56 protein-coding genes, 1 pseudogene and 1 riboswitch (1 of these 58 running past the window's edge) are annotated in these 57,149 nt (G+C 58.0%); of the genes and pseudogenes, 35 read left to right on the forward strand and 22 right to left on the reverse strand.

Features of this window, described 5'->3' with window-relative positions:
* The 3 genes from QN370_RS01255 to QN370_RS01265 form a co-directional block, all read right to left on the reverse strand.
* Positions 1–244 (reverse strand): hypothetical protein (locus tag QN370_RS01255; RefSeq protein WP_323581656.1); only part of this gene is annotated, 244 nt, incomplete at its 3' end.
* Between the two features lie 117 nt (positions 245–361).
* Positions 362–1,261 (reverse strand): DMT family transporter, encoded by a 900-nt coding sequence (locus QN370_RS01260; RefSeq protein ID WP_322129000.1) that lies wholly within the window; start codon positions 1,259–1,261, stop codon positions 362–364.
* Entirely contained in the window at positions 1,258–2,439 is a 1,182-nt protein-coding gene (locus QN370_RS01265) for a YbfB/YjiJ family MFS transporter (protein ID WP_322128999.1), read from the reverse strand. Before QN370_RS01265 ends, QN370_RS01260 begins: the two co-directional genes overlap by 4 nt.
* A 230-nt stretch (positions 2,440–2,669) precedes the next feature.
* On the opposite strand from QN370_RS01265, the gene QN370_RS01270 reads away from it, so the two are divergent.
* The 8 genes from QN370_RS01270 to QN370_RS01305 all read left to right on the forward strand — a co-directional run bounded on the left by QN370_RS01270 (position 2,670) and on the right by QN370_RS01305 (position 11,322).
* Complete coding sequence (locus QN370_RS01270) at positions 2,670–3,212, forward strand: DUF3455 domain-containing protein (protein ID WP_322128998.1); 543 nt, start codon at positions 2,670–2,672, stop codon at positions 3,210–3,212.
* Positions 3,213–3,415: 203 nt separating this feature from the next.
* Positions 3,416–3,976 carry a sigma-70 family RNA polymerase sigma factor gene (locus QN370_RS01275; RefSeq protein ID WP_322128997.1) on the forward strand — a complete coding sequence of 187 codons (561 nt, stop codon included), beginning with the start codon at positions 3,416–3,418 and terminating at the stop codon, positions 3,974–3,976.
* Positions 3,973–4,674, forward strand: coding sequence for an anti-sigma factor domain-containing protein (locus QN370_RS01280; protein WP_322128996.1), 702 nt, complete (start codon positions 3,973–3,975; stop codon positions 4,672–4,674). The genes QN370_RS01275 and QN370_RS01280 overlap by 4 nt, the downstream gene beginning before the upstream one ends.
* A gap of 103 nt (positions 4,675–4,777) precedes the next feature.
* Positions 4,778–5,929 carry an ABC transporter substrate-binding protein gene (locus QN370_RS01285; RefSeq protein WP_322129210.1) on the forward strand — a complete coding sequence of 384 codons (1,152 nt, stop codon included), beginning with the start codon at positions 4,778–4,780 and terminating at the stop codon, positions 5,927–5,929.
* 106 nt (positions 5,930–6,035) lie between these two features.
* Complete coding sequence (locus tag QN370_RS01290; protein ID WP_322128995.1) at positions 6,036–7,607, forward strand: ATP-binding protein; 1,572 nt, start codon at positions 6,036–6,038, stop codon at positions 7,605–7,607.
* Positions 7,608–7,790: 183 nt separating this feature from the next.
* Complete coding sequence (locus QN370_RS01295; protein ID WP_322128994.1) at positions 7,791–8,816, forward strand: branched-chain amino acid ABC transporter permease; 1,026 nt, start codon at positions 7,791–7,793, stop codon at positions 8,814–8,816.
* Positions 8,813–10,576 carry a branched-chain amino acid ABC transporter ATP-binding protein/permease gene (locus tag QN370_RS01300; RefSeq protein WP_322128993.1) on the forward strand — a complete coding sequence of 588 codons (1,764 nt, stop codon included), beginning with the start codon at positions 8,813–8,815 and terminating at the stop codon, positions 10,574–10,576. Before QN370_RS01295 ends, QN370_RS01300 begins: the two co-directional genes overlap by 4 nt.
* On the forward strand, positions 10,576–11,322 hold the full coding sequence (locus QN370_RS01305) for an ABC transporter ATP-binding protein (protein ID WP_322128992.1): 747 nt from the start codon (positions 10,576–10,578) through the stop codon (positions 11,320–11,322). The genes QN370_RS01300 and QN370_RS01305 overlap by 1 nt, the downstream gene beginning before the upstream one ends.
* 7 nt (positions 11,323–11,329) lie before the next feature.
* On the opposite strand, the gene QN370_RS01310 is transcribed toward QN370_RS01305, so the two are convergent.
* From QN370_RS01310 to gpmA, 8 genes are all read right to left on the reverse strand, one after another.
* On the reverse strand, positions 11,330–12,595 hold the full coding sequence (locus tag QN370_RS01310; protein ID WP_322128991.1) for a HAMP domain-containing sensor histidine kinase: 1,266 nt from the start codon (positions 12,593–12,595) through the stop codon (positions 11,330–11,332).
* Positions 12,588–13,292, reverse strand: a complete 705-nt coding sequence (locus tag QN370_RS01315; protein WP_322128990.1) for a response regulator transcription factor — start codon at positions 13,290–13,292, stop codon at positions 12,588–12,590. Before QN370_RS01315 ends, QN370_RS01310 begins: the two co-directional genes overlap by 8 nt.
* Positions 13,293–13,331: 39 nt before the next feature.
* Complete coding sequence (locus QN370_RS01320; protein ID WP_322128989.1) at positions 13,332–13,979, reverse strand: periplasmic heavy metal sensor; 648 nt, start codon at positions 13,977–13,979, stop codon at positions 13,332–13,334.
* 65 nt (positions 13,980–14,044) lie between these two features.
* Positions 14,045–16,768: a pitrilysin family protein gene (locus QN370_RS01325; RefSeq protein ID WP_322128988.1), complete on the reverse strand. Its 2,724-nt coding sequence runs from the start codon at positions 16,766–16,768 to the stop codon at positions 14,045–14,047.
* Between the two features lie 30 nt (positions 16,769–16,798).
* Positions 16,799–17,548 (reverse strand): molybdopterin-synthase adenylyltransferase MoeB, encoded by a 750-nt coding sequence (locus QN370_RS01330; protein WP_322128987.1) that lies wholly within the window; start codon positions 17,546–17,548, stop codon positions 16,799–16,801.
* Positions 17,549–17,614: 66 nt separating this feature from the next.
* Complete coding sequence (locus QN370_RS01335; RefSeq protein WP_322128986.1) at positions 17,615–19,096, reverse strand: S41 family peptidase; 1,482 nt, start codon at positions 19,094–19,096, stop codon at positions 17,615–17,617.
* A gap of 3 nt (positions 19,097–19,099) precedes the next feature.
* Entirely contained in the window at positions 19,100–20,476 is a 1,377-nt protein-coding gene (locus QN370_RS01340) for a murein hydrolase activator EnvC family protein (protein ID WP_322128985.1), read from the reverse strand.
* Between the two features lie 11 nt (positions 20,477–20,487).
* A complete protein-coding gene (gpmA, locus tag QN370_RS01345) occupies positions 20,488–21,234 on the reverse strand; it encodes a 2,3-diphosphoglycerate-dependent phosphoglycerate mutase (protein ID WP_322128984.1) in 747 nt (248 codons plus the stop codon).
* Between the two features lie 107 nt (positions 21,235–21,341).
* Here gpmA and QN370_RS01350 point away from each other — a divergent pair, with 107 nt between their 5' ends.
* The 18 genes from QN370_RS01350 (at position 21,342) to QN370_RS01435 (ending at position 36,248) form a co-directional block, all read left to right on the forward strand.
* Positions 21,342–21,743, forward strand: a complete 402-nt coding sequence (locus tag QN370_RS01350; protein ID WP_322128983.1) for a rhodanese-like domain-containing protein — start codon at positions 21,342–21,344, stop codon at positions 21,741–21,743.
* Between the two features lie 14 nt (positions 21,744–21,757).
* Entirely contained in the window at positions 21,758–22,021 is a 264-nt protein-coding gene (gene grxC / locus QN370_RS01355; protein ID WP_322128982.1) for a glutaredoxin 3, read from the forward strand.
* A gap of 56 nt (positions 22,022–22,077) precedes the next feature.
* Positions 22,078–22,566 carry a protein-export chaperone SecB gene (gene secB / locus QN370_RS01360; RefSeq protein ID WP_322128981.1) on the forward strand — a complete coding sequence of 163 codons (489 nt, stop codon included), beginning with the start codon at positions 22,078–22,080 and terminating at the stop codon, positions 22,564–22,566.
* A gap of 57 nt (positions 22,567–22,623) precedes the next feature.
* Positions 22,624–23,073: an SH3 domain-containing protein gene (locus QN370_RS01365; protein WP_322128980.1), complete on the forward strand. Its 450-nt coding sequence runs from the start codon at positions 22,624–22,626 to the stop codon at positions 23,071–23,073.
* A 24-nt stretch (positions 23,074–23,097) separates the two neighbouring features.
* Positions 23,098–24,096: an NAD(P)H-dependent glycerol-3-phosphate dehydrogenase gene (locus QN370_RS01370; RefSeq protein WP_322128979.1), complete on the forward strand. Its 999-nt coding sequence runs from the start codon at positions 23,098–23,100 to the stop codon at positions 24,094–24,096.
* Between the two features lie 135 nt (positions 24,097–24,231).
* On the forward strand, positions 24,232–24,798 hold the full coding sequence (locus QN370_RS01375) for a PEP-CTERM sorting domain-containing protein (RefSeq protein WP_322128978.1): 567 nt from the start codon (positions 24,232–24,234) through the stop codon (positions 24,796–24,798).
* A 279-nt stretch (positions 24,799–25,077) separates the two neighbouring features.
* On the forward strand, positions 25,078–25,542 hold the full coding sequence (gene gspG, locus QN370_RS01380) for a type II secretion system major pseudopilin GspG (protein ID WP_322128977.1): 465 nt from the start codon (positions 25,078–25,080) through the stop codon (positions 25,540–25,542).
* A 9-nt stretch (positions 25,543–25,551) separates the two neighbouring features.
* Positions 25,552–26,037: a GspH/FimT family pseudopilin gene (locus QN370_RS01385; protein WP_322128976.1), complete on the forward strand. Its 486-nt coding sequence runs from the start codon at positions 25,552–25,554 to the stop codon at positions 26,035–26,037.
* Between the two features lie 7 nt (positions 26,038–26,044).
* Positions 26,045–26,419 carry a type II secretion system minor pseudopilin GspI gene (gene gspI, locus QN370_RS01390; protein ID WP_322128975.1) on the forward strand — a complete coding sequence of 125 codons (375 nt, stop codon included), beginning with the start codon at positions 26,045–26,047 and terminating at the stop codon, positions 26,417–26,419.
* Entirely contained in the window at positions 26,412–27,074 is a 663-nt protein-coding gene (locus tag QN370_RS01395; RefSeq protein ID WP_323581662.1) for a PulJ/GspJ family protein, read from the forward strand. The genes gspI and QN370_RS01395 overlap by 8 nt, the downstream gene beginning before the upstream one ends.
* Positions 27,071–28,081: a type II secretion system minor pseudopilin GspK gene (gene gspK, locus QN370_RS01400; protein WP_322128974.1), complete on the forward strand. Its 1,011-nt coding sequence runs from the start codon at positions 27,071–27,073 to the stop codon at positions 28,079–28,081. Before QN370_RS01395 ends, gspK begins: the two co-directional genes overlap by 4 nt.
* Positions 28,082–28,098: 17 nt before the next feature.
* On the forward strand, positions 28,099–29,349 hold the full coding sequence (gspL, locus tag QN370_RS01405) for a type II secretion system protein GspL (RefSeq protein ID WP_322128973.1): 1,251 nt from the start codon (positions 28,099–28,101) through the stop codon (positions 29,347–29,349).
* Positions 29,346–29,891: a type II secretion system protein GspM gene (gene gspM / locus QN370_RS01410; RefSeq protein WP_322128972.1), complete on the forward strand. Its 546-nt coding sequence runs from the start codon at positions 29,346–29,348 to the stop codon at positions 29,889–29,891. Before gspL ends, gspM begins: the two co-directional genes overlap by 4 nt.
* 52 nt (positions 29,892–29,943) lie before the next feature.
* Entirely contained in the window at positions 29,944–30,678 is a 735-nt protein-coding gene (gspN, locus tag QN370_RS01415) for a type II secretion system protein N (protein WP_323581657.1), read from the forward strand.
* Positions 30,678–32,870 (forward strand): type II secretion system secretin GspD, encoded by a 2,193-nt coding sequence (gene gspD, locus QN370_RS01420; protein WP_322128970.1) that lies wholly within the window; start codon positions 30,678–30,680, stop codon positions 32,868–32,870. The genes gspN and gspD overlap by 1 nt, the downstream gene beginning before the upstream one ends.
* Before the next feature lie 20 nt (positions 32,871–32,890).
* The gene (gspE, locus tag QN370_RS01425; protein ID WP_322128969.1) at positions 32,891–34,315 is read left to right on the forward strand and encodes a type II secretion system ATPase GspE; all 1,425 of its coding nucleotides are present in this window, start codon (positions 32,891–32,893) and stop codon (positions 34,313–34,315) included.
* 3 nt (positions 34,316–34,318) lie between these two features.
* Positions 34,319–35,539 (forward strand): type II secretion system inner membrane protein GspF, encoded by a 1,221-nt coding sequence (gene gspF / locus QN370_RS01430; RefSeq protein WP_322128968.1) that lies wholly within the window; start codon positions 34,319–34,321, stop codon positions 35,537–35,539.
* A gap of 55 nt (positions 35,540–35,594) precedes the next feature.
* On the forward strand, positions 35,595–36,248 hold the full coding sequence (locus tag QN370_RS01435; RefSeq protein WP_322128967.1) for a hypothetical protein: 654 nt from the start codon (positions 35,595–35,597) through the stop codon (positions 36,246–36,248).
* A gap of 32 nt (positions 36,249–36,280) precedes the next feature.
* On the opposite strand, the gene hslU is transcribed toward QN370_RS01435, so the two are convergent.
* The 7 genes from hslU to QN370_RS01470 form a co-directional block, all read right to left on the reverse strand.
* A complete protein-coding gene (gene hslU / locus QN370_RS01440) occupies positions 36,281–37,621 on the reverse strand; it encodes an ATP-dependent protease ATPase subunit HslU (RefSeq protein ID WP_322129208.1) in 1,341 nt (446 codons plus the stop codon).
* 17 nt (positions 37,622–37,638) lie between these two features.
* Complete coding sequence (hslV, locus tag QN370_RS01445; protein WP_322128966.1) at positions 37,639–38,175, reverse strand: ATP-dependent protease subunit HslV; 537 nt, start codon at positions 38,173–38,175, stop codon at positions 37,639–37,641.
* A 113-nt stretch (positions 38,176–38,288) separates the two neighbouring features.
* On the reverse strand, positions 38,289–39,332 hold the full coding sequence (locus QN370_RS01450; RefSeq protein ID WP_322128965.1) for an STAS domain-containing protein: 1,044 nt from the start codon (positions 39,330–39,332) through the stop codon (positions 38,289–38,291).
* A gap of 565 nt (positions 39,333–39,897) precedes the next feature.
* Positions 39,898–40,302: an RNA polymerase-binding protein DksA gene (dksA, locus tag QN370_RS01455; RefSeq protein WP_322129207.1), complete on the reverse strand. Its 405-nt coding sequence runs from the start codon at positions 40,300–40,302 to the stop codon at positions 39,898–39,900.
* A gap of 343 nt (positions 40,303–40,645) precedes the next feature.
* Positions 40,646–41,671 carry a GTP-binding protein gene (locus tag QN370_RS01460; RefSeq protein WP_322128964.1) on the reverse strand — a complete coding sequence of 342 codons (1,026 nt, stop codon included), beginning with the start codon at positions 41,669–41,671 and terminating at the stop codon, positions 40,646–40,648.
* Between the two features lie 115 nt (positions 41,672–41,786).
* A complete protein-coding gene (locus QN370_RS01465) occupies positions 41,787–42,743 on the reverse strand; it encodes a tyrosine-type recombinase/integrase (protein WP_322128963.1) in 957 nt (318 codons plus the stop codon).
* Between the two features lie 15 nt (positions 42,744–42,758).
* A complete protein-coding gene (locus QN370_RS01470) occupies positions 42,759–43,427 on the reverse strand; it encodes a DUF484 family protein (protein ID WP_322128962.1) in 669 nt (222 codons plus the stop codon).
* A gap of 380 nt (positions 43,428–43,807) precedes the next feature.
* On the opposite strand from QN370_RS01470, the pseudogene QN370_RS01475 reads away from it, so the two are divergent.
* Positions 43,808–43,951: pseudogene (locus QN370_RS01475) on the forward strand (hypothetical protein); the annotation flags it as partial.
* A gap of 213 nt (positions 43,952–44,164) precedes the next feature.
* Positions 44,165–45,376 (forward strand): hypothetical protein, encoded by a 1,212-nt coding sequence (locus tag QN370_RS01480; protein ID WP_322129216.1) that lies wholly within the window; start codon positions 44,165–44,167, stop codon positions 45,374–45,376.
* Here the strand turns inward: QN370_RS01480 and dapF are convergent.
* From dapF to QN370_RS01495, 3 genes are read right to left on the reverse strand one after another with little or no spacing between them, the layout of a single operon-like run.
* Positions 45,373–46,236: a diaminopimelate epimerase gene (gene dapF, locus QN370_RS01485; protein ID WP_322128961.1), complete on the reverse strand. Its 864-nt coding sequence runs from the start codon at positions 46,234–46,236 to the stop codon at positions 45,373–45,375. The two genes, QN370_RS01480 and dapF, sit on opposite strands and share 4 nt — an antisense overlap.
* 7 nt (positions 46,237–46,243) lie before the next feature.
* Positions 46,244–47,152: a lipid A biosynthesis acyltransferase gene (locus QN370_RS01490; protein ID WP_322128960.1), complete on the reverse strand. Its 909-nt coding sequence runs from the start codon at positions 47,150–47,152 to the stop codon at positions 46,244–46,246.
* On the reverse strand, positions 47,149–48,003 hold the full coding sequence (locus tag QN370_RS01495; RefSeq protein WP_322129206.1) for a lysophospholipid acyltransferase family protein: 855 nt from the start codon (positions 48,001–48,003) through the stop codon (positions 47,149–47,151). Before QN370_RS01495 ends, QN370_RS01490 begins: the two co-directional genes overlap by 4 nt.
* Before the next feature lie 180 nt (positions 48,004–48,183).
* Between QN370_RS01495 and metK the strand changes: the two genes are divergently transcribed.
* The 7 genes from metK (at position 48,184) to QN370_RS01530 (ending at position 56,568) form a co-directional block, all read left to right on the forward strand.
* Positions 48,184–49,347: a methionine adenosyltransferase gene (gene metK, locus QN370_RS01500; RefSeq protein ID WP_322128959.1), complete on the forward strand. Its 1,164-nt coding sequence runs from the start codon at positions 48,184–48,186 to the stop codon at positions 49,345–49,347.
* Positions 49,348–49,378: 31 nt separating this feature from the next.
* Positions 49,379–50,308 (forward strand): M14 family zinc carboxypeptidase, encoded by a 930-nt coding sequence (locus tag QN370_RS01505; protein WP_322128958.1) that lies wholly within the window; start codon positions 49,379–49,381, stop codon positions 50,306–50,308.
* Between the two features lie 41 nt (positions 50,309–50,349).
* A riboswitch (S-adenosyl-L-homocysteine riboswitch) is annotated at positions 50,350–50,436 on the forward strand.
* A gap of 26 nt (positions 50,437–50,462) precedes the next feature.
* The gene (gene ahcY, locus QN370_RS01510) at positions 50,463–51,902 is read left to right on the forward strand and encodes an adenosylhomocysteinase (protein ID WP_322128957.1); all 1,440 of its coding nucleotides are present in this window, start codon (positions 50,463–50,465) and stop codon (positions 51,900–51,902) included.
* 86 nt (positions 51,903–51,988) lie between these two features.
* Positions 51,989–52,333: a phage holin family protein gene (locus QN370_RS01515; RefSeq protein WP_322128956.1), complete on the forward strand. Its 345-nt coding sequence runs from the start codon at positions 51,989–51,991 to the stop codon at positions 52,331–52,333.
* Positions 52,330–53,181 (forward strand): methylenetetrahydrofolate reductase [NAD(P)H], encoded by an 852-nt coding sequence (metF, locus tag QN370_RS01520; protein ID WP_322128955.1) that lies wholly within the window; start codon positions 52,330–52,332, stop codon positions 53,179–53,181. Before QN370_RS01515 ends, metF begins: the two co-directional genes overlap by 4 nt.
* Before the next feature lie 219 nt (positions 53,182–53,400).
* Entirely contained in the window at positions 53,401–54,150 is a 750-nt protein-coding gene (locus QN370_RS01525; RefSeq protein ID WP_322128954.1) for an alpha/beta hydrolase, read from the forward strand.
* Positions 54,151–54,192: 42 nt separating this feature from the next.
* Complete coding sequence (locus QN370_RS01530; protein WP_322128953.1) at positions 54,193–56,568, forward strand: bifunctional diguanylate cyclase/phosphodiesterase; 2,376 nt, start codon at positions 54,193–54,195, stop codon at positions 56,566–56,568.
* Here QN370_RS01530 and QN370_RS01535 read toward each other — a convergent pair.
* On the reverse strand, positions 56,565–57,149 hold the 3' portion of the coding sequence (locus tag QN370_RS01535; protein ID WP_322128952.1) for a 5-formyltetrahydrofolate cyclo-ligase. The gene runs 27 nt beyond the window's last position; 585 of the gene's 612 nt are visible here — the last part of the coding sequence; its start codon lies beyond the right edge, outside the window; the stop codon is at positions 56,565–56,567. The two genes, QN370_RS01530 and QN370_RS01535, sit on opposite strands and share 4 nt — an antisense overlap.

The raw sequence follows: 57,149 nt of genomic DNA on the forward strand, positions 1-57,149 counted from the left end.
CCTGTCGCCCTCCGTCTTTGAACGGAAAATGGCAGAAATACTTCCATTGGGGTGTCCGAAATAACTTGACCACTACACCCCTCTTATCCCTTGCCTGACTACCATTTTTGGCAGCTGTCTCAATGCGGAACAGGTCAAAGTCAACTGCAACATCAACATCAACATCAACATCAACATCAACATCAACATCAACATCAACATCAACATCAACATCAACACCAAAATCAACCCCTCCGACTCCCACTCAATCGTAGGGTGCAATAACCGCAGGGCATTGCACCAAATGCGCCGACTACGGTAACTGAAACGCTTCATCCTCTGCCGCCCGGCGATGCCAAGCGCGAGGATCATGGGTCGACCGTTAGTGCGTCTTCTCCGGCGTCGACTCCGAGGCCGATAGCACCAGCCCCATCGCCATGAGCACAATGACGGCACCGGCCAGCGTCGCCATGCCGACCGGTTCGCCGAGGAACAGGTAGCCCCATAACATGCTAAACAGTGGAATCAGAAATGCCACCGACATCGCCCGGGTCGGGCCGATCCGAACGATCAGTGGAATGAATAACGCCTGCGCGACACCTGATGAAAGCAGCGCCAGGCACGTTACGCTAAGGATGGTGCGGGTCGATGGCCATACCGGCGGCAGCACGAACGGCAGCAGCGGCGACATCACCAGCGCACCGAGCACCATCGAGCCGGTAGCCATTGCGATCGGATGGATGTGGTGGCCATCGAGGCTGTGCCCGGTTGCGCGCACGATGATGCTCGACGCGGCATAACAGGCGGCCGCAAACAGGCAGGCTGCCGCCGCCAGCAACACGTGCATGTCGAGCGCCAGCGCACCGGCACCGACCAGCACCGCGACACCGCCAATGCCCAGTGCCAGCCCGGTCAGCTTTTGTACCGAGAGGCGCTCGGCTAGCCAGAGCACTGAAAACAGGGCACCGAATAACGGGCTGGTCGAATTGAGTACCGCTGAGTAGGCGGCTGGCAAATACTGTGACGCATACGAAAAACACGAAAACGGAATCACTGCCGCAAACACCGCCACCATAAAATACGGCCGCAGATTGCGGCGCCAGTGCATCGGTACGCGGATCAGTCGCGCATACGCCAGCATGGCAATTCCAGCCAGCGACACGCGCAGCAGCGCGGTCATCAGCGGACCGATTTCGGGTACGGAAATACGCAGGAAAATGAACGAACAGCCCCACAGCGCCGCCAGAAAAATCAGCTTGAGGACATCTGCTGGCGTCATCATCCGAGTGCGCGCTGCCGTGATGCCAGTAACGCAGCGACTAGCAAAGCGAGCGCCGAAAAGACCAGTCCGCGTTGCAGGCCACCGGCACCATCGGCGATCCAGCCGACCACGCCGGGACCGACGATCTGGCCAAAGGCGAACACGCTGGTGAAGGCGCCGATACCGCCCGACCATGCCGCCATCGGTGCGTTGTGCCGCACCAGCGCGGTCGACGACGCCACCACCGACAGGAACACGCCACCAAACAGCAGACCCGACGCGAACACCAGCAGCGGTTGCGCAGTCAGTGCCGGCAGCAGCGTGGCGATCGCCAGCAAGCCAGTGAGCAGCGCCATCGCCCGCCCGCCACGGCTGCGGTCGAGCAAGCCGGCCCAGATGCGCGACGAGGCCATCACGGCCAGCCCGAGACCGGTATAAAACAGCGTGATCAGTCCGGCCGACATGCCCTCTTCGCGCAGCAGCGCGACGACGAAGGTCATGTAGCCGATATAGCCAACTCCGTACATGAAATAGCCGGCCAGACCGAAACGAAATGGCCGCCAGTCAAAACGGTCATGCACGCTGGCAGGCGGTGCCTTGCCATCAATACTGCGTACCGGCAGCGCCATCACTGCCGTCCCCAGCAAACACATCGCCCCCAGTGTCAGCCAGGCCCATTGCCAGGCGTGCGCACTGGCGTGCGCCAGCAGTGCCGTGACCGGGACCAGCAAGGACGACAACACGATGCCCAAACCAGTGCCGCCGTAATAAATCCCGATCAGCAGTCCGGCCCGTTGCGGATGCAGCGACCCCAGTCGTGCTGCCAGCACGCCGCCGGTGACGAAGACCAGCGCGCTGGCAATTCCGGCCAGCAAGCGTTGCGCCAGCAGGATGGCGGTATCGGTGACGAGTCCCGAGCCGATCAGACATAGCGCAGTGAGCAAGGCACCGGCAAGCAGCACGGTGTGCGCACCGTAGCGCCGCATCAGTGACGGCGTGGCCAGCGCACCGATCAGATAACCGAGGGCATTGGCGGTGTTCATTGCGCCCGCCAGAAAATAAGTCCAGTCGAGATCGGCGCGCATTGGCGGCAACAGCAGCGCATAGGAAAAGCGCGACATGCCCAGTGAAATCGCCGCACCCAGCGACAGGGCAAAGGCAATCGCCAGTGGATGGGTGTGGGCGCGGTCGTTGGGCATCAGGGGAAAAGTGGCGGCAGAGAAAAGGCCGAGTGTAAGGGTTTTTTGATGGGGTGTCGTCGTGTTGGTTTGGATCGATCTGATCAGGGCATTCGGTGCAATGCCCTGCGGTTATTGCACCCTACGGTAAATATTTTCACGCCACTGCATCCGATCAAAAAAGTCCGGCGTAGTAAGAGGTAAGGCGCCGCATTGTGCGCCCTCAACCCTCACCACCTCAGGAGAATTCCATGACCCGTCCATTGATCGCTGTTGCCGCCGTTGCCCTCACCACTTTGCTGTCCGCCTGTTCCACGATGGTCCCCATGTCGATGGCCACGCCGCAAGCCCCTGCTGCTGTTTCCGCTCCCGCTGGTAACAAGGTCACGATGATGGCCGTCGGTGCCGGTGACCTGACTTACGAATGTCGCGCCAAAGCCGACATGCCAGGCGCGTTCGCCTGGGTCTTCACCGGTCCGGATGCGCTGCTGCTCGACAAAAACAAAGCCACCGTCGGCAAATACTACGGTGGCCCGACCTGGGAATCGACCGATGGCAGCAAGGTCTCTGGCAAGCAGCTTGCCGTCGCTCCGGGCGTGGCCGGTGCGATCCCGCTGCAACTGGTTCAGGCCAGCCCTGCCATGGGTAACGGTGCGATGACCGGCGTGACGTACATCCAGCGCCTCAACACAATCGGCGGCGTGGCACCAGCCGAGGTCTGTAATCAGGCCGTTGTGGGCAGCAAAAAACTGGTCAAGTATCAGGCGGATTACTACTTCTACAAAGCGATTTGATGGCACTCCGCACCGCCGCTGATCATTGATGGGTCGGAAGTAAAAAGTAACCAAGACTGGTAAGAAACAGGGCTGACTGCGTCATTGAAAGTAGCACTAATCAACGCTATGGTTGGGTTCTTTTTCCATTTTGCGAATAGCCCTGTGCAGACGACTTTTCCGAATACGCTGACCGGCATGGCGTTTTCCCGACGGGATGCGCGATGCTGACTCACGACACGACGTTCGACTACGAAGCGCAACTGTTTGCTTGTGCTGGCGGTGACGAAAAGGCATTGCGCCGATTGTATGATCGCGAGGCCCGCTGGTTGCTCGGCGTCGCGCTGCGCATCGTCGTGCGGCGAGAATTGGCCGATGAAGTCGTCCATGATGCCTTCCTGCGCATCTGGCAAAAATCAGGCACGTACAGCCCGGCGCTGGGTTCGGCGCGGGGCTGGATGTATAGCGTGGTGCGCCATCGCGCGCTCGATGTGGTGCGCCAGTTGCGGCGCGATCCGGCACTGCCAGGGGCTCATGAAGCGCTGCTCGATGAGGTACCCGTTGAGGCCGACGATCCGCTGCAAAGTCTCACGCGCGGACGCGACAACAGCGCATTGCACCTGTGTCTGCAACAACTCGATGACGACAAGCGAGCCTGTATTTTGCTGGCCTATGTCGACGGCTTCTCGCAAACTCAGATTGCCAGTTTGCTGGTACGGCCACTGGGTACCATCAAGGCATGGACCCGGCGCGGCTTGCTGGCTTTAAAGGACTGCCTCTCATGAATTTTCAGGACCCCGAACAACTTGACTTGCTGGCGGGCGAATACGTGCTGGGCGTACTGCCGCTGGAACAGCACGCCGCGTTTGAACAGGAGTTGCTGCATAACCGCGCACTGGTCGTTGCGGTCGGTTTCTGGCGCGATCGTCTGCTGGAAATGGCACCTCCGCCGAGGCCGGTTGAACCGGCTGCCAGCCTTTGGGCGCGCATCGAGCGTAGCTTGCCCAGTAGCGCCCGCGCCCGCAACAGGTCGCCCGGTCGCGGTCTGTGGAATAGCTTGTCGTTCTGGCGTTTCAGTGGTGCGATCGGCGTCGCCGCGTCGGCCTTGCTGGTCGTGAAGCTGGTTACGGTGGTGCCGCAAGAACTGCATGCGCCGCAATTTCTCGCGGTACTGCAGGCACCCGCCACTGGCGTCAACTGGCTGGTTGAAATCGATGACCGCGTGGTGCGCTTGCGGCCGTTATCGCCGACCACTGTCATAGCCGGCAAGTCAGTACAATTCTGGACTAAACCAGTCGGCGCGGCGGGCCCGACCTCCCTTGGCCTGGTGCGCACCGACCGGCCGACCGAGATCGCCCTGAGCAAGTTGCCGGGCTTGAGCCCGAACCAGTTATTTGAAGTGACGCTGGAGCCGCAAGGCGGATCGCCATTGCCGCGTCCTAGTGGACCGATTCTCGCCGTGGGACGCGCGGTTCTGCTGTAACGGCGTGTTGCTTGTCCGTGCTGCACTGAACCGCTACACTCTGGCGCTGCAGTCCGGTCACGGACTAGCGACAATTCAAACAATAACGGAGCGCCCCATGAACATGAAAACCTTGCTGGTCCCCTCCCTCGTTGCGCTGTCGGCAATGGCCCTGACCGGTCATGCCGTGGCACAGATCAAGATCGGCGTCACCGTCTCGGCCACCGGTCCCGCCGCCTCGCTCGGCATCCCGGAAAAAAACACCATTGCGCTGCTGCCAAAAACCATCGCCGGCAAGAGCGTCGAATACCTCATTCTCGACGATGCCACCGACACCACCACCGCTGTCAAGAACACCCGCAAGCTGCTCACCGAAGACAAGGTCGACCTGATCATCGGCTCGACCATCACGCCCAATTCGCTGGCGATGATCGAACTGGTGGCCGATGCCGGTACGCCGATGATCTCGATGGCGGCATCGGCCTCGATCATCGAGCCGGTCGAAGGCAAGCGCCTGTGGGTTTTCAAGACACCGCAAAACGATTCGCACATGTCGACCGCGATCACCGCGCGGATGGCCGAAGCCGGTATCAAGTCGGTCGCCTTCATCGGCTTTAATGATGCGTATGGCGAAGGCTGGTACCGCGAATTTGCCAAGCTGGCCGAAGTGCGTCACATCAAGATCACGGCCAGCGAACGCTTCGCCCGTGCCGATACGTCCGTCACCGGCCAGATCCTGAAAATCCTCTCGACCAATCCCGATGCCGTGCTGATTGCCGGTGCCGGTACGCCAGCGGCTCTGCCGCAAAAAACGCTCAAGGAACGCGGCTACAAGGGCGCGATCTATCAGACCCACGGCGTGGCCAACAACGATTTCCTGCGCGTGTGCGGCAAGGATTGTGAAGGCACGCTACTGCCATCGGGACCGATGCTGGTAGCCGAGCAGTTGCCGGCATCAAACCCGGTGCGGGCTTCGGCGCTGACCTACAAGGCAGCCTACGAAAAAATGTACGGCGTCGGCACCGTCTCGACTTTTGGCGGTCATGCCTGGGATGCGGGTTTGCTGATGGCGAACGCCGTGCCGGAAGCACTCAAGCACGGCCAGCCGGGTACCAAGGAATTCCGCAAGGGGCTGCGCGATGCGATTGAAAACACCCGCAACCTCGCGGGCGCACACGGGATTTTCAACATGAGTCCGACCGATCATTTGGGCTTTGACCAGCGTGCGCGGGTGATGGTGAAGATTGTGGATGGCAAGTGGAAGTTGGCGGAGTAAGGCGGCTTGCGGGGCATTCGGTGCAATAACCGAAGGGCATTGCACCGGCTTCACTTCTTGTGTCCGGAGTTTTTGCCAGAGACTCGCGAAAATTACGCCTGCGTTGATGAATGCCGAGTTGATTGTGATCGAACCATGCTCTACTTATTGCACAAGTTCTTACGATAAAACGACCATGATTGATGTTCCTGCTGCGCAAGCACCAAACCGAATTGCTGCGCTCCTGGCTGCCGAAGAGTCTCATACGCTGGATTTCAAGCGCATCAGCGCCGAGCACAAAGGCATCATCGAAACCATCTGCGCTTTTGCCAATAGCGATGGTGGTTTGTTGGTCATTGGTATCGGCGACGCCAAAGATCAGGAAGCCGCTGGTAAATCTGCAAGTCGGCTGTTTGGTATCGAAGAGAATGCCGAGGCGTTCGATGACTTGCGTCGCCTGACGCTGCAGCGCTTCGCCCCTGCGGTCACTGGCATTCACTGGTTGCGTGTGCCTTGTACGCTGCGCTCTGGTCAGTCGGGTCATGTGGTGTTGTTGCGGATCGAGAAAAGTGCGGAGGTGCATTCGATTATCGGGAATGGCACATGGACACGAATGGACCGCAGTAATCGCGAGTTGGCCGCTGCCGAGATCGTCGAACTGGCTTACCAGCGCGGAGTGCGCACTGCCGTCAATGAGTTAGTACCTGTCAATCTAGCGTTGTTGGCGACACCAGCATGGCGAACTTTTATTGCGGCACGAGGATTAAAAACCGGTACCGCGTCCGAGCAGTTGCAACGTATTGGCCTGGCCGATGTGTTGGGCGGCGAGTTGGTACCGACCCGGGCTGCCGTGCTGTTATTTGCAGAGGACCCTGGCAGCTTGCTGGCGGCCCATGGTACCCGAGCCGATCTCCGCATCATGGTCTATAGCGGCAAATCAGCGAGTGCCGAAGCTGTGCCAAATTTACGTAAAACACCGCTAACAATTCGGGGCCCGCTGATTGAACAGATTGATGAAGCCGTCCGGACTGTATTGCGTGAGCTTGAAGGGGGGCTCACCCTTGCTAGCAGCGGGTTTAAAACCCGCCATGTGTATCCAGAACGGGTCGTCAAGGAAGCAATTGTCAATGCGGTGATCCACCGTGACTACCGTTTGAGCCGCGATATCTTTGTGCGCATTTTCGATGACCGGATCGAGGTTGAAAGTCCGGGGACCTTTCCTGGAAATATCACACCAGGTAATATTGCCTGGGCCGGAAGCAATGCCCGTAACCCGCTGATTGCCCAAAATTTACGTGAATTTCCGAGTGCGCCGAATATCGATGCCGGCGAAGGCGTCAAGATGATGTTCGCCGAAATGGCTGCTGCAAAATTATATCCGCCGAAGTACCAGCAACATACTGAGGTAGCGGTCGAAAGCGTTACGGTGACGTTGCTCAATCTGGCGCGACCTAGCATGTGGGATGTCGTCAATGATTGGATCGACCGCAACGGCCCAATCGCCAACGGTAAGTTGCGCGAGATATCCGGGCTCGATACCTTGGCCGCGTCGAGACAATTGCGTCACTGGGTTGCACAGGGGGTGCTGGTCGCCTTGCCGACAGCGTCGCGCCAGCTTGCCACCTACACCAAGCCCGAGCTGCTGGGAGTGATAGCTGACTCATTATCTTCAGAGATGGATAATGACTTAAAAAATTAAAAAAAATATATAAAAATCATAGAGTTAAATGATTATTCATTATCTGTTGACCAGAATTCTAACTGCTTTTACAGCTCTACACATACCGTCGGATACCGCCACAGTTCATCCCGGCAAAGCGATACAACGGTCGGACCTTGTGACAACGGAACGACCGCATTCAATTTAAGGAACACCCCCTGCATGGATTTTTCAATCGCCGCCATCCTCGCCCAGGACGGCATCACCAGCGGTGCAATTTACGCCTTGCTGGCGCTCGCGCTGGTACTCGTCTTCTCGGTCACGCGCGTGATCTTCATTCCGCAAGGCGAGTTTGTCGCCTTCGGTGCACTGACGCTCGCGGCCATGCAATCCGATAAATTTCCCCACTCGGCGACGCTGCTGGTTGGGCTCGGTGTGGCGGTGTTCCTGCAGGAAGTGGTGACCTCGCTGCGTCGTGCGCCACTGGCCTTTGCCAAGTTCATCGCCCTGCCATTGCTGCTGTATGGCCTGACACGCCAGTTTGGCAATGCGCAATTGCCGATGCTGTTGCAGGTCGCGCTCACACTGGCGCTGGTCATACCGATGGGTCCGATGATTTACCGGCTGGCTTTTCAGCCGCTGGCGGAAGCCAGCACGCTGGTGCTGCTGATCGTTTCGGTCAGCGTGCACTTCGCGCTGCTCGGCACCGGACTGGTGCTGTTCGGTGCCGAAGGCTCGCGCACCATTGCGTTTTCGGATGCGCGTTTCGAGTTGGGTGCGTTGCAGATTTCTGGCCAGAGTCTCGTGATCCTCGTGGTCTCGGCGCTGCTGATTGGCGCACTTTATCTGTATTTCGACCGCACCTTGTCCGGCAAGGCTTTGCGCGCCACCGCCGTGAACCGGCTCGGCGCGCAACTGGTCGGCATCGGTACCACGCAGGCCGGACGCACCGCCTTCACGCTGGCGGCAGCACTGGGTGCGCTGTGCGGCGTGCTGATTGCGCCGCTGACAACGATCTACTACGACAGCGGATTCCTGATCGGTCTGAAGGGTTTCGTCGGCGCGATCATCGGCGGCCTCGGCAGTTATCCGATTGCCGCCGCCGGTGCGGTGCTGGTCGGCTTGCTCGAATCGTATTCGTCGTTCTGGGCCAGCGCTTTCAAGGAAGTGATTGTCTTCACGCTGATTATCCCGGTGCTGCTGTGGCGTTCGCTGCGCAGCAAGCATATTGACGAGGGCGAGCAATGAGGCGCCGTCTGCCAGTGCTGCTGTTCATCGTCCTCGTCGCGCTGCTGCCGGTGCTGCCAACGCCGCCGTTCTGGATCACGCTGGCCAACTACATCGGCCTGTACGCGATTGTTGCGCTCGGGCTGGTACTGCTGACTGGTATCGGCGGCATGACCTCGTTCGGACAAGCGGCCTTCGTCGGACTGGGCGCGTACGCGACGGCTTACCTGACCACGCAACTGGGCCTGTCGCCGTGGCTGGGTCTGCTGGCCGGGCTGGCCATCACGGCGCTGACGGCGTTTGCACTCGGAGCGATCACGATGCGTCTGTCCGGTCATTACCTGCCACTGGGCACCATTGCGTGGGGCTTGTCGCTGTTCTACCTGTTTGGCAATCTCGACTTTCTCGGCAAGTACGATGGCATCAATGGCATTCCGGCCATCGACCTGTTCGGCCTGACGCTGCAATCGGGACGGGCGATCTACTACCTGATCTGGGTGGTCGTGATCCTGGCGTTGCTGGCGCTGCAAAACCTGCTCGATTCACGTTCCGGACGCGCGATGCGCGCGCTCAATGGCAGCGCGTTGATGGCCGAGGCGATGGGCGTCAATACAACCTGGATGAAGATTGTCTGCTTCGTCCTTGCCGCGTTGCTGGCGTGTCTTTCCGGCTGGTTGTATGCCCACATGCAGCGCGCCGTGAACCCGACCCCGTTTGGCCTGAACGCCGGGATCGAATACCTGTTCATGGCGGTGGTCGGCGGTGCCGGTTATGTCTGGGGGGCGTTACTCGGATCGGCCTTGCTGACCATCCTGAAAGACCAGTTGCAATCCATCCTGCCGAAGCTATTGGGCAGCAATGGCAATTTCGAGATGATTGTTTTTGGCGTGATGATGGTGCTGCTCTTGCAGCGCGCCCGACAGGGATTGTGGCCGTTGCTGCGCGGCTGGATGCCCGCGAGCGTTGGCGTGCAGGTTCCGGTCAGCGCCGAGCTGTTGCCGCAACGCGTGCGTCCGGCCGCGGGTGCGGTGCTGCTGCACGTGCAGCAAGCGCGCAAGCAGTTCGGTGGACTGGTGGCGGTCAACGATATGGAATTCGTTGTCCATGGTGGCGAAATTCTCGGCCTGATCGGGCCGAACGGTGCCGGCAAATCGACGATGTTCAATCTGGTGACCGGTGTCTTGCCGCTGACCTCCGGCCAGATCCTGTTCGACGGGCAGCGCATCGATACGCTGCCCTCGCGCGAGATCGTGCGACGCGGCATTGGCCGCACCTTCCAGCATGTGCGCCTGCTGCCGGCGATGTCGGTGCTGGAAAATGTCGCGCTCGGCGGTCATCTGCGCGGCCATGCTGGTGTGCTGGCCAGCATCGTGCGGGCTGATCGCAAGGAAGAACAGCGCTTGCTGTTCGAGGCCGCGCGCCAGCTTGAACGGGTCGGTCTCGGTCATCTCGCGCAAGCCGAAGCGGGCAGTCTGGCGCTGGGCCAGCAACGCGTGCTCGAGATCGCCCGCGCCTTGTGCTGCGACCCGACGCTGCTGTTGCTCGACGAACCTGCGGCCGGTTTGCGCTATCAGGAAAAGCTGGCGCTGGCCGACTTGCTGCGCAAACTGAAAGCCGAAGGCCTGAGCATTTTGCTGGTCGAACATGACATGGATTTCGTGATGAACCTGACGGACCGGCTGGTGGTGATGGAGTTCGGAACGCGTATCGCCGAAGGCGTACCCGCTGAGGTGCAGGCCAATCCGGCGGTGCTGGAAGCTTACCTCGGAGGGGTAGATTGATGAGTACGCCAATCCTTGAAGTCGGAAAATTACACGTCGCTTACGGCAAGGTCGAGGCGCTGCATGGCGCGACCTTGCGCGTCGATGCCGGCCAGATCGTCACCGTGATCGGACCCAACGGCGCGGGCAAATCGACGTTGTTGAATGCGCTGGCCGGTGCCTTGCCGGGCAGCGGTAGCCAGCAGGGAAGTGTGCATTTCATGGGCCAGGACATGCGGCGCGTGGCGATCGAAGAACGGGTCGCGCGCGGCATGTCGCTGGTGCCGGAAAAGCGCGAACTATTCGCCACGATGAGCGTCGAGGATAATCTACTACTCGGTAGTTATCGGCGCTACCGGGCGAATGAAAAAAATCATGCCGATCAATTGCCGCTGGTATTCGATTTATTTCCGCGCTTGCTGGAACGGCGTCGGCAAGATGCCGGCACCTTGTCCGGTGGCGAGCGCCAGATGCTGGCACTCGGGCGGGCGCTGATGGCCAAGCCGTCATTACTGATGCTTGATGAGCCCAGCCTCGGACTGGCACCGCTGATCGTCAAGGAAATTTTCCAGATCATCGTGCGGCTCAAACAGACCGGCGTGGCGATTTTGCTGGTCGAACAAAATGCCCGTGCCGCCTTGCAGGTAGCCGATCACGCCTATGTGCTGGAGACCGGCGAGATTGTTCTGGAAGGGCCGGCGGCGCAACTGGCGACGGACCCGAAAGTGGTCGAGACCTATCTGGGGCTGGCGAAGAAGCGCGACTGATATCGTTTCAATGCTGCGGCAGCGTCACGACAAAGCAACTGCCGCCACCGCCACGCGGCAGGCAGGTAACATCGCCACCGTGACGCCGGGCGATTTGCCGCACCAGACTCAGGCCCAGACCAATGCCACCATCGCGTTCACGGCCGCCCGGCAAGCGATAAAACGCCGCGAAGATTTTTTCCCGCTCGGCTTCCGGCACGCCGGGACCACGGTCGCACACGCTCAGGCTGATGGCATCGTCGACCCGGCGCAATGTCACATCAATCGCACTGCCTTCGCCGTAACGGCGTGCGTTGTCCAGCAGATTGCGCACCATCCGGCGTAGCAGCGTTGCATCACCGCGCAGTGTGATGTCGGCGCTGGCCAGTTGTGCACCAGCGCGGGTCGACTCGTCGGCGACCAGCGCGGTGAGGTCGACCGGTTCGCGCAGCGGCGCGTCGTCCGTGGTGGCATCGAGCCGGCTGGCCAGCAGGATTTCGGCGATGAGCTGGTCGAGTTCGGCGATGTCGCGGGTCATTTCATCTTGCAGGGTTGGCGGCGTAGCGGTCGGCAGCAATTCGACCGCCATGCGCAGACGCGCCAGCGGCGACCGCAATTCGTGCGAGGCGTTGGCTAGCAGGCTGCGTTGCGCCTGCACCAATATTTCGATGTGCGCCGCCGAGCGGTTGAAGCTACTGGCCAGTTGCGCGACTTCATCGTTGCCTTCGACCGCGACCCGGGTTGACAGTTGTCCTGCACCCAGCGCTTCGACGCTTTGCTGCAGGCGTTCGAGCCGGCGCGTCAGGCGTCGCACGACCGGGAACGCGGCCAGTCCGACTGCCAGGGCGATCAGTGCCAGCGCTGCCGCCAGTCCTGGCATCGGCAGGTACCGGCGCGGCGAGTGCTTGCGGGCACCGACCAGCCAGCGGCCATCTTCAAGTTGCAGCGCAAACACGGGTGGCCGGCCACCGAGCCAGCCACTGCTGGTCTGGGCCGGATCAAGCGGCGGCAAGGCTTCGCCGACTTCGGCCAGCTTGGTGCGTTCGGCCGAATACAGGGTCAGGTCGGCACGCGGACGCCAGCGCGCCAGACCCGCCTGCTGTTCGGCCAGCGAAGCGCTGACTGGCGGCAGCGCTTCGCTGGCGATCTCGGCAAAGGCATCGAGGTTGGCACCGGTACGGGCTTTCTCGGGACTCAGTTGCCAGGCGGCGGCGAACAGTGCGGCGGTCAATCCCAGCGCCAGCAACAGCGCCAGATAGATCCGCACATACAGGCGACGGCTCAGGCTAAGCATCCTGCACCCGCACAAACAGGTAACCGCTACCGCGCACGGTGAGGATGCGTTTCGGCTGCTTCGGATCATCTTCGATGGCCAATCGCACGCGCCCGATATGGACATCAATCGAGCGGTCGAAGGCGTCGATCGGCACGCCGCTGACCGCGTCCATCAGTTGTTCGCGCGACAGCACGCGGCCGGCCCGGGTTGCCATCGTGGCGAGCAGGTCGAACTGGTAGGACGTGAGGATGCAATCGTTATTGTCGAGCCGTACGGTGCGGCCATCGAGGTCAATCGTCAGGCGGCCAAACTGCAGCACGCTGGCGGGCGATGCCAGCGGCGGACGGCGCAGTATCGCGCGTAGACGCGCCAGTAGCTCGCGCGGCTCGAAGGGTTTCGGCAAGTAGTCGTCGGCACCCAGTTCGAGTCCGACCACGCGATCCATCGGGTCGCCTTTGGCAGTGAGCATCAGGATCGGCAGGTTGCCAACGGGAGCCGGTTGCTGGCGGATCTGGCGGCAGACCTCGAGGCCATCAATGTCCGGCAACATCAGGTCGAGCAGCACGGCCGAGTACGGTTCGGCCGTGCGTAATTTGTCCATCCCGGCCTGCGCGGTTTCGACATGCTCGACCGCGTAGCCGTTCTGGTTCAGGTAGGTGACGACCATCGCGCCGAGGCGGTGGTCGTCATCAATCATCAGCAAGCGCTGCGCCATCTCAGTTGGCTCCGGTGCAGTGGCTGGCGATGATGTGCATTACTGCTTGTCGGCGGGGGCGGTCTGCGCGCTGCGTTCTGCATTGCGCTCCGCATGGTGACCGCGGTGACCACCGTGATGTTTGCCTCGCTTGGCAAGCTGTTCGGCGATCCGTACGCGCTGCGCTGGTGTCAGCACTTCCGCGATGTCGGCCAGGGCGCTGGTCATGCGTCTGGAGGTCTGCTCATCGAGCTGCATTTCGGTCGCACGCACCTGTTCGAGTGCCGCGCGATCGATGCTAGGCTGGGCCAGCAAGGTCATGCCTTGGCGGTGGGCATCGCGACGCTGTTTGCGCAGTGGCATCAAGTCCTTGGCGGCGGCATTGGCGAGGGTGCGTACCTTGGCTTTTTGTTCCGGCGTGCCGTCAGATAACAGGCGTTCTATCATCTGGTCGATGCGCTTGGCCGACATCTCCGGCGACATGTTGCCGCGTTCGCCGCGCATCTGCTGATAGCCGCCGGCGCGTGGGTCCTTGCTCTCGCCGGCGGCCTGGACGAGACCGGTCCAGGAACCGGCGGCGATGACCACGGTCGCGGCAGCGGCGATGATCCAGCGACGGCCGAGGCGGGGCGATGACAGGGTGTTGGCTTGCTTGGTCATGGTGAATCCTTCCAGTGTGGTGGGTGCAAACACCGAATCGGTGTGCATGAACACACTGTAGCCAGCCGATGTAGCGCTGGCGTGTGCATCAGGTAAAGATAGGTAAAGACGGCCTATTTCACCGCCGCCTTGATCTTGGTCTGGTCACCGGCCATCACCACCGTCAGCTGCGCCGGATCGATCGCTTTGCGGAATGCCGCCGTGACCTGTGCGGTGGTCAGGGCGCTGATGCTGGCTTCAAACTGCTTGCTCCACTCGTAGGTTCGGTCAAGGGACAGATAGGTCGTCCAGCCAGCCGCGACACTGCCATCCTGTGCGCGGGTCTGCACGCGTTGTTGCAACAGGCCGGACTTGGCACGGGCGACCTCCGCATCGGTGAAGCCCTCCTTGATCACGCGTGCCAGTTCGGCCTTGACGGCCGCGTCGACCTTGGCCAGATTCTGCGGTGCGGCGATGGCCCGGATGCTGAAGCTGCCGGCACGATCAATCGATCCGGCGCTGAGCGACGAGCCGCCGCCATACGACAAGCCATCTTGCTGGCGCAACCGTTCCATCAGTCGCGAGTTCAGTCCGGCACCGCCGCCGAACACGTAATCGGCAATCGCCAGCGCCGGATAATCGGCATCGTCATCGCGCAGGTCGAGATTCATGCGCGCCGTGTAGAAACCGTTTTCCTTGTCGGGCGTGTCGATGTCCTGTTGTGATGGCGTGACCGCAAAATTGCGTTGTGGCAGTCGCGTGTACGGCGCGCCACTCGACCAGTTGCCGAACGCGTCACCGATCACCTGCGTGATCGCGGTGGCATCGAAGTCGCCGACCACCGAGATCTCGGCTTGCGAGATGCCGTAAAACTTCTTGTGGTACGCCTTGACCTGGTCAAGCGTGATCGCCTTGAGTCCGGTGATCTGCTCGTCGATGCTCTGGAAGGCGCGCCAGTCGTCTTTCGGATACTGGTTGAACTGCGCCGAGATCGCTTGTCCTGCCAGCACTTGCGGATCGTTGCGGCGGGACTCGATACCGACCAGGCTCTGGCTGCGCAGTTGCTCGAATTCGCTTGGCGGGAAGCTGGCGTCCTTGAGGACGTGCGCGACCAGCTTCAGTGCCGCTGGCAGGTGTTCGCGCGTGGTCTGGAAATTGAACAGGTTGCCGCTGAACTTGAGCTTGTCGAACTCGTCGACCAGTTGTTCGCGGCTGTATTTGCTGGTGCCACGCATGAGCATGCCGCTGACCATCGACGCGGCGGTCTGCTGGCCGAACAGGCTTTGCTCGTCGCCCCAGTGCAGGTTGATCGAGGTCGCCACGGTCGCTCCCCGGGTCGTCTTCGGCAAGAGTGCGAGATGGATGCCACCGAGTTGTGACAGCGTGGTGCGCTTGCCGATGTTGTCCTGACTCGGTTCAAAGATTTCACCCGCGTCGCTGCCGGTCTTGGCGACATAGCCTTGCATCAGGCTGTCGGGTAGTGGTGCGGTCGGAATCTCGGCGCGTTGCGGTGCGTCTTCCGGCAGGAACATGCCGGTGGTGCGGTTATCGCGTTTGAAGTAGCGACCGGCGGCAGCGGCGACCTCGGCGCTAGTGACTTTGGCCATCTGATCGCGGTTCTGGAACAGCAAGCGCCAGTCACCCAGCGCGATGGCTTCGGACATACCGACGCCGACTTTCTGGGGATCGTTCAGCATTTTTTCGATCTGGTTGGCGTTGTCGCGCTTGACGCGTTCCATCTCGTCGGCGGTGGGCGGGTTCTTGCTGAAGTCTTCGATCGCAGCGGTCATCGCGACGCGTACCGGTTCGATCGGATCGCCTTTCTTGACGACCGCGCCGACCAGTTGCAGACCTGGCGCGATACCGCTCACCGCGTAATTGAATACCTGCGCGGCCTTGCCGGTGTCGACCAGCAGCTTGTGCAGGCGGCCGTTTGGCGTGTCGCCGAGGATGTCGGCGGCGAACGACAAGGCATCGCTGTCGGGATGCAGTGCGCCTGGCATCTTGTAGCCGGTTGCGACGATCTGGATGTCACCCTTGCGGCGCACCGTGTAGCTGCGGTCGCCGTCCTGGGTTGGTTCGACGGTCCAGAATACTGGCAGCGTGCGGGTTGGTTTCGGGATCGCACCGAAGGATTTGCTGATCCGGTCCAGCGTTTTGTCGACGTCGAATTTACCGGCGACCAGCAGCACCGCATTGTCGGGCTGGTAGTAGGTCCGGTAGAACGCTTGCAGATTCTCGATCTTCACATTCTCGATATCGCTGCGGTTGCCGATGGTCGAGTTGCCGTAGTTATGCCAGTCAAAGGCAATGCTTTGCATGCGCTTGAGCATGACGCTGAACGGTGAGTTTTCGCCGCTCTCGAATTCGTTGCGCACAACGGTCATTTCGGAATCGAGGTCTTTTTTGGCGACAAAGGAATGCACCATGCGGTCGGCTTCCATCTCCAGCGCCCACTTCAGGTTGTCGTCACTGGCCTGGAAAAGTTCGTAGTAGTTGGTGCGATCGAGCGAGGTCGTGCCATTCATTTGCATGCCGCGCTGGTTGAATTGCTCCACCACGCTGGGGTTCTTTGGCGAACCCTTGAACATCATGTGTTCCAGCAGATGCGCCATCCCCGTCTCGCCGTAATTTTCATGGCGTGAACCGACCAGATACGTGACATTGACCGTCACCGTCGGTTTGGTCGCGTCCGGAAACAGCAGAATTTTCAAACCGTTTTTCAGGTGGTATTCGGTGATGCCCTCGATGCTGGTGACGCGTGACACGCCAGCGGGCAAGGCGGCAGCGTTCGCCGTGTGTGAAAACAGCGCCAGCAAGAACAGCGCGCAGATGAATCGGTGCCAGCGTTGCAGCATGATGATTGCCTCAGTGTGGTGAATCGGGGTTCAGTGGTGGCCGCAGACGCTGCAGGCAGCATCGCGGCGCAAGGTAATCGTGGTCCATTCCATCGTGCGTGCATCCAGCATTTGCAGACGTCCGGCGAGCGAGGTGCCGATGCCGACGATGAGCTTGAGTGCTTCGGCGGCCTGCATGCTGCCGATGATGCCGACCAGCGGTGCGAACACGCCCATCGTCGCACAGTTGATATCGTCGACGCTTTGCTGCGGCGGAAACAGGCAGGCATAACAGGGCGAGACCGGATCGCGCGCGTCGAACACGCTGATCTGGCCATCGAAACGGATCGCCGCACCCGACACCAGCGGCACCTTGTGGGTGACGCAGGCACGGTTGATGGCGTGGCGGGTAGCGAAGTTGTCGGTGCAATCAAGTACCACCGTGGCGCTGCGCACCAGTGCATCGAGACGTGCGCCATCGAGCCGCTCGTCGAGCGCGATGATGTCGATGCCGGGATTGATGGCCGTTAGTGCCTGTCTCGCCGACGCCACTTTGGGTTGGCCGACGCGCTCGGTGGTGTGCAGGATTTGTCGCTGCAGGTTGGTCAGGTCGACCGTGTCCTGATCGGCCAGCGTGATCGTCCCGGTACCCGCCGACGCCAGATACAGCGCCGCCGGCGAACCGAGTCCGCCGGCACCGATGATCAGTGCGTGGGCGGCAGTGATTTTTTGCTGGCCGTCAATATCAATATCATCGAGCAGGATATGGCGTGAATAGCGCAGCAGCTGGTGGTCGTTCATCAGTTGATCGGGTTCCTGTCAAAAGAAAAAGGCCGCATCGCTGCGGCCTGTCCGGACGTCCGGCGATTATTTGCTGGTGTCGCCTTTGATGTTTTCTTTTTTGATGCTGCTCTTGTCTGTTTCCTTGTCGCCGTCTTTGCGTATTTCTGGCGTGATCTTGGACAGTTGCACCGGCAAGCCCTTGAGCTGGTTGATGGCCTGCGCCAGCTGGAAGTCTTCCTTGCCACCGAATTCGAGCGGCTTGCGTTTCTTGGCAATGGCCGCCGCGCGGCGTGCTTCTTCGGCTTCATCGAAGGCCGGTTTGGCAACGTCGGCAACTGCCTTGTCGGTATCGTTGCTCAGGTGTTTCTGCAAGTCCGCCTCGTGCAGACGGAAGCTGTTGAGGCCATCCCCATCGGCGTATTCGTCGACCATCATGTCCGGTACGATGCCTTTGGCTTGAATCGAGCGGCCATTCGGCGTGTAATACCGTGCGGTGGTCAGCTTGACGGCCGTGTCAGCCGACAGCTGGCGAATGGTCTGGACCGAACCTTTGCCGAAACTCTGCGACCCCATGATGATGGCTCGCTTGTAGTCTTGCAGTGCACCGGCAACGATCTCGGATGCCGACGCCGAGCCGGCATTGATCAGCACGACCATCGGCACTTTCTTGATGGCGTCCGGCAGTTTGGCGATCGAATCGCCGACGCCACGTGCACCGTAAAACTCACGTCGGGCATAAAACGTCTGCTTGGAATCGGCCAGCTGGCCGTTGGTCGAGACGATCACCGCATCTTTGGGCAGGAAGGCAGCCGAGACGCCGATCGCGCCTGGCAATACGCCACCCGGATCATTGCGCAAGTCGAGCACCAGACCCTTGATGTTCGGGTCCTGGGCATACAGTGCAGTGATTTTTTTCGCCATGTCGTCGACTGTCGGTTCCTGGAACTGGGCCACGCGTACCCACGCATAACCGGGTTCGACCATTTTCGACTTGACGCTCTGGACGCGGATTTCCTGGCGGACGATGGTGACGATAATCGGTTTGTCTTCGTCTTTGCGCGCAATCGTCAGCGTGATCTTGCTGTTCGGCTCACCACGCATTTTCTTGACTGCTTCGTCGAGCGTGAGGCCCTTCGTTGGCGTGCTGTCGAGACGGGTAATCAGATCGCCTGCTTTCAGGCCCGCCCGGTAGGCCGGTGAATCTTCGATCGGCGAGATGACCTTGACGAAGCCATCTTCCATGCCGACTTCGATACCGAGGCCAACGAACTTGCCTTGCGTTCCTTCACGCAGTTCCTTGAAGGCTTTCTTGTCCAGGTAGGCCGAGTGCGGATCGAGTGAGGCGACCATGCCGGAGATGGCTTCGGTCAGCAATTTTTTGTCGTCGACGTTTTCGACGTAATCGGATTTGATCAGGCCAAACACATCGGCTAGCTGTCGCAACTCATCAATCGGCAGCGGCGCGCCGACATTTTTTTGCGCCATGGCGTCGAACTGCATCGAGCCGGCGATGCCAGCGACGATGCCTAATCCGATCAAGCCGATATTTTTGAGTTTAGTGCTCATTTTTCACCTGGTAGTTACCCATCCTAGTGGGTCAAACGCACGGCCTTGGTGCCGCATTTCAAAGTATAAGCCGGATTGTTCATTACCGCCGCTGTTGCCTGCCGTGGCGATGGTATCGCCACTTTTAACCACATCGCCGGGTCGTTTCAGGACCGACTGGTTGTTGCCATAAATGGTCAGGTACTGATTGCCATGATCAACGATGAGCAGGTTGCCGAAGCCGCGCAGCCAGTCGGCAAAGACCACTTTTCCTTCGGCGATGACACGGATCTCGGTGCCTTCCGCCGCGCGGATGAACAGGCCTTTCGAGTCCGGGCCCTCGCCGCGCGCCGCGCCGAAGCGGGTCACAATGTCCCCCTTGACTGGCAGTCGCAACTTGCCCCGCAGCCCACCAAAATTAAGGCCTGCATTCCCGCCTTCGACGCCGGCTTCCGGGCGAAGTTCATTGCGCAAGGCAAGTTTTTTGGGCGGCTCGTCATCATCAATGGCATCCGGATTGCTCGCGAGTGCGTTCGGCGCTGGTCTGGCACGCTTCCTGTCTTGCTGCGCCTGTTTGCGCGCTTGTTCGGCTTGCGCATCGGCCAGCTGTTTCAGCCGGCGCTGTTCGGCAGCGGCAGCGTCGGCCTTGCGCTGCGCTTCGATCAATTCGTCGAGCTTGCTGACCAGCCCGCTGAGGCGCTGATCATCGCGTTTCAAATCACTGGCCTGCTTGCGTTGCGATGCCAGCTTGGTCGATAGCGATGCCAGCAGCGTCGCGCGGCTGGCCTTTTCATTTTCCAGCGCGGTACGCTGTTCCCGTGCTTCGACGACAATGTCGGCCAATGCCCGTTGGGCTTCTTCGGCCTCGGCCTTGTTGCGCTCGATGGCCAGCAGGTCACCGCGCAGCGTGCTGATCAGGGTGGCCTGCGCTTGCGACACGTAACCGAGGTATTCGAGGTCGCGATTAATCCGGTTCGGGTTGTCACCGGAGAGCAGCAGCTTGATGCGGTCGTCATTACCCGCCACGTATTGCCCGCGCAGCAAACGCGATAACTGCGTCTGCTGGTTGCTGACCCGTTTGGCCAGGCCCGCTTGTTCGTCCGACAATTGTTTCAGCTTGCGCTCGGTCTGGACTTGCTCTGCATCGAGCTCATGCAGCGCGCGGTTGGCTTCCGAAATCGCTCTGGCGGACTTGCCGAGCGCCTCGGTGGCCTGGTCCGACTCGGCTTCGGTCCGGTTGATGGTGCTCTGCAGCGTGCCGAGCTGACGCAGCAGTTCGGCACGCTGCGCTTCGGCAGCTTCTTTCTCCCGGCTGCGTTCACTGACTTTGGCCGCGCTGGCAAGTGTCAGGCAGCCACCGGTCAGTGCCAGCAAGAGCAGCAGTTTTTTTAAATGGTGCATTGGCCGGCGCGTCAGCGCGCCTTGCCCTGGTTGGCGACGGCATGCAAGGCCGCTTCGATGGCGGCCGTGTCGCCGAGGTAATAGCTCCGGATTGGCTTCAGGTTGGCATCCAGTTCGTAGACCAGCGGCTGACCGTTGGGCACATTGAGACCGACAATGTCGTTGTCGCTGATGCCGTCCAGCGATTTGATCAGTGCGCGCAAGCTGTTGCCATGGGCCGAAATCAGGATCTGTTTGCCGGCACGGATGGCTGGCGCGATGGTATCGTCCCAGGCAGGCATGACGCGTTCGACGGTGTCTTTCAGACATTCGGTCAGCGGAATCTGTGCACGCTGCAGTCCGGCGTAGCGTGGATCCTGATACGATGCACGCGGATCAGCCGGTTCCAGCGACAAGGGCGGCGTGTCGTAACTGCGGCGCCAGACCAGTACTTGCTCGTCGCCGTATTGCGCGGCAGTTTCGGATTTGTTCAAGCCTTGCAAGGCGCCGTAATGGCGTTCGTTGAGGCGCCAGTCATGTTCGACAGGGACCCACATCAGGTCCATTTCGTCGAGTGTCAGCCAGAGCGTACGGATGGCACGCTTGAGCACCGAGGTAAAGGCCAGGTCGAAGCTGAAGCCGGCTTCGCGCAGGAGTTTGCCGGCCTGGGTGGCTTCGGCGCGACCCTTTTCGGTCAGGTCGACGTCGGTCCATCCGGTAAAGCGGTTGTCGAGATTCCAGGTGGATTCACCGTGGCGCATCAATACGATTTTGTACATGGCAGATAGGCAGTAGAGGGGAAATTGGAAGTGCATGGCAACGATTAGGATTCGCCGTGTCGCTTCTATTTTATAATGCGGCGATTGTTTTAAACCATTGGACCCTTGTGAAATTCTTGATCGATAACATTTTCCTTATTGCGCTGGTCGTTATTTCCGGCGGCGCGTTGCTGGTTCCCTTGTTGCAGCGACGCGGCACCAAGGTCACGACATTGCAAGCAACCCAGATCATCAATCAGGGCAAGACGCTGATTCTCGATGTCAGTGATGCCGCTGATTTTGCCAAAGGCCACTTGCGCGAAGCGAAAAATATTCCCCTGAAAGACCTGACTACACGCCTTGTCGAAATCGACAAGTTCAAGGCCAGGACGGTCATCGTCGTGTGCCCGAATGGCGTGCAGTCATCGAAAGCGACAGCGCGTCTCAAGAGCGCCGGTTTCAATGATGTCCATAGTCTGAGCGGTGGACTCGCAGCCTGGCAGACACAAGGTCTGCCGACCGTGAAATAACAGGAGTTACCATAATGACAGCACATGTTCTGATGTATAGCACCGGCGTTTGCCCGTATTGCACGATGGCCGAACGGTTACTGAAATCGAAGGGCATCGAAGAGATCGAAAAAGTACGCATCGATCTTGATATGGAGCAGCGCAACGTGATGATGCAAAGAACCGGTCGTCGTACGGTTCCGCAGATTTATATCGGCGATACCCACGTCGGCGGCTTCGATGATCTGGCGGCGCTCGAGCGCCTCGGCACCCTCGATGCGCTGCTGCAAGGCACCTGATTTTTACCGGCCGACGGCATCTGCTGCGGTCCCTTCAACCCCACTGAAAGTGTTTTATGGCTGACGAAATCCTGCAACCGATATTCCAGATTCAGCGTGTCTATCTGAAAGACCTGTCGCTCGAACAACCCAATTCACCGGCGATTTTCCTGGAGCAGGACGCGCCGACAATGGAAGTTGCCGTTGACGTCGGTGCCGAGCCTCTGGCCGAAGGCATCTTCGAATCGACCGTAACCATTACCGTCACCGCCAAGATCGGTGACAAGGTCGCCTTCCTGGTCGAGGGCAAGCAGGCTGGTATTTTCGAGGCACGTAACATTCCTCAAGATCAGCTTGATCCTCTGCTGGGTATCGGTTGCCCGAATATCGTGTATCCGTATTTGCGCGCCAATATTGCCGATGCGATTACTCGTGCCGGATTTCCGCCCGTTCATCTGGCTGAAATCAATTTTGAAGTGTTTTACCAGCAGCGCCTGCAAGCATTGGCCGAGCAGCAAAATACTGCCAATCTGCAAATGCCGGACGGTGCTGCCACCACCCACTGATGCCGTGACCGGCATGCCGCGTGCATGCCGGTTTTGCATCCCCCTCGGAGTCGCGCAATGAAATCTGTTCACTTGCATGGTGTCGTGGCACTGCTATCGCTGTGCGCAATCGGCCAAGCTCACGCACTGGACTACAAATCAATCGGCGCTGCGCCAGCCGTGCTCTACGACGCGCCTTCCCAGCGAGGAAGGAAAGTCTTCGTTGCCCCGCGCAACATGCCAGTCGAAGTCATCCTGACCTACGGCGAATGGAGCAAGGTGCGCGACGCCAGCGGCGATTTGTCTTGGGTCGAATCGAGGCTGTTGGACGCGAAACACCATGTAATCACCAAGGCGGCGGGTACACGCGTGCGCAGTACCGCAGACGACACCGCGCCCGTTGTGTTTACCGTCGACAAGAGCGTGATCCTGGAAGTCACCGAGTCGTCAACGTCTGGCTGGATTCAGGTTCGGCATCGTGACGGCCAGGGTGGATTTGTCAGGGCTGCCGATGTCTGGGGTGAGTAAGCTAGCTTCGCGGCGTTCGCTGCGATGAACATTACCCTGCTCGGGGCCGGTGCCTGGGGAACGGCACTTGCCGTGTCGCTGGCCGAACGCCATGCGGTTCAACTGTGGGGGCGCGATGTCGCCGCAATGCGCATTGCCTCCGAACGGCGTGAAAACGTCGACTATCTGCCTGGCATCACGCTTCCGCAGTCCCTGTTGCTCACCTCTGATTTCGATGCTGCCGTTTCCCATTGCGCCGCCAGCGATTCGCTGCTGATTGTGGCGTCGTCGGTGGCGGGACTGCGACCGATCGTGCATCGACTCGTCGGGCGATCGCCGACCAATCTGGTCTGGCTATGCAAAGGCTTTGAAGAAAACAGCGGACTGCTGCCGCACCAGATCGTGCCGCAGGTGCTGGGTGAGGACGTCCCCTGTGGGGCGTTGTCCGGACCCTCGTTTGCGATGGAAGTGGCCCGCGGATTGCCCGGCGCATTGGCGATCGCGTCGGCTAGTGCCGCATTGCGCAGCAGCGTCGTCCAGGCAATCCATGGTCCGCAATTACGTATCTATGCCACCGATGACGTCATCGGCGTCGAGGTCGGCGGTGCCGTCAAGAATATCCTGGCCATCGCCACGGGTATCGTCGATGGGTTGGGCTTGGGTCTCAATGCCCGGGCAGCGCTGATCACCCGCGGTCTCGCCGAGATCACGCGACTGGGCGTGGCGCTCGGCGGACGCAGTGAAACTTTTATGGGACTGGCGGGCATGGGCGACCTGATCCTGACCTGCACGGGTGACCTGTCGCGCAACCGCAAGGTGGGTCTTGCACTGGCGCAAGGAAAAACGCTAGCCGCAATTGAACATGAGTTGGGGCATGTCGCCGAGGGAGTGCGCTGTGCGCGAGAAGTGCGCACGCTGGCCGCTGCCTTGCAGATCGAGATGCCGATCACAGACGCCGTCGCTGGAGTGCTGTTCGATGGCAACGCGCCGAGCGAGACGGTGGCGTTGCTGTTGGCGCGGGAAGCCCGCAATGAGGCAGCTTAAATTCCTTAGCGCAACTTAACTGCTGTTTTTAGGTTGAATTTTGTCAAATAAATCTAAAGATCACGGGTTTTCGCTATTCATTTTTCAACTAAGGTTTATTCTGTAGTCATGTTTTATTGATAATCGGAAGATGCCATGAAAAAACTTATTGCAGGACTCGCATTAGCTGCTTTCAGCTTGATGGCGCAAGCCCAGAATCTGGTGGTGAATGGCAATTTTGAAGATAATTTGAATGCCTGGACTGAAGTCGTTTCCGGCAGTCCTCCCGCTAGCCAGCACGGCGTAATCAACTTTACTCCGTCAGGGCCAAACAACTTTTATTCGGTCGGCACTGTCGACCCGACCACCTTGTCCCAGTCGATTAACACCGTTGCGGGCACCCTCTACGATCTGAGCTTTGAGTTGCGTGGAGTAACTTCTCAGGAACTGCCGATAAACTATGCCAAGGTTCTGTTCGGTAATTATTCTTTCGAGCCTGCGAACTTCTACGGCGGATCGTTCACCAGATTTACCTACAAGGGTCTGCTTGCAGGAACCGGGCCTTCACTCTTGAGCTTTACGGCAAGCAGCGACCTCAGCTTCGTACACCTGGATAATATTTCTGTTCAGGTCAGTGCGGTCCCGGAGCCCGAAACCTACGCAATGATGTTGCTTGGCCTGGCTCTCGTTGGTTATGTGGCGCAGCGCCGTCGCAAGGCCTGAAAACTACGTTGTTGTTCGTCTCCGTTCAAAAAAGCCTCGATAAATCGAGGTTTTTTTTTCGAGGTCAACATCCGATGTTGGGATCTGTCCGTATAAATTTGTGAGAGTTTCGTGATGTAGAGGGCTTACAGTGCGGCACTTTTCACTTATATCGCACTCATATCGCTGGTATCGTTGCGCAATCGACGATTAGGCAGGCAACGCCGACCAGTTTTGACTTGGTGCCGGGAGCGTTTCCCTTATACTTAAACTCAATCCACAATCCAACACCCCATTCCTATGACTACTGCTTTTCATGTTCCTGATCGTCACACGCTCCGTGCTGCTGCCGCACGAGGGTTCACTCTGATCGAGATTATGGTTGTTGTCGTGATTATGGGCATTCTTGCTGCACTGGTGGTGCCGAAATTGATGGGGCGTACCGACGATGCACGCGTCACCGCTGCCCGTCAGGATATTGCCACCGTGATGCAGGCCTTGAAGCTCTACAAACTCGACAATCAGCGCTATCCGACTACCGAGCAGGGCTTGTCCGCACTGGTGAGTAAGCCGACCAGCGGTCCGGAAGCGCGTGGCTGGAAAACGGGTGGTTACATCGACAGGTTGCCGAAAGACCCATGGGGCAATCCCTATCAGTACCTGTCGCCCGGGATCAAGGGAGAAGTCGACGTCTTTTCGTTTGGTGCCGATGGTCAGAGCGGTGGTGCAGGTAACGATGCCGACATTGGTTCCTGGGACCTGTAGCCCACCGCGATGCTGAGCCATTTTCGTTCTGCCAGTCACCAGTCGCGGGGTTTTACGTTACTGGAGCTGCTGGTCGTCATGGTGATCGCCGGTGTGATGCTGGGAGTGGTGTCTTTTAATGCGATGCCTAGCGCACGGCAAGTGCTGGAAACCGATGCCCGGCGTATCGCGTTGCTGCTGCAGCTTGCCCGCGATGAAGCGATTGTGCGCAACAGTCCGGTGGCGTTCGAAGCCGATGCGCAGCGTTATCGCTTTCTTGTGCGTACAGACAATGTCTGGCAGGTGATCGACAAAGACGACTTGCTGCGCGAGAGGGAATTCAAGCGCGCGCCACTGACCTTGCTGATTAATCCGCCGCTTCCGCCTGTCAGTGGTCCGATGCGCATCGTTTTTGGTCGCGAGCCGGTCGACAAGCCGTTCGTGCTGACGCTGGAAGCCGAGGATGCGCGGGTCGATATTTCTGCCGATGGCATCGGCCACTTCGTGGTGGACTGAGATGAGCATGCCCGGATATCGCGCCCGTTGTGCTGGTTTTACGCTGCTGGAAGTGCTGGTTGCGCTCGTTATCGTCGGCACCGCGCTTGGTGCCAGTTTGCGTGCCGTCGGCAGTCTTACCCAGAACAGCAACGACTTGCGTGCCGCCATGATGGCGACGTGGTCGGCCGAAAATCGCTTGACTGAGATCCGTCTCGCGCACATCTATCCGCCACTCGGCAAAACCGTATTCGAATGCCCGCAGGCCGAAATGCGACTAGTGTGCGAACAGGAAGTCCTGTCGACCCCGAATATCAATTTCCGTCGGGTCGAAGTGAGTGTCTACGATGTGTTGTTACCGTCCCGTCGCATCATCAAGCTGAATCAACTTGTCAGTGCTTAAATTGCCTCTCTCCCCCCGGCATTCGCGGCGTGGTTTCACGCTGATCGAGTTACTGGTCGCCATCACGATCTTGGGTGTGATCGCCGTACTCGGCTGGCGTGGACTCGACAGCATCGTCCGAGCACGCCTCGCACTGACCAGTGATCTCGAACAGACGCATGGCATGCAACTGGCCTTCGCGCAGATGCAAAGTGATTGCGGCCTGATTGCCGACGCCGTCTTGCTTGGTACTCGCCCCAATTTGCTATCGGATCAGGGGCGTTTGCTGATCGTGCGCAAGGTCTATGCTGAAAATCAGCCAAGCAGGTTGCAAGTAGTCGCCTACCGACTGCGTCAGGGTGCGTTGATGCGCAGCGAGTCCGATGCAACACGCGACCTCGATCAGCTCGACCAGTTCTGGCAGGCGGCCAGTGCTGACACGAACAACAGCAACAGCGTGACCCTCAAGACTGGCATCGATGCCATGACGGTCAAGTCATGGGACGGCAATGCGTGGAGCATGGTGCAGCCTGTCGCGACGGCAAATAATGGCGTTGCCCCGCCGCCGGGTACGGTGGCACCAGGTCGGATGGCGATGAAAGGCTTGCAAGTAACGTTGCAGCTTCATGGGCAACAAGCCTTGCTGGTCAAGGCATTTTTACTGGGGGCGGTATGACCCCATCCCATCTGTGCCAGTACCGACAACGGCAACGCGGTGTTGCCGTGATCACGGCCTTGCTGCTGACGACGCTGGCGGTGACCATCGTGGCCAGTCTGTTCTGGCAGCAGCAGGTGCAGGTGCGCTCGATCGAAAATCAGCGTACCCAGTTGCAGAAACAATGGATCTTGCGTGGAGCGCTGGATTGGTCGAGCCTGATTCTGCGGTCGGATACCAACCAGGTCGATTACCTTGGCGATCCCTGGGCCATCCCGCTGGAAGAAGTCCGGCTCGATGAGTTTGTTGAAAACGGCAAGCAGGATGCCGATGCCAGTAGCGCTGCGCTGTCCGGCTATATCGTCGACGCGCAGTCACGGTTGAATGTGAATGCCCTGGTACGCAATGGTGGCGCGCTCAGTCCTGCCGATGTGGCCGCTTTTGCAAAGTTGCTCAACAACCTCAGAATTTCCTCGGCCAATGCACTGGTCAATGCGACCGTGAGTTACCTTTTAACGGTACGTCAGCCACCAACGGCCGTCGTGGCGAACACGGGATCGGGCAATCCCACACCGGACAGCACTACCGCCACCCAATCGCAATCCAGTGCGCACATGATGCCGCTGAGTCAGCTTGATGACTTGCTTGCCATCCCCGGTTTTACAGAAGAAATTTTGCTTAAAATCAAGGATCACGTCATTGTGCTGCCTTTTAGCGAGAGCAAGATCAATGTCAATACCGCCTCTGCCGAAGTCTTGTCTGCGGTCATTCCTAGATTGAGCCTGTCGGATGCTGGCACGCTGGTGGCCAGCCGTGAACGCGCCTATTTCAGGGATACTGCTGATTTCAACAATCGCCTGCCAGCAACAAATGCAACACCAGCAACCAGCGCAGTTTCCCTCGACGTCAAAACCGAGTACTTTCTGGTTAATGGCAAAGTGAAGCTCAATAATGCGGTTCTGGAAATACAGTCGCTAGTGCAGCGACGCGGGTCGGCAGTCACGATCCTCTGGACCCGAGAAACCTAGAAAGCGAACGGAACCTTTTGAGCACACTCTACATTCGCTTGTTACCTAAAGCCGAAGCCGAACGCCTCGACGAACTTGGCCAGTCAGGATGCGCATACGCGCTGGTCACCGACGGTGGTGCGATTCAGAAAGAGGGCGCGTCGCAGCTTGCCGATTTGCGTGCTGTCATTGCCGAGTCAGAGCGCGTCACGCTGCTGCTAGCTGCCAGCGACGTGACCCTGTTGCGCATTCGCGTGCCACCGCTGTCGCCCGCGCGACTACGCGCCGCACTACCCAATATGCTGGAAGAAAAATTGATGTCGGACCCGGCAGAGTGCGTGATTGTCGCCGGCGCGATGGCCGACGGTTTGCGCACGGTCGCTGTCGTGCAGCGGTCCTGGCTGGAACGACTTGTGCAATTTTTTACCGCGCAGGGTGCGCGTCATCTCAGCGCTTTGCCGGCACAACTGTGCGTGCCGTACCAACCTGGTGTCGTGTCCGCTGTCATGCTCGAGCATGCGACAGATCTGGAGCTGGTGATCCGTCTTAACGAACAGGAAGGCATAGGGATCGCGGTATTGCCGGACCAGGTAGAGAGCGCGTTGCAGGACACCCTGCAGACGCTATGTGCGGTGGTGCCGCTAGCGCCGATGGCGTTGTACCTCACTCCATCCAGTGTGCCGACTTGCCAGTCATTGCTGGACGACGGGCAGCATGAGCGTATTACGCTTTTCCCCGACAACTGGCTGCGCTGGGTGACCACTGCACGCGGTGTGACGTTAAACCTGATGAGCGGCCTTGGTGTGGCCGGAGGCAGTGGCCTGAATTTGGGACCGTGGCGGTGGACCATCGGTCTTGCCGTCGCGACGCTGCTCATTAATGTGACGGCACTCAATGTCGACTGGTTGCGTATGCAGCGCGAAGCGAGCGTACTGCAAGCCAGCATGATCCGGACTTACAGGGCTGCGTATCCAAAAGAGACCGCGATCATTGATCCCATCGTTCAACTACGCCAGAAAATCGCTGCCGGACAGCGCGCGTCCGGCCAGGCGGCACCAGATGATTTCACGAGCTTGCTGGCCGCATTCAGTGATGCCTGGAATAGCGTCATGCAAGGAAGACAGTCGCTGGTGATTGCCGGCATCGAGTATCACGACCGTGGCTTGCAGATCAAGCTCAAGCCCGACGCACAACCGCCTCTGGAGCAGATCAAGGCCGCACTGGCGCAGCGTCAGCTCAGCCTGTCGCAACAAAATGCCGGTGTCTGGCAGATCAGGAGTAGCAAATGAGTAATTCGAGTACTACGTCCAATTTGCGGACCAGCATCCAGGGCGCACGCGAATCCGCAGCGACATTCTGGAATGACCGGAGTGCGCAGGAGCGCAAGCAGTTGCTGGTCATTAGCAGCGTGCTCCTGCTCACACTGTTGTACCTGTTGCTGATCGCTCCCGCTTTGTCAGGGCGCGAGCAATTGCGCAATAGCCTGCCGGAGTTGCGCCAAAAGGCGGCCGAGATGCAGCAACTGTCACGCGATGCCGCAGCGCTGTCGGCCAACATCGCGCCGCCGCCGCCGCTGTTGTCAAAGGAAATCATGGACACGTCGCTCGCCACGCGCGGACTGAAACCGCAAAGCGTGGTGGTCTCCGAGGACGTCGTGCGTATCCAGTTGTCATCGGTGTCGTTTGCCGCATTGGTCGACTGGCTCGGGGAAGTACAAAAAACCGTCCGGTTGTCGGTCATCGATGCGAATATCACTGCGCAAACGGCGAGCGATACAGTCAATGCAACGCTCACTTTGCGCCAGCTAAAGAGCGAGAGCCGGAGTGAGTAAACAAGCGCGGCGCTGGCCGCGTGTCGCATTGTGGCTACTTGCCGGAATAGTCATGATGGTGTTGACGGTGCTGGTGTTTTGCCCAGTCAGTTGGATGGCACGACTGCTTGAAAAACAGACCGCCGGTCGCCTGATACTGGGAGATCCGCAAGGCTCGTTGTGGCGCGGGTCTGCCTTCATCGGCGGCGCAGCGGGCGACAACGAACCGGTGACGGCGCTGTTGCCTGGCCGATTTTCATGGCAATTGTCACCGCTGGTGCTGGTGGGGGTGGTCGATTTGACGCTGGAAAATCCGGCTGCATTATCGAGTCCGGTGCAGGTCACGGGAAGCTGGAGCGCCTGGACAGTGAGTCCGGCCGTGCTGACCTTGCCGGCAGAACGACTTGCCGGGCTTGGCGCACCACTCAACACGGTGCAACCGTCTGGCGTGATGCAGTTGTCGTGGGGGCCGCTGGAACTGGCGCGCAACGGTCCTGGTGTTGATCTGATCGGCAGCACGACGCTGGACTTGCGTGATGTCGCTTCGCGGATGTCGCCGGTCCGCCCGCTGGGCAGTTACACCGTACAGATGGATTGGCAAGGTAGTAAAGCCACGCTGCAATTGAAGACCCGAAGCGGACCATTACTGCTCTCTGGAAATGGTTCGTTTGCCGACGGCCGACTGCGGTTTTCAGGCATGGCAGAAGCCGATGCAGGGCATGCAGACCAGTTGTCCAATCTGCTCAATTTGCTGGGTCGGCGCCGTCGAGACGGTGACCGCGACGTTATCGCGTTAGAGTTTAAATAATGGAAAATTACCTCGTGCACACACACCACTCTATTTCCCCGATCCAGCCAAGATGGCGTCGGATCAGTGCCGCGGCTCTGCTTTTGTGCGCAGTGGCTGGCATCCCGCAACCACTTCTGGCCGCCGATCCGCCAGCAGGTTCTGCCGTGATGAATTTCGTCGGGGCCGATATCGAGTCCGTGATCAAGGCCGTCGGACAATACACCAGCATGACCTTCATCATCGATCCGCGCGTGAAGGGCACGATCAGCCTGGTGTCAGAAAAGCCGGTAACAAAAGCGCAAGCCTTCAGTCTGCTCACCTCGGCGCTGCGCTTGCAGGGTTATGCAGTGGTGATCGGCGAGGACTTCGCCAAGGTCGTGCCGGAAGCCGATGCGAAATTGCAGGCGGGTCCGTCGCAAGGACTCAACGTCAAGGGCGATCAGATTGCAACGCAGATTTTTCGACTTAATTACGAATCGGCTGCCAACCTCGTGACGGTATTGCGGCCGCTGATTTCGCCGAACAATACGATCAACGCCAACCCCGGTAACAACTCGCTGGTGATCACCGATTACGCTGATAACTTGCGTCGCCTCGGCAAGATCGTCGCCTCGCTGGATGCGCCGGCCAGCGGCGACGTCGATATCATTCCGATCCGCTATGCGATCGCCAGTGACCTTGCGCAAATTGTCACGCGTCTGCTCGATTCCGGCGCCACTGTAGGCATGGCCGATGGTGGCAAGATCAGTGTGCTGGCAGACAGTCGCACCAACTCGCTGGTCATTCGTGCGCCGTCGCTGGCACGCGCCAATCTGGCCAAGTCGCTCATTGCCCGTCTCGATCAGCCGACCGCGCAACCCGGTAACGTCCATGTGGTGTACTTGCGCAACGCCGATGCGACCAAGCTTGCGCAAACCTTGCGCTCGGTGATGACCAACGACACGTCGGCACCACAGCAGCAATCGCCAATGCAATCGCAGCAGCAATCGCAGCAACAGCAAGGCTTCGGTCAGAGCCAGGGCGGCGGCATGACTGGCAGCAGCATGCAGCCATTGCAACAAAGCGGTTCGTTGTCGAATCAGTCTTCTTCAGGTGGCGCGGGCGGAAGTGCTGCTGGCTTTATCCAGGCCGATGCAACGACCAATACGCTGATCATTACGGCCAGCGAAGCGGTCTATCGCAACTTGCGAGTCGTCATTGACCAGCTTGATGTGCGCCGGGCCCAGATCTATATCGAATCGCTGATCGTCGAAGTCTCGGCCAAGAAGGCGGCTGAATTCGGCATCCAGTGGCTTGGACTTTCCGGCAATTCAAACAGTAATTATCGGGTGGGTGCAGCCAGTACTTTTTCAACGGATAACATCGCCGGCCTCGCGGCCGCTGCCAAGGCGGGCACGGTTCCTGCTGTTGGTGCCGGTCTGACGCTGGGCGTGTTCCGTCAGATTAATGGTGCGCTCGGACTCGGCGCACTGGCGCGGGCGCTGGAATCGGATGACGGAACCAACATCCTGTCGATGCCGAACCTGATCACGCTCGATAACGAAGAAGCCCGCATTATTGTCGGCCAAAACGTACCGTTTATTACCGGTCAGTACACGACTCAGGCATCCGGCGGCGGTAGCGGTGTCAATCCGTTCCAGACCGTCGAGCGCAAGGATGTGGGCTTGCAGTTGCGCGTGCGGCCGCAGGTTTCGGAGGGCGGCACCGTGAAGATGGCGATCTACCAGGAAACCTCGGCGGTCCAGAGTTCGACAAATACGGCCGGCATCATCACCAGCAAACGCTCGATCGACACCAACGTACTGGTCGATGACGGCCAGATCATTGTGCTCGGTGGCTTGATCGAAGACACGCTCGAAGACGGTAATGAGCGCGTGCCGGGACTGGGTGATTTGCCAGTCGTCGGCAACTTGTTCAAGTACCAGAAACGCAATCGCACCAAGACCAATTTGATGGTGTTCCTGCGGCCGACCATCATCCGCAGTAACGAGCAAAGCCTCAGTCTGTCCGGTGACCGGTACGACTTGATGCGCAAGGTCCAGCAGCAATCGCAACCGGCCGAATCGCTGGTACTGCCGAATATGACCACACCGACCTTGCCGGTGCTGGAGAACGGCATGCCGGGCGGTGGCAACATGGTTCGCCCGATTGCGCCAGCGATGGGACTGCCGCCAAAGGTGACACCTGAGCCGGCACCGATCCAGAATTAACCTGATTTCAACGAGCCGCCATGATAGATGCACGACTTTTACCGTTTGCTTTTGCCCGCGACTTCGCGTTGCTGGCGCATCGCCTGACGTCCGATAGTGCTGTCGAGGTCTGGGTGTCCGATGCCACTCAGGCCACGGCGGTGGCCGAAGTCAGCCGTCGCTTCGGTCGCATCAAATTGCGCTCGATGCCGCACGGCGAACTTGAAGAGGCCATTGCCCGTGCCTATGCCGGTTCCGGTGGCGATGCGGCGCAAGTCATCGACGAGTACGAGTCTGACCTTGACCTCAACAAGCTCATGCTGGACATGCCTGCGGTCGAGGATTTGCTCGAATCGGCCGATGACGCGCCGGTGATCCGGATGATCAACGCACTGCTGACGCAGGCATTGCGCGAAGGGGCCTCGGATATCCATATCGAACCATTCGAGCAAATTTCAGTGGTGCGGTTTCGTATCGACGGTACGCTGCGCGACGTCGTACGTCCCAAGAAAGCCATCCACGCGTCGTTGATTTCGCGTATCAAAATCATGGCCCAGCTCGATATTGCCGAAAAGCGTCTGCCGCAGGACGGTCGGATCACCCTGCGGGTTGGTGGAAAGCCGGTTGACGTGCGTGTCTCGACGCTGCCGACAGGACACGGAGAGCGTGCGGTACTGCGCTTGCTGGACAAGGAAGCCGGTCGACTTGACCTGGAACACCTCGGCATGAGCGAGACGGTGATGCCGCAGTTTGATGAGTTGATCAGCCAGCCCCACGGCATCGTGCTCGTGACTGGCCCGACCGGTTCGGGCAAGACCACGACGCTGTATGCCGCGCTGTCGATGCTCAACGTCTCGACCACCAACATTCTGACTGTCGAAGATCCGATCGAGTACGAGCTGGCCGGAGTGGGTCAGACCCAGGTCAACCAGCGTATCGACATGACGTTCGCCAAGGCGTTGCGGGCGATTTTGCGGCAGGATCCGGATGTCATCATGATCGGCGAAATCCGCGACCTCGAAACAGCACAGATTGCCGTGCAAGCTTCGCTGACCGGCCATCTGGTGCTGGCTACCCTGCATACCAATGATTCGGCGGCCGCCGTCACGCGCTTGCTCGACATGGGGATCGAACCGTTCCTGTTGTCGTCGTCTTTGCTGGGTGTCGTGGCGCAACGGCTGGTGCGCAAGTTATGCGCCGAGTGCCGCGTTTTCGACGGCACGTACTGGCAAGCAGCCGGATGTGAAAAATGCGGTGAGACCGGCTACCACGGACGCGTCGGCGTCTACGAATTGCTGCGTACAACCGAGGCGATCCGGGCGCAGATCCATAATCAGGCTTCGGAAGCCGATGTCCGCAATGCGGCCCAGCGCGATGGTATGCGCACCATGCGCGAAGACGGTGAGCGCTGGCTCATCAACGGCGTCACCACGCAGGCAGAATTGCTGCGCGTCACAAAGGATTAACGCGTGCCGGCATTTCGCTATGAAGCCGTCGACGATGACGGCAAAACCAAAAAAGGCGTACTCAACGCCGACAGCGCCCGCGCTGCCAGAGCGGATCTGCGCAGTCAGGGCATGACGCCGATCACGGTGGGTGCGATTACCTCCCAGGTCGATGAGTCTGGTCAGACCAAGGCACGCAGTTTTGGCGATAAATTATCAACCAACGAACTGTCCTTGTTCACAAGGCAACTGGCCAGCTTGCTGGAAGCCAGTTTGCCGCTGGAGCAGGCCTTTTCGGCCCTGCTGGAGCAGGCTGAACGCACCTATTTGCGTGACCTGATCGCGTCGATCCGCTCGGAAGTCATGGGTGGGGCGTCGCTGTCGGATGCGCTGTCGCATCATCCACGCGACTTTGCCGATATTTATCGTGCGCTGGTCGCCTCTGGCGAGCAAATTGGCCAGCTGGCCAAGGTGTTGTCGCGCCTGGCCGACTATATCGAACGACGCAATGCGCTGGTCCAGAAGGTCAAGTTAGCCTTCACCTATCCGGCCATCGTCACGGTGGTGGCCTTCGCCATCGTGATTTTCCTGTTGACCTATGTGGTGCCCCAGATTGTTTCGGTATTTGCCAACACCAAGCAAAAATTGCCATTGCTGACCATCATGATGCTGGCCGTGTCGGATTTCGTGCGCAACTATGGATGGATGGTGCTGATCGTGGTTGTCGCATTCGCGTTTGCCTGGCGCGCGGCGCTCAAAAACGTCGATATCAAGCTGCGCTGGCATACCTGGCTGCTGACGGCACCACTGTATGGCAAGTTCGAGCGCAGCCTCAACACGGCGCGGTTTGCCAGTACGCTGGCCATCACCACCGGGTCCGGTGTGCCGATCTTGCGCGCCCTGCAGACCAGCCGGGATACGCTGTCCAATATCGCCATGCGACAGCAGGTTGAGGAGGCGGCCAACAGTGTGCGCGAAGGCGTTGGCCTGGCACGTGCGTTGTCGGCACACAAGCACTTTCCGCCAATGCTGATCCACATGATTCGTGCCGGTGAAATAACCGGCGAATTACCGGCAATGCTGGAGCGAGCCTCGAATGCTCAGGAACAAGATCTGGAGCGGCGTGCGCTCACTATCGCCGGCTTGCTCGAACCGGCACTGATCCTGGCGATGGGTGTGGTCGTGCTACTGATTGTACTGGCGGTACTCATGCCTATTATTGAAATTAACCAGCTGGTGAGGTGATGATGACTATCCGTGTAACTCTCTCAAGCTGTTGGCCGCACCCGGAAGGAATCGCATGAAGCGCGTGTCGTTAGTCGCCAGTTTTTTGTTGTTCATGGCGCTGTGTGCCTCAGCGACCTACTGGACGCTGCAATTCATGAAGCCGCCACAAAGACCGACGGTCGGTGTGGTTCAGCCAGCTCGGAGCGACGCCTCACTGGACGCGGCTGCAGGGCTGTTCGGCGGGCGTGCGGCAAAAGTGGCACTGGCTAGCAATTTTCAGCTCAAGGGTGTGGTGGTTGCTGGCAATGCAGGTGAAAGTGTCGCGATCTTGATAGCTGACGGCAAGCCGCCCGTGGCCAGCGGTGTCAACAGTGAAGTAATTCCTGGCGTGATCGTCAAGGAAGTTCACGACCAGTATGTCTTGTTGTCAGAAGGCGGCATCGTCAAGCGTGTCGAGTTGCAGGAGGGATCGAAGACCTCCATGCAGCAAGTGAATTTGTCTGCCGTATCGCCGCCGTTGATGATGCGGCCCGTACCTGCTCAGCAGCCAGTGCCGGTGCCAGTGGCACCAGCGATGCCTGCTACGTTCGTGACACCGGCAGACCAGCAGGGCCTGCCGGTGATGCCGCCCTCGAGCGTAGAGCAGGCCCCCGGGACACTTCCCAATGTCCCGCCGGGCATACCGCCAGGAATGGGTGGGAATAACCCGAATCAGCGCGGTAGGTAAATGGAAGTCTGGTCCGAGTCTGTTCGCGCCAACTAGAGCACGTAACGCGACAGATCTTCGTTGATGGCCAACGCACCAAGTCGCTCGTCGACATAAGGTGCCGTGATCTCGACCGTTTCACCCTTGCGCTGGGTAGCATCGAACGACATGTCTTCGAGCAGTTTTTCCATCACCGTATAAAGGCGGCGAGCACCGATGTTTTCGGTTTTTTCGTTGACCGAATAGGCGATTTCAGCCAGCCGGCGGACACCCTCGTCAGTGAAGGTGACCGTCAGATTTTCGGTCGCCAGCAAGGCCTGGTATTGCCGGGTCAGGCAAGCATCGGTTCCTGTCAGGATGCGTTCAAAGTCGGCAATCGACAGGGATTCGAGTTCGACCCGAATCGGAAAACGCCCCTGCAATTCGGGGATAAGGTCGGACGGTTTGGCCAGATGAAAAGCACCTGACGCGATAAACAGAATATGGTCGGTGCGGATCATGCCATATTTGGTGTTGACCGTTGTGCCCTCGACCAGTGGCAGCAAGTCGCGCTGCACGCCAGCACGCGAAACCTCGGCACCACCCGTTTCAGAGCGACTGGCAATCTTGTCGATTTCATCAAGGAATACGATACCGTTCTGCTCGACATTATTGATTGCCTTCTGCTTGAGCTCGTCTTCATTGAGCAACTTGCCAGCTTCTTCTTCGATCAACAGCTTTAGCGCTTCCTTGATCTTGAGCTTGCGCGATTTCTTGCGGTTGCCGCTCACGCCAGAAAACATCGTCTTGATCTGCTCGGTCATTTCTTCCATGCCGGGTGGGGCCATGATCTCCATTTGCGGGCCGCTATCGGCTACTTCGATTTCAATCTCGTGATCGTCGAGCGATCCTTCGCGCAAGCGCTTGCGAAAAGTTTGGCGGGTCGTGCTACCGGCAGCAGGTGTCCCGTCCGTCGCCACTGGCTGGATGCCAAAATCGCGTGCCGGCGGCACCAGAATATCGAGGACCCGTTCTTCGGCAGCCTCGGCTGCGCGGTCACGGACCTTGCGCATTTCGGATTCACGGGTCTGCTTGATTCCGATGTCGATGAGGTCACGGATGATGGTGTCGACGTCGCGCCCGACATAGCCGACTTCCGTAAATTTGGTCGCTTCGATTTTGATGAAGGGGGCGTCGGCGAGACGCGCAAGCCTGCGCGCTATCTCGGTTTTGCCGACACCGGTCGGTCCGATCATGAGGATATTTTTTGGGGTAATTTCGTGACGCAGCGGTTCGGCAACTTGCTGGCGGCGCCAGCGATTGCGTAACGCAATGGCGACCGCGCGTTTGGCGTTGGCCTGGCCAACGACGTGCTTGTCGAGTTCGGTCACAATTTCTTGCGGGGTCATGTTCATCAGCGTAGGAGTAGAGGTCATTCCAGCGTCTCGATCGTATGGGAAAGGTTGGTGTAAATACACAGCTCACCGGCGATCGTCAGCGATTTCCGAACGATATCGGCGGGAGACAAGTCTGTATTTTCCTGCAGTGCCTTGGCGGCGGATTGCGCAAACGCACCGCCCGAGCCAATTGCTCCGATGCCGTCTTCGGGTTCCAGCACATCGCCATTGCCGGTGATGACCAGCGTGGTTTCGTGATCCGCCACAAGCAGCATCGCTTCAAGGCGTCGCAACATGCGGTCGGTGCGCCAGTTCTTGGCCAGTTCGACCGAGGCGCGCATCAGATTACCTTGATATTTTTCGAGCTTGGCTTCGAACAGTTCTATCAGTGTGAACGCGTCTGCGGTTCCGCCGGCGAATCCTGCCAGCACCTTGCCGTTATAGAGCTTGCGCACCTTGCGAGCGGTGCCCTTCATGACGATATTGCCGAGAGTTACCTGGCCATCTCCTCCTAGTGCGACCAGATTGCCGCGTCGGACAGAAAGAATCGTCGTTCCGTGAAATTGTTCCATGCCACCCTTTCAAAAGTCTTGTGCAGCAACTGGCTCAGGACAAGCCGCATCGCTACGTCAACATTAAAAATGGGGCTGGTGCGGGCGATTGCAAGCCAGGGTCGCTGCAGCGGCTATTCTTTGCGCGGAGTGATGCGGGCGATTTCGCGTAGACCCATGACATTGAACAGCGCTGTGACGAGTTGGTTGACGTTGTGTAGTTCGATGACACGGTCTTTCGCGGCCAGTGGTGCCAGGCAACTGAGCAGTTGCCCCGCCGCGCTGAAATCGACCCGCGCAAGATGCTTGCAATCGATGATTGCAGGATTGTGCTGGGCAGCGAACTGGGTAATCCTGGTGATCAGGTCGGCCTTGCCATCGACTAAGACCGGCATCATAAAAACGTTTTCCGGTGTCGGTGGTCGGTTGGTCGTGATGGCGGACACCTCGGGTGGACTGAGGAAAGCTGGTGGCGAGACTTCGAACGTGATGCAGTAATCAATACTGGTGTCTTCAAAGTCCTGTTGCCTGTTTTGTAATTGCAGCAGTTCCAGAAGTAAAAGCCAATCTGCTTCGTTGCCGCCACGGCGACCCGTTTCACACCTTGCATGGATCCGGTCCGAGAATGCGCTGGCATGGATCAGTTCTACGACGCACCCTGCATCCTTCAACTGTTTTAGTGTCACGAGCAACATCTGGCAGCCTTCGCTGGTGATGGCGGTCAGACGAGTGACATCGAGTTTTATTTGCGTATTACCAACGGCTAATTGTCGGACTCGCTCGAGCTGCTTTTGAATGGATGCATCGAGATCGCCGGATAGCGCGATAGGGGCGCGGGTTGGCTGTGCTGCGGCAATGGAATCTGACTCTTTCTGCACGGGTGCAATCCAAGTCGGTGGCGAACATTCGAATTTGTTCGCAAAATCGGCTGCGAGCTTCTCGAATGCGGCTTGGCGCCCGGTGATTTGATACAGGTCGAAGAGCATGGCCCATACCGTACGTGATGCGTCGCCGGTCTGGTTGTCTTCTATCGCGTCGAGCAACATGCTTTCAACGATTTCATTCTGATCGTTGGCAAACAAGATCGCTGCTTCTTCAATGATCGGTGCGGTTTCAGAGAAGGGTAATTCAACTTTATGGAGGCCGACGTCGCCACCGAGCATGAAGTCTGTCGACATGGCCAGTCCTGGCAGCGTGTCGAGGAATGCGTCACTGGCACCTTGTTGCGGTGCGTTGCCAGCACTCGCTTGAACGGTTCCAGTCTGACCCGGGGATTGCCGTGTCGGTACGTCATGGAGACCTGGCAAGGTCCCTGGTGGGCGAGTCAGCTCGTACGACATCTCACTTTCAATCGCGTCAATCTTTAGCGCGGTTTTGCGTGCGGCATCTCTTTGTATACCTTGGGAACTTGCAGCGCGTTCAGCGGTGAGTGCTGAGTCAACTGAAACGATAGCGCCGCCTCGCTTTCGCCGTGGCGCGTCAATTTCCGAGAGTGGAGAAATCTCTCGTTGATTTTTTTTGCCTAGAAATGAAAAAAAACCCACGGCATTCCTGAAAGGTTGGTCAGACGCAAAAAATGTGAAAGTACGCGCGTGCGTGCGTGGTTTATCTATCGTTTAAGTTCTTTTATCGTTATCGTGCGGTGCTTAGTTCTCTTGCTTCGTCCTGGTGAGTTCGTCTGAATTGGTACCGACTCACTTATCCATACTCGTATCGAATGAGCTGTCAAAACATTGCTGTGGCTTAGTCACCGTAAAGCTTTTGTTTCAATTCGCGTCGTTGTTGCGCTTCCAGTGACAGCGTCGCTGTCGGTCTTGCCAGCAAGCGCGGTATGCCGATTGGTTCACCCGTTTCCTCGCACCAGCCATACTCTCCGCTATCTATGATCCCAATCGACTGCTGTACTTTTTTTAGTAGTTTGCGCTCACGGTCACGTGTCCGCAGTTCCAGCGCATGCTCCTCTTCGATCGTCGCACGATCGGCCGGATCAGGAACTAGTACGGTTTCGCGCAAATGCTCGGTGGTTTCTCCGGCGTTTTTAAGTAGATCTTTTTCGAGTTGCTGCAAACGTGCCTTGAAGAAAGCCAACTGCGCTTCGTTCATGTAATCCTTCTCGCTCATCTTGAGCAATTGCTCTTCGGTCATCAGAGCACCGTCGGAGGATATTGAAGAATTTGTTTTGGTTGTTTTGGTTGCCACTTCGGTTACTTTCGAGACTGCAGTTCGTTGGATATTACCCTCAAATCCAGCGCTGGCATTGTTAATGCGCAGAGTTGTGCCGGATTGGGGCGCTTAGGCTCTAAAGCGCTCTGTTGCAACTAGCTGGTATATCTGGATGATGCAGCATATGATCAGAAAAACACCATGAAGTTGTTGTTCGTGACGGTCTTCCCTGGGTATTGCCACTTACGTCACTTCTAGGCGGAATTTGTAGCATCAGCGGCTGATTCGAATGCTGACAGCCAAGCTCGACAAAGCTGTCTTCGACAGTTTATACCAAACACTGTTCCAGACCATGAATAAAAATTTCTTCTGGTAAGTTTTTACCGATAAAAACCAGCTTGCTTTCCCGTTTTTCGGTATCTCCCCATCGTGCACCAATGTCACTTCCCATGATTTGGTGCACGCCTTGAAACAACACTTTTCGGTCTGCGCCATCGACGGCCAGCACACCTTTGTAGCGCAGCATGCGTGGGCCATATACCTGCACCAGGCCGCCAAGAAAGTCATCGAGTCGTGCCGTATCGAAGGGGCGCAAACTTTTAAATACAAACGCTTTGATGTCGTCCGTGTGACCTGAATGGTGATGATCGTGACCTGCATGCTCATTGCAATCATGGTCATGATCGTGGTCCTCTTCCTTGGCCAGGAAAGCCGGGTCGATATCGAGCTTGTCATTGAGATTAAAGCCCCGAATGTCGAGAATATCTCCGATCGGGGTCATGCCGAAGGCACTCTTGCCGATGGCTGCACGCGGATTGATCCGCCGGATACGTGCGGTTAATCGTTGCATTGCTTCATCGGTTACCAGATCGCTTTTGGAAATCAGTATCCGGTCAGCAAAGCCCACCTGGCGCTGTGCTTCTTCGTGATCATCGAGTTGCTGCATGGCGTGGTTGGCATCGACGACAGTGATGACTGCATCAAGCATGTACTGGCTGGCGACAGCATCATCGATGAAGAATGTCTGTGCAACTGGACCGGGGTTGGCCAGTCCGGTCGTTTCGATGACGAGCCGGTCAAATTGCAACTCGCCCGCATCACGACGTGCTGCCAGCGCGGTGAGGCCGACAATCAGGTCGCCGCGCACCGTGCAGCAGATGCAGCCATTGTTCATTTCGATGATCTGTTCGGAACTGTCCTGTACCAAAATCTCATTGTCGATATTTTCAGGACCGAACTCGTTTTCGATAACGGCAATACGAAAACCGTGCGGTTCTTGCAGGATACGATTGAGTAGCGTCGTTTTACCGGCACCGAGAAACCCGGTCAGGATAGTGGTAGGAATGAGAGCCATGGATCAGTTCTATGCGCGTGAGCGTTCAATGGTTATAGTTTGGGAGATGGAGGCATTTTCCAAATTTCCAATAGCCGATCGGTGCACGGTCATTTGGATGACTGACACGTTCAATTCAAGACTTTTTCTTGGCGCGAGGATGAGCCGCATCATAAACCTGCGCTAGCCGCTGGAAATCCAGCGCGGTATACACTTGCGTCGAGGTGATCGTGGCATGGCCCAGCATTTCCTGAACCGCTCGCAGGTCTCCCGATGATTGCAGCAAATGCGAAGCAAACGAGTGACGTAATACATGGGGATGCACGTTGGCTGGTATGCCGATCCTGATCGCATGCGCTTTCAGTCTTAGCTGGATCAGTCGCACCGAAATGCGGCTGCCGCGTGTACTCAGAAAAAGTGCATCGGGATCCGCATTGGCGACCGAACTCCGCATGGCGAGCCAGTGTTCAATGGCCGACAGCGCAGCGCGTCCGACCGGTACGCTGCGCATCTTGCTCCCCTTGCCTGTGACGATGACTTCAGCGCCTTCAATATCTATCCATCCGACAGATTGGTGATGAATATTTTTTGTGTAACGAATGTCGAGTGCTGCGAGTTCGGAGACGCGCAATCCACTCGAGTAAAGCAATTCGAACATCGCGTGATCGCAACCATGTTGGATTGTCTGATCGATATCCACGTTAGCGGCGCCTGAAACCAGTCGCACGGCGTCATCGGTGGACAGTGCTTTTGGCAACGGTGCGCCGCGCCGCGGTGCCTTCACGCCATCGACAGGATTAACGTGTACCGCGTCCTGTTCAGCGAGCCAGCTGAAAAATCCGCGCCAGGCCGATAGCTTGCGTGCAATCGAGCGCGGGTCGAGCCCACGCCCATGCATTTGTGATGTGAACCGGCGTATCTGTAGCGAAGCGAGATCCGTCAGTTCGCGTCGCGGCTCCAGTGTTGCAGCCATTGCCGACAGTTCAGCCAAATCCCTGCGGTAACTGCTGATCGTCAGCGGCGCAAGATGGCGCAAATTTTTCAGCGTATCCAGATAGGCATGGACTTGCCGTTCCGACGTAGAGATATCCATTCGGAATACGGCTGTTTATTCCAGCAGGCAGGTCAGCGCTGCGCTGGAAGTGGTGCCAATGTTCACCAGGAAGTCCGTCGCCATGTCAGCGGTGAAGCGCTGCGGATCTGCCGAGCCCAGTACCAACATGCCAAACACGTCGGGCGCTGCGCCAACGCGTAAGGGCAACATCGCTATTGACTGAATTGTCGGGTTGTCATCGAACCATGTTGCGGCCTCATATTCATTATTCCAGCCACAGAACGGCGCATGGAGACTGCCGGCAAAGAGACGAACATCTTTCGATACGGGAGCGGCAAACCAGGTATGGGAAAACTCAGGGGCCACCTGCCAGAGACGCAGTGCGGCGTGTGGTACCGAGAAGAGCGTCTTGAGTCCATCCACTAGCGCATGCGGCAAGTCCACATCGCTGCGTGCCAGTAACAGGGCACGCGTCCATTGCTGAAATTTCTCTGAGATGGCGTAATTTTCCTGTGCAAGGCGCGTCAGTTCGGCCAATCGCATCTCCATCGTTTTGATTTTTTGCCGGAGTATCTCCATTTGCCGCTCTTGCAGCGACAGTGTGCGTCCGCCCAATGCGCTGCTCAATTTGATTTTTCCCAGCAGTTCGGCATGGTCTTCAAAGAATTGGGGCGTTTGTTCCAGGTATTCGGCGATGGCGCCTGCGTCAAGTTTGCATGTCATGGGATGGCGTTCTTATAAGAATCTCGCTGCGCCTCCACTCGTCGCTTCGAGCGGATGGGTGCCTGCGAAATGATGGGAAGAATTCTAACCGACATCGGAGTGCCGGATTCGCAAGTTGGTGCAGCTGATGAAAGTGGCTTCCGTGAAGCACTTGATTCCCTTCCTCTTACCATTTTTCGATGGGGCGCGTTCAGAACGGCATCGTCCACGCGATGGCCTTCAATCGTTGTGAGGCAGGCCAAATAGCCACAGTAAGTGTAATCAAATGATACGGGCACCATGGCATTTAAGACAACATTGATATTAATCATGGTCTGGTATGTGTTCGTGATAAATCCTTGCAACTAGGAATATTAATTAATCACAACCAGAAGTGAAAAATGGCAAATCGGGAAGAGTTACTGGTTATACGGGCGGCACGTGCTGGTCAGGCACCCGCGCAACTTGCGCTGGGCAAACGTTATTTGTTTGGCGGCGCAGGTTTGCCAAAAAGTGCAACGACAGCGTTGTACTGGTTGGATCGCGCTGCGCATCAACAGCAAGACGAAGCCTGGCTCTTGATCGGTAGCCACATACCGTTCGAAGCTGCTTCCCGCGTCGCGCAACCGACCTCGCTGTGTGTTTGGTACGAAAGAGCGTTTGACTCCGGTGTCTTGCAGGCGGGTCTGGTTCTGGCCAAATTGGTACTGGCACAGGCAGGCGATTGCGCCAGCGATGTCTTGCGCAGGAAGGCATGGATGGCGCTGGAAGCTGTGGCACACGCAGGGTTCGGTGAAGCGCAATGGCTCATGGCGCAGTTGATCGGACATGCCAATGGCTGCGATGGGTCCGACCTTCGCGCACTGTCCAGTCATTCGTTTCATTCGACCAGTCTTAAGATGCCCGCTAATGACAACGCAAAAAAAACTGTTCTGGAATGGACTGTGCGCGCAGCCGACGGCGGTGTCACGCGCGCACAATATGCCCTCGCCGACTATGCGTGGCACGCCGGTAATCATGACAATTTTCTGCGATGGGCATTGCCATTAGCACGTCAGGCCATGGTAAGAAGGCAGTCTCGTCCCATGGCTGATTTGCCAGAAGAGCCGATGATCGACGAAGCGTCATTGCTGGCGCACTGCTGTGAAGTATTAATGGCACGGGGTGATTTTGATGCGATGGAGCTTGAGTGCTTTCTGGAGGCTGCCGCTAGCGCTGGCGATCCTCAGTCATGCCTTGCCCTCGGATTATGGTTCGGACGCATGGACTGCAAAGGAACGCGTTTGACAGAAGTACGCGGCTTGGCCAATTACAAGAAGGCGCTGCGCTGGCTGGTCGCTGCGGGGGAGCAGGGATTGGCAGAGGCCTGGTTCGCTACGTCCCGGATTTACCTGAAGCCCGAGTTTTCTCAGCGTAATTTGCTTGATTCACATTACTACGTCCAAAAAGCGGCAGAAGCCGGCCATACGGTGGCGCAGCTGGAGCTGGGCATGGCAGCATGGCGTGGTCGGCGCACTGATCAATCCAAGGATGTAGAAGCGGCTTTTTGGCTTCAAAAAGCCGCCGTGCAAGGTAACGAGCAAGCGCAGCAACTCATTCAAAAAATTACCGACGTGCCGGTCCGTGCATCGTGGGCTGAGGCGGCGAGTAAAAAGCTGGTTTATGACAAAAATCGACCTGTTCCATTTTTGGTTGCGCGGCTTGAACTGGCAGTCGTTTTCGGACTATCTCGTGCCGAGGCACTGTTGCTCAACGTGAATGCCGCTGATTGCGGGCATTGTCTGCTGATCGATATCCGTGATGTTCATCCGCGGAGCAAGCGACGCCTGATCCTGATTGAGTCAAATGAACAGCGACAGACATTGAGCCGACTCGCGCGGTTGTTCGAGGATGTCGACTGTGGCATCAAAGGCCCGGAAGGTAATTACCGGCAACGGTTGTATCGTCTCAGGGTGCTGGTGCCGGACTAGTCTTCAGCCGGCAAGGTAATTTCGCCTTCAAAGACAGTGACTGCGGGGCCGCTGAGCATGACATGAGAAGTGCCGCCATTCCAGGCGATCGATAGCGTTCCACCGCGCGTCTCCACCCGCACGGGTGTGTCCAGTTGTCCCCGCCTTATGCCTGATACGACTGCCGCGCAAGCACCCGTTCCGCAGGCTAACGTTTCTCCGGCACCGCGTTCAAAGACGCGAAGCCGGATCGTATGTCGGTCCAGAATTTGCATGAAACCGGCATTGACGCGATTGGGAAACCGGACATGATGTTCGATTGCCGGACCATCGAGCGCGAGGTCGGCGTTGTCGACGGAATCGACGATTTGTACCGCATGCGGATTACCCATCGAGAGTGCCGACATCATGATGGTGCGACCGTTTATTTGCAGAGGCCAGAGCGTGTCGTCAGCGACATCGGTACTGCTGAGTCCTGTCACATCGAACGGGACTTGCTCGGGAAGCAATACTGGCGCGCCCATATCAACCGTAATGCTGCCGTCTGCTTCAAGTCTCGGTCTGATGATGCCCTTCATCGTGGCGACCTTCAGCTCGGTTTTTGCAGTCAATTTTTTTTCAGTCACGAACCGGACGAATGCCCGTGCACCGTTACCGCATTGCTCCACCTCGCCACCATCGGCATTAAAAATACGGTATCTGAAATCGATATCGGTAGCCTCGGATGCCTCAACAACCAGAATCTGATCTGCGCCCACGCCGAAACGCCGGTCTGCCAATTGACGCCATTGCGCCGGTGTCAGGTTGATCTGCTGGTTGATCGCGTCGATGACAATAAAGTCGTTACCGGCACCATGCATCTTGGTGAATTTGATTTTCATTGGCGGATTATAAGCTGGCCGGATGGGAAGTAATGGGAGGTTTGCCGACGTTCGCGTAGACACTTTCTTTCCCTGTTGGTCGGGTCTTGAACCGTTTGTGAGTCCAGAAATATTCATTCGGTGTTTCACGAATGCGGTCTTCAATGAAGGCATTCATTTTGCGGGTTGCTGCGATCATGTCATCGCCCGGGTAGTTCTCCCAGGCAGGATAAAAAGTGACTTTCCAACCGCGATAATTTGGCAGGAATGTAGCGATCACCGGGATCACTTTTGCCCCCGTGGAGGCGGCGATCCGCGCTGGTGCCGTCAGCGTGGCTGCCGGAGTGCCAAAAAACGGGACGAACTCGGCATCTTTTGCACCAAAGTCCATGTCTGGCAACATAAAAAATGGCAGCTTTTCGCGCATTGCACGCAGTACGGGCTTGATGCCTTCTGCGCGCGAAAACAGTTTGATCGGACGAAAGCGCGAGCGACCTTTGCGCAGCGCCTCGTCAAACACCTTGTTTTGCTGCCGGGTGTAGATCGAGCACAGTGGTGACTCCAGCAGGACGGCGACGCCGGCAACATCAAGGCAGACGAAATGCGGGCAGAGCAGGATCGTCGGACCCGCCTGAATTTGTTCCAGTGGAACGCATGGTTCGATGATGATCAGCCGTCGCAGTCTGGCTTCCGAGGCCCACCAGAGCACGCTGCGTTCCAGAATGGCGCGTGCGTATCCCTGGAAATGTTTGAGCGCAATGTGCTGCCGTTGCTGTTCCGTCAGTTCAGGCATGCACAAGCGCAGATTGATCAGCGTGATGCGACGTCGTGAGCGGACGGTGACAAACAGCAGACTCCCGACTACAGCGCCAAGTCGTCCCAGTATCGGCAGTGGCAACCAGTGAAGCAACCACATCAGCCCGAGCAGCAACCTCATAGTCCGGACTCCGGTAAGTCAGCGGGAAGGACACCTTCCGGTGTCTTGTAGCGGTTGTAACTCCATAAGTACTGCGCAGGCGAGCGCGCGATCAACTGCTCCATCGCGGTATTGATGGCATGCGCTTGTTGTTGCGGATCGTCGTCAAGGACGCCGTCGAAGGTCGAGAAGCGGATCACGTAGCCGCGCCCTTGCGGCAAACGTTCGGCGTACGACAGCAGCAGCGGGGCACCAGTCATCCTGTGCAGTTTTGCCGGTAGCGTCATTGTGTAAGCTTTCTTGCCAAAAAAATCAGCCCAGACGCCTTCGCCATGTTGGGGAACCTGATCGGGCAGCAGGCCGATTGCGCCACCTGATTTAAGGGCTTTCAGTAGCGCGCGTACCCCGCGCAGATTCGCCGGAGCGAGGATCAGGTTGTGGCGTTGCCGTGCACCTTCGATCAGCGGCTTCAGGATGCTTTTGCGAGGCGGACGATACAGTGCGGTCAATGGCAGTCGGGTGGCGATGGCCTGTGCAATGATTTCAAAGCAACCCAGATGAGGAGTCAGGAAAATTATGCCGCGACCCTGGTCAATGACCGATTGTGCGACATGCCAGTTTTCTATCGTGGCCTTCGCGAGGACTTTGTCCTGCGGCGCGCACCAGATAAAAGGCAGTTCAACGATGTTCTTGCCGGATTCGCGTATGGCAGCAGGCAAGTCAGCGGCGTAACCGGCTAGCTGCAAATTGGCGTCCAGTCGCTGCCGGTAGCGGGCCGAAAAGCGATAAACGAGGCGGCCCGTCAGGGAGCCAATCTCGTGCAGCACGGATAACGGAAGATAAGACAGCAAGCGAAAAAGGGTGACCAGTATCAATGAAGGAAGTCCGGTGATTTTGCTGATTGTAGACAAGAGGCGTAAAATATCACGGATGCATTATCCGCCGGGTTAATAGACAACTTGCGAGGCGGCTTATAAATTTCGCTAAAGCGTCGCAGGCTCATTCGATTGGCTGCGACATGGTCATCGACATTGTAATTACAGGAGCCTGCCATGGCACATGAATTCCTTTTTACCTCCGAATCTGTTTCGGAAGGCCACCCGGACAAAGTTGCCGACCAGATTTCCGATGCAATCCTGGACGCGATCCTCGAAGTCGACCCGCAAGCACGCGTTGCCGCCGAAACCTTGTGCAATACCGGCCTTGTCATTCTTGCTGGTGAAATCACGACACACGCCAACATCAATTACATCGACGTCGCGCGCGCCACGCTCAAGCGCATCGGCTACGACAATGCTGAATATGGCATCGACTACAAGAGCTGCGCAGTCATGGTTTGTTATGACAAGCAGTCGCTGGATATCAAGCAAGGCGTCGACGAAGGTACCGGTACGGACCTCGATCAGGGTGCCGGTGACCAAGGCCTGATGTTTGGTTACGCATGCGATGAAACGCCGGAACTGATGCCTGCCGCCATCTATTACGCTCACCGGATCGTCGAACGACAATCTCAATTACGCAAGGACGGCCGTCTACCCTGGTTGCGCCCGGACGCCAAGTCACAAGTCACGTTGCGTTATGTCGATGGCAAGCCAGTCGGCATCGATACCATCGTGTTGTCGACCCAGCATGCGCCGGAAATGCAGCACAAGGAAATCGAAGAAGCCGTCATCGAGATGATCATCAAGCCGGTGGTGCCACAGGAATGGCTCGATGGCACGCGCTATCTGATCAATCCAACAGGACGTTTTGTCATTGGTGGTCCGCAAGGTGATTGTGGTCTGACCGGTCGCAAGATCATCGTCGATACTTACGGCGGTGCCGCGCCGCATGGTGGTGGTGCCTTTTCCGGCAAGGACCCTACCAAGGTCGATCGTTCCGCTGCTTATGCCGGGCGCTATGTCGCTAAAAATATCGTCGCTGCTGGCTTGGCGTCGCGCTGCCAGATTCAGGTGTCGTATGCAATCGGTATCGCCAAGCCGACGTCCGTGATGGTGACGACGTTTGGTACGGGCAAGATCAGTGACGAAAAGCTGGCTGAACTGGTGAAAGAACATTTCGACCTGCGTCCAAAAGGAATCGTGCAAATGCTCGATCTGTTGCGTCCGATCTATCTGAAAACAGCGGCGTACGGGCATTTTGGTCGCGAAGAGCCTGAATTCAGCTGGGAGCGTACGGATCGTGCTGCTGCCCTGCGCGCAACGGCTGGATTGTAAAAATGGTGCCAAGGATGGCGCTGGAGATAGCATGCCTCGGGTAGCGTGCAGACAGTTGGCTGCCTCGGCTGTTCTGGCATGTTGTGTCCCGCTATCGTTCGCAGCGGCTTCCTCGCCGGCCAGTCAAGCGGCTTGGTGCAAGCGGCTGGCCGCACGGTTGCCGGAAATAACGGCAGCAGTGTGTCAGGCCAGCAACCTCCAGCCCTCCGGCGGTGTTTCCACGAATGGTTTTCCGATTTTGTCGCGGCAGATTTCCTCTGTCGACCATGGTAACTACAAGCCATTGCGCGTCATGCTACTGGGCGGGATCCATGGGGACGAGCTGACGGCATCCGCGGTCGTTTTTAAATGGTTGCAGCAGACGCAGATACCGCTGGCGCGCGAGTTTGTATGGGATGTGGTGCCGGTGCTTAATCCGGACGGTTTGCTGGCGGCCAAGCCCAGTCGTGTCAATGCTCGCGGTGTCGATCTCAATCGCAATTTCCCGACACCCGGATGGCAACAGGAAGCGACGCACTACTGGTCCAAGACCACCGCCAGCGATCCGCGTCGTTTTCCCGGAAAAGGGCCATTGTCCGAAGCGGAAACCCGTTGGTTAAAGGCAGAGATTGATCGCTTCAAGCCGAATGTCATCGTGTCCGTGCATGCCCCGTTTGGGGTGCTCGATTTTGACGGGCCAGCGCCGGTGCCGGAGCGATTTGGACGGCTGCAATTTAATCGAGTGGGTGTCTACCCGGGGTCACTGGGAAATTACAGTGGCCTGCACCGTAATATCCTCGTTATCACGATCGAATTGCCCAACGCGCAAGCGATGCCGCCGGCCAAGGAAGTAGACCGCATCTGGATTGACATGCTCACCTGGATCAAGTTGAACGTGTCTCGATCTGCAGAGTTGCCGCCAGCACCAAAGCCGTCCACACGAATTGCGACAGGTGCCGGAATAGCAATACATGAAAATTGATTTAAGGCAACGGAACATTTTTTTAATTACGTTATAATTCGCTCTCCAAGGAGCGTTGCAGCCGGACTTGCGTCAGCAAGCCGGGTCAGGCTTGGAGGCACCATCCCCCGCAACTGCGCTCACGTTTCTTTTTTTCTAACGAAAGGAGGGCGTGATGAACGCCGCAGTGTTAAACCCTCAAGTCGCAGTACTCAAAGATTATTTCGTTGCCGACCTCAGTCTCGCTGAGTGGGGCCGCAAGGAAATTCGCATCGCAGAAACCGAAATGCCTGGCCTGATGGCCATCCGCAACGAATACGCGGCAGCGCAGCCACTCAAGGGTGCGCGCATTACCGGCTCTATTCACATGACTATCCAGACCGCCGTGCTGATCCAGACACTGGAAGCGCTCGGTGCGCAGGTCCGTTGGGCTTCATGCAATATTTACTCAACGCAGGATCATGCTGCGGCCGCTATTGCTGCCGATGGCACACCGGTATTTGCCTTCAAGGGCGAATCACTCGATGAATACTGGGAATTTACCCATCGTATTTTCGAATGGCCTGCCAGCGCCGATGGCGAGCAGCATGCCAACATGATTCTTGATGACGGTGGTGACGCGACCCTGTTGCTGCACCTCGGCACCCGCGCCGAGCAAGATGCCTCTGTCTTGGACAATCCTGCTTCGGAAGAAGAAATCTGTCTTTTCGCTTCCATCAAAAAGCGTCTCGCTTCGCACCAGGGCTGGTATTCAAGCCGTCTGGCCCAAGTCATGGGTGTGACGGAAGAAACCACAACTGGCGTGCATCGCCTGTACCAGATGTTCAAGGATGGAAAACTGGCGTTCCCTGCAATTAACGTCAACGACTCTGTCACCAAATCGAAGTTCGACAATCTGTACGGTTGCCGTGAATCATTGGTTGATGGCATCAAGCGTGCGACCGATGTCATGATCGCCGGCAAGGTTGCCGTCGTCGCTGGCTATGGTGATGTCGGTAAAGGTTCGGCGCAGGCACTGCGGGCATTGTCAGCCCAGGTCTGGGTCACGGAAATCGATCCGATTTGCGCGCTGCAGGCAGCGATGGAAGGCTATCGCGTCGTCACGATGGACTATGCGGCAGAACACGCCGATATTTTCGTCACGGCAACCGGTAACTATCATGTGATTACGCTTGAGCACATGGCAAAGATGAAGGACCAGGCGATCGTCTGCAATATCGGTCACTTTGACAATGAGATCGAAATCGAGGCATTGAAGCAGTACACCTGGGAAAACATCAAGCCGCAAGTCGATCACGTAATTTTCCCTGACGGCAAGCGCCTCATCTTGCTGGCCGAAGGTCGCCTGGTCAATCTTGGCTGCGGTACCGGCCATCCGTCCTACGTGATGAGTTCGTCGTTCGCCAACCAGGTCATTGCGCAGATCGAATTGTTTTGCAATATTGACAAATATCCGGTCGGTGTCTATACCTTGCCTAAGCACCTGGACGAAAAAGTCGCCCGTTTGCAATTGCAGAAGTTGAACGCCCAATTGTCCGTACTGACTCCCGAGCAAGCCAGCTACATCGGCGTGCAGCAAGCTGGTCCGTACAAACCGGAGCAATACCGCTACTGATCCATCCTGGCTTCGTGCCAACTACCGCTTCGAGATGGCCTGCCGGCCGTAGCGAAGCGGTTTTTTCACATTAATACGGAATTTTCATGCGCCTGATAATTACCTGGTTCATCAACGCCGCCGCGCTGTTAGCGCTGCCCTACCTGATGCGTTCTGTCAGCGTCGATAGTCTTGGCGCTGCGCTGGTCGCCGCGCTAGTGCTGGGTCTGGTCAATACGCTGATTCGCCCTCTGCTGTTGTTGCTGACGTTACCAGTCACTTTCCTGACCCTTGGCCTGTTCATTTTCGTCATCAACGGCCTGATGTTCTGGGGTGTGGCCCAGATGGTCGGCGGTTTCCATGTCGCCGGTTTCGGCTCTGCCATTCTGGCGGCGGTGGTCTACAGCATTATTTCCTGGGCTCTGTCCTCCCTCATACTCGACAAAAAATGACTCATCCTGAATTCAGCATCGAATTTTTCCCGCCCAAGACAGCCGAGGGTGCCGACAAATTACGTGCCACCCGTGCCAGGATGGCTGTCATCAATCCCAAATACTTTTCAGTCACCTTTGGCGCAGGTGGCAGCACGCAGCAAGGCACGCTGGATACGGTGCTCGATATCCGCAGTGAAGGGCATCAAGCTGCGCCGCATATTTCCTGCCTCGGAAGTTCGCGAGCTCGTCTGCGTGAAATTCTGGCTGAATACCGCGCCCACGGCATTGACCGGTTAGTCGCTTTGCGCGGTGATCTGCCGAGCGGCTACGGCGCAACGGATGCTGCCTCCGGCGAATTCCGCTACGCCAGCGAGCTGGTCGAATTCATTCGAGCCGAGTCAGCCGACTGGTTTCATGTTGAAGTCGCCGCCTACCCGGAAATGCATCCGCAGGCGCGCTCGCCGTCGGATGACATGCAGCATTTTGCGCGCAAGGTAAAAGCCGGTGCCGATGCGGCGATTACTCAGTATTTTTATAACGCCGATGCGTATTTCCGGTTTGTTGATGACGCACGCAAGCTCGGTGTCGACGTGCCAATCGTCGCTGGCATCATGCCCATTACGAACTACATGCAGTTGATGCGGTTTTCGGATATGTGTGGTGCCGAAATCCCGCGCTGGATACGACTCGCGCTGGCCAGTTACGGAGATGATGCGGAATCCATCCGTGCTTTTGGTCTCGATGTGGTGACGGCAATGTGCGAGCGCTTGCTGGTCGGCGGTGCGCCCGGTCTGCATTTCTATTCGCTCAACCAGGCTGGTCCGACGATCGCGATTTGCCAGCGACTGCAGTCTTCGCTGGTCTGACTTTCATGATGTGTCGATAAAAATAGTTCACTGAAAGTAACAGCCTGAATTGACTTTTGTTTGTTGCGCTTGCCGCGACAGGCCGCTACTCTGTGCGGGCTGTCAGGCTTTCGACTCCGGAAGCTGCGGTTGGTGCGGTCAATGACCCGCCGGTAAAGGGGTTACATGACTATCCTCCGCAGAAATAATGTTCGTGTCAGCGGGCATGGCTAGCAACCGATGGTTTTTGCGCACGGCTTCGGCTGCGACCAGATCATGTGGCGTTTTGTCAGTCCGGCATTCGAGCCGGATTATCAGGTTGTGCTGTTCGATTATGTCGGTGCCGGTCACTCCGATCTGGATGCCTATGAACCGCAGCGCTATGCCAGTCTGGATGGTTATGCCCGCGATGTCGTCGATATTTGCGAGACACTCGATTTGCATGATGTGATCCTGGTCGGGCATTCCGTGAGCAGCATGATTTGCCTGCTCGCGGCGAAGATGCTGACCGGGCGGATCTCCCAACTGGTGATGATTTGCCCGTCTCCGCGCTACATCAATGACCTGCCGGGTTATTACGGCGGTTTCGAGCGGGCCGACATTGAGGGTCTGCTTGACATGATCGAACGCAACCAGACCGGTTGGACCAGCCAGTTGGCGGACATGGTGGCAAGCAATCCCGACCGTCCGGAATTAGCTGGCGAACTCCACGCCAATTTTTGCGCAATGGACCCGCTGGTTGCGCGCCGCTTCGCCGCCGCGACTTTTCTGGCTGACAACCGCAGTGATCTGGCCGAGGGCAACCTGCCTGTATTGATCTTGCAATGCACGCAGGATATCGTGGCGCCGCAGGCTGTCGGGGCGTACATGCATCGCCATCTGGCCAACAGCACGCTGATGCAACTGGACGCATTCGGACATTGTCCGCAGCTCAGCCACCCCAAAGAAACCATCGCGTTGATACGCGACTACCTTGTTCGTAACCGCTGAGTGAGTCAGCATATCCATACCAGGACGTTGGCTGGATTCGACATGCAGCGGGCACCGTGCGGCCTGTTTTTGTTCAGTGAATCGCTATTGCTGCTTTCCTCCAATAAAACATTTGCCGACATGCTCGGGGTCGACCGGGAGGCGCTCGCTGGTCTGCCACTAGACCAGTTATGGTCGTCAGCGATGCGCCTGGAATTTCACATGCGCGTCATGACGCTGCTGCACATGCACGGACATGTTGAAGAAATTGCATTGATGCTGCTGGGACCCGATGGCGTCGAAATACCGATCTTGTTTAACGCTGTGCGCCGGATCCGTGACGGCGTTGCGGTTACCGAATGCGTGGTCATCCAGATGCGCGAACGCAAGCGGCTCGAAGATGAGCTGTTTCGGGTAAAAAAAGCGACCGAGCAAATGCCAGGGGCGATCTACCAGTTCATTCTCGATGCCGATGGCACCTCCCGCTTCCCGTATGCCAGTGAAGGAATCCGGCTAATTTACGAGGTTAGCCCGATGCAGTTGCAGCGTGATGCCAAACAGGCGTTTGCGCGTATGCATCCGGATGACTTTGACCGTATCAGTGAAGGTATTCGGCTATCAGCGCAAGCGCTCAGTCCGTGGCACCAGCAATTTAGGGTCAACTTGCCGCGTCAGGGATTGCGCTGGCTCGAAGGGAGTGCCATTCCTGAGGCACGTGCCAATGGTAGCGTCCTGTGGCATGGCTACCTGGTCGATGTCACCGAGCGCAAGGCGCTGGAGATCGCCAGCGAGATGGAGCACGAACGGACCCGCGTGACCTTGCGCTCTATCGGCGATGCCGTCATTACAACCGACCGTTTTGGTCTGGTCGAATATCTCAATCCAGTGGCCGAATCGCTGACTGGATGGCGTTGCAACGAGGCCGTCGGCCATCCGGTCGATCAGGTATTTCGCATCGTACGCCAGTCCGACCGCACACCCGCCGGCAATCCGGTCACGCGTTGTCTGGCAGAAGGCGGGATCATTGGCGCAACCGCCGATGCGCTCCTGATTGCCCGGCACGGCGTCGAATACGCCGTCGAGGATTCCGCTGCGCCGATATTTTCAGCGGATCGACTGGTCAGTGGCGTGGTCATGGTTTTTCGCGATGTCACGCAACAGCGCGGACATCACCAGGAAGTCGAATACCGTTCCCGCCACGACCATCTGACCGGCCTGCCGAACCGGCTGGAATTTGATCGCTTGCTGGCGCAACTGTTTGTGTCCGCCCAAAGTGGGGACGTCGTGCACGTACTCTGCTTTATTGATCTGGATCGCTTCAAGGCGGTCAATGATAGTTGTGGTCATGCTGCCGGGGACGTGCTGTTGAAGAAGGTGTCGGATCTGTTACGTCAGTGCGTGCGAACCACCGACAAGGTGGCGCGTCTGGGTGGCGATGAATTCGCTGTCCTGCTACAAAATTGCGATTTACAGACCGCAGAGCGCATTGCCCAGACCATCTGCGATCGCATGGTCGACTTGCGTTTTGTGTTCGATGGCAAGCCGTTCGACGTGGGGGCCAGTATCGGCCTGGCTTTGCTGGATCAGCATTGGGAGAATGCGCTGGCGTTGCAACAGGCGGCTGACCAGGCCTGTTTTGCGGCCAAGGCCGCAGGTCGTGGCCGTGTCCACATCGGTGTTGGCTCCGGGCATCAGCTATTCGAGGGGCAGCCATCGCGGTCCTGGGGCATTGTTCTGCAAGAGGCGGTCGACAAAGATCGCTTCGTGCTGTTTGCTCAACCAATCCTGGCGCTGACCGATCATCCCGGTCAGCATGTCGAAATCCTGTTACGCCTCAGCGATGATAGCCAGACACTGGTGTTGCCTGGTGCCTTCCTGCCAGCGGCAGAGCGTTGCGGCCTGGCCGTGATCATTGATCGCTGGGTCGTGGCAAAGACTTGCGCGTGGCTGCTGAGCGAGTCGGGGCGCTCCGTCACTAGCGTGGGAATCAATATTTCCGGTGCCTCTGTCATCGACCCTGCCTTTCACAAGTTTGCCGTTGGCATGCTGGCCCGGATACCGGGAACCACAGTATGTTTCGAGATCACTGAATCGGTAGCGATTGAACTCGCAGCCAAGACGTTGGTCTTTTTTGATGCGATGCATGGCGCTGGTGCTCAGGTCGGGCTTGATGATGTCGGCCGCGGTCTGACGTCAATGGCTTATCTCAAGCGTATGCCGGTGGACTACCTGAAGATCGACGGCGATGTCGTCACCAACATGGCGACCGATGCGGTGAACGGCGCGATGGTACGCAGCATCAATGAAATTGGCCATTTACTGGGCATGAAGACAGTCGCCGAGGGTGTCGAAAGTGAAGCGGTCGTGCAGTTGTTACGCACAATAGGCGTCGATTATGCGCAAGGATTTCACCTCGGTGCGCCACGGGCGATCGGCTAATGGTCTGCTTCGATCCCGCTTTCGGTAATCAGCGATTGCAGCCTGACGTCGTGCGCTGCTGCCGCAAAATTACTCCTCGCACAATCGAAGGCAATACCGATGGTCTGGACCGCTGGCAACAGCGCCAGCGTGCGGTCGTACATGCCGCCGCCGTAACCAAGACGGTAGCGTTGCGCACTGATGCCGACACACGGGATGGCGATGGCGTCCGGCACCAGCAAGCGTGACAGGTCGGTCGGGATCGGCACACCGAACGCATCCGTCATCATTGCTTGGCCTGGCGCCCACGCTGCAAACGTCAGCGGCGTTGCTGGCCCGGAGACGACCGGCAAGGCCAGTTGCACGCCACGTTGCGCCAGTTGCCAGTAGGCGTCAGTCAGGTCTGGTTCGCCACGGATTGGCCAGTACACGGCCAGCGTTGCCACTTTGCTGCCAGTCTGCCAGTTCAGCAGGTGCTGGCCGATGGCCCGGCAGGCCGCGTCGCGGATGTCGCCGGTCAGCGCTTTGCGCACCGCTAGTAACTGTTCGCGCAAGACCGTTTTATCCTGGGCGAGGTCGGCTTCGGAGCGGCTGGCCCCCCA

This window comes from Actimicrobium sp. CCI2.3, from assembly GCF_035019065.1.
GTDB lineage: Bacteria > Pseudomonadota > Gammaproteobacteria > Burkholderiales > Burkholderiaceae_D > Actimicrobium.

Bases quoted from the DNA above. Each gene is read 5' to 3' on its own strand.
- QN370_RS01260 (WP_322129000.1), bottom strand. From the start codon at position 1,261: ATGATGACGCCAGCAGATGTCCTCAAGCTGATTTTTCTGGCGGCGCTG.
- QN370_RS01265 (WP_322128999.1), bottom strand. From the start codon at position 2,439: ATGCCCAACGACCGCGCCCACACCCATCCACTGGCGATTGCCTTTGCC.
- QN370_RS01270 (WP_322128998.1), top strand. From the start codon at position 2,670: ATGACCCGTCCATTGATCGCTGTTGCCGCCGTTGCCCTCACCACTTTG.
- QN370_RS01275 (WP_322128997.1), top strand. From the start codon at position 3,416: ATGCTGACTCACGACACGACGTTCGACTACGAAGCGCAACTGTTTGCT.
- QN370_RS01280 (WP_322128996.1), top strand. From the start codon at position 3,973: ATGAATTTTCAGGACCCCGAACAACTTGACTTGCTGGCGGGCGAATAC.
- QN370_RS01285 (WP_322129210.1), top strand. From the start codon at position 4,778: ATGAAAACCTTGCTGGTCCCCTCCCTCGTTGCGCTGTCGGCAATGGCC.
- QN370_RS01290 (WP_322128995.1), top strand. From the start codon at position 6,036: ATGAATGCCGAGTTGATTGTGATCGAACCATGCTCTACTTATTGCACA.
- QN370_RS01295 (WP_322128994.1), top strand. From the start codon at position 7,791: ATGGATTTTTCAATCGCCGCCATCCTCGCCCAGGACGGCATCACCAGC.
- QN370_RS01300 (WP_322128993.1), top strand. From the start codon at position 8,813: ATGAGGCGCCGTCTGCCAGTGCTGCTGTTCATCGTCCTCGTCGCGCTG.
- QN370_RS01305 (WP_322128992.1), top strand. From the start codon at position 10,576: ATGAGTACGCCAATCCTTGAAGTCGGAAAATTACACGTCGCTTACGGC.
- QN370_RS01310 (WP_322128991.1), bottom strand. From the start codon at position 12,595: ATGCTTAGCCTGAGCCGTCGCCTGTATGTGCGGATCTATCTGGCGCTG.
- QN370_RS01315 (WP_322128990.1), bottom strand. From the start codon at position 13,292: ATGGCGCAGCGCTTGCTGATGATTGATGACGACCACCGCCTCGGCGCG.
- QN370_RS01320 (WP_322128989.1), bottom strand. From the start codon at position 13,979: ATGCACACCGATTCGGTGTTTGCACCCACCACACTGGAAGGATTCACC.
- QN370_RS01325 (WP_322128988.1), bottom strand. From the start codon at position 16,768: ATGCTGCAACGCTGGCACCGATTCATCTGCGCGCTGTTCTTGCTGGCG.
- QN370_RS01330 (WP_322128987.1), bottom strand. From the start codon at position 17,548: ATGAACGACCACCAGCTGCTGCGCTATTCACGCCATATCCTGCTCGAT.
- QN370_RS01335 (WP_322128986.1), bottom strand. From the start codon at position 19,096: ATGAGCACTAAACTCAAAAATATCGGCTTGATCGGATTAGGCATCGTC.
- QN370_RS01340 (WP_322128985.1), bottom strand. From the start codon at position 20,476: ATGCACCATTTAAAAAAACTGCTGCTCTTGCTGGCACTGACCGGTGGC.
- gpmA (WP_322128984.1), bottom strand. From the start codon at position 21,234: ATGTACAAAATCGTATTGATGCGCCACGGTGAATCCACCTGGAATCTC.
- grxC (WP_322128982.1), top strand. From the start codon at position 21,758: ATGACAGCACATGTTCTGATGTATAGCACCGGCGTTTGCCCGTATTGC.
- secB (WP_322128981.1), top strand. From the start codon at position 22,078: ATGGCTGACGAAATCCTGCAACCGATATTCCAGATTCAGCGTGTCTAT.
- QN370_RS01365 (WP_322128980.1), top strand. From the start codon at position 22,624: ATGAAATCTGTTCACTTGCATGGTGTCGTGGCACTGCTATCGCTGTGC.
- QN370_RS01370 (WP_322128979.1), top strand. From the start codon at position 23,098: ATGAACATTACCCTGCTCGGGGCCGGTGCCTGGGGAACGGCACTTGCC.
- QN370_RS01375 (WP_322128978.1), top strand. From the start codon at position 24,232: ATGAAAAAACTTATTGCAGGACTCGCATTAGCTGCTTTCAGCTTGATG.
- gspG (WP_322128977.1), top strand. From the start codon at position 25,078: ATGACTACTGCTTTTCATGTTCCTGATCGTCACACGCTCCGTGCTGCT.
- QN370_RS01385 (WP_322128976.1), top strand. From the start codon at position 25,552: ATGCTGAGCCATTTTCGTTCTGCCAGTCACCAGTCGCGGGGTTTTACG.
- gspI (WP_322128975.1), top strand. From the start codon at position 26,045: ATGCCCGGATATCGCGCCCGTTGTGCTGGTTTTACGCTGCTGGAAGTG.
- gspK (WP_322128974.1), top strand. From the start codon at position 27,071: ATGACCCCATCCCATCTGTGCCAGTACCGACAACGGCAACGCGGTGTT.
- gspM (WP_322128972.1), top strand. From the start codon at position 29,346: ATGAGTAATTCGAGTACTACGTCCAATTTGCGGACCAGCATCCAGGGC.
- gspN (WP_323581657.1), top strand. From the start codon at position 29,944: ATGATGGTGTTGACGGTGCTGGTGTTTTGCCCAGTCAGTTGGATGGCA.
- gspD (WP_322128970.1), top strand. From the start codon at position 30,678: ATGGAAAATTACCTCGTGCACACACACCACTCTATTTCCCCGATCCAG.
- gspE (WP_322128969.1), top strand. From the start codon at position 32,891: ATGATAGATGCACGACTTTTACCGTTTGCTTTTGCCCGCGACTTCGCG.
- QN370_RS01435 (WP_322128967.1), top strand. From the start codon at position 35,595: ATGAAGCGCGTGTCGTTAGTCGCCAGTTTTTTGTTGTTCATGGCGCTG.
- hslU (WP_322129208.1), bottom strand. From the start codon at position 37,621: ATGAACATGACCCCGCAAGAAATTGTGACCGAACTCGACAAGCACGTC.
- hslV (WP_322128966.1), bottom strand. From the start codon at position 38,175: ATGGAACAATTTCACGGAACGACGATTCTTTCTGTCCGACGCGGCAAT.
- QN370_RS01450 (WP_322128965.1), bottom strand. From the start codon at position 39,332: ATGTCGACAGACTTCATGCTCGGTGGCGACGTCGGCCTCCATAAAGTT.
- QN370_RS01460 (WP_322128964.1), bottom strand. From the start codon at position 41,671: ATGGCTCTCATTCCTACCACTATCCTGACCGGGTTTCTCGGTGCCGGT.
- QN370_RS01465 (WP_322128963.1), bottom strand. From the start codon at position 42,743: ATGGATATCTCTACGTCGGAACGGCAAGTCCATGCCTATCTGGATACG.
- QN370_RS01470 (WP_322128962.1), bottom strand. From the start codon at position 43,427: ATGACATGCAAACTTGACGCAGGCGCCATCGCCGAATACCTGGAACAA.
- QN370_RS01480 (WP_322129216.1), top strand. From the start codon at position 44,165: ATGGCGCTGGAAGCTGTGGCACACGCAGGGTTCGGTGAAGCGCAATGG.
- dapF (WP_322128961.1), bottom strand. From the start codon at position 46,236: ATGAAAATCAAATTCACCAAGATGCATGGTGCCGGTAACGACTTTATT.
- QN370_RS01490 (WP_322128960.1), bottom strand. From the start codon at position 47,152: ATGAGGTTGCTGCTCGGGCTGATGTGGTTGCTTCACTGGTTGCCACTG.
- metK (WP_322128959.1), top strand. From the start codon at position 48,184: ATGGCACATGAATTCCTTTTTACCTCCGAATCTGTTTCGGAAGGCCAC.
- QN370_RS01505 (WP_322128958.1), top strand. From the start codon at position 49,379: ATGCCTCGGGTAGCGTGCAGACAGTTGGCTGCCTCGGCTGTTCTGGCA.
- ahcY (WP_322128957.1), top strand. From the start codon at position 50,463: ATGAACGCCGCAGTGTTAAACCCTCAAGTCGCAGTACTCAAAGATTAT.
- QN370_RS01515 (WP_322128956.1), top strand. From the start codon at position 51,989: ATGCGCCTGATAATTACCTGGTTCATCAACGCCGCCGCGCTGTTAGCG.
- metF (WP_322128955.1), top strand. From the start codon at position 52,330: ATGACTCATCCTGAATTCAGCATCGAATTTTTCCCGCCCAAGACAGCC.
- QN370_RS01525 (WP_322128954.1), top strand. From the start codon at position 53,401: ATGGTTTTTGCGCACGGCTTCGGCTGCGACCAGATCATGTGGCGTTTT.
- QN370_RS01530 (WP_322128953.1), top strand. From the start codon at position 54,193: ATGCAGCGGGCACCGTGCGGCCTGTTTTTGTTCAGTGAATCGCTATTG.